The organism is Rhizobium sp. Root1220 (genome assembly GCF_001426265.1).
Classification (GTDB): Bacteria; Pseudomonadota; Alphaproteobacteria; order Rhizobiales; family Rhizobiaceae; genus Rhizobium.
The window spans coordinates 512,336-557,846 of sequence record NZ_LMDG01000012.1 but is presented as its reverse complement, the minus strand read 5'-3'; the positions used below and the strand labels follow the sequence as shown (position 1 = coordinate 557,846).

44 protein-coding genes, 1 pseudogene and 1 riboswitch (1 of these 46 only partly in view) are annotated in these 45,511 nt (G+C 59.9%); of the genes and pseudogenes, 34 read left to right on the top strand and 11 right to left on the bottom strand.

The window, feature by feature from the left end:
* A partial coding sequence (locus tag ASC90_RS12000) for an AAA family ATPase (RefSeq protein WP_244480365.1) occupies positions 1-872 on the bottom strand: 872 nt, incomplete at its 3' end.
* Between the two features lie 1,152 nt (positions 873-2,024).
* Between ASC90_RS12000 and ASC90_RS27985 the strand changes: the two genes are divergently transcribed.
* Together ASC90_RS27985 and ASC90_RS29810 are read left to right on the top strand one after the other, a co-directional pair.
* Positions 2,025-2,597 (top strand): helix-turn-helix transcriptional regulator, encoded by a 573-nt coding sequence (locus ASC90_RS27985; protein WP_244480364.1) that lies wholly within the window; start codon positions 2,025-2,027, stop codon positions 2,595-2,597.
* 211 nt (positions 2,598-2,808) lie between these two features.
* A complete protein-coding gene (locus tag ASC90_RS29810; protein WP_244480368.1) occupies positions 2,809-3,234 on the top strand; it encodes a hypothetical protein in 426 nt (141 codons plus the stop codon).
* 47 nt (positions 3,235-3,281) lie between these two features.
* On the opposite strand, the pseudogene ASC90_RS29805 reads toward ASC90_RS29810, so the two are convergent.
* Positions 3,282-3,521: pseudogene (locus tag ASC90_RS29805) on the bottom strand (acetate/propionate family kinase); the annotation flags it as partial.
* Positions 3,522-3,643: 122 nt separating this feature from the next.
* On the opposite strand from ASC90_RS29805, the gene blh reads away from it, so the two are divergent.
* Genes blh through ASC90_RS11965 form a run of 5 tightly spaced genes read left to right on the top strand, consistent with a single transcriptional unit; the run spans position 3,644 to position 6,876 of the window.
* Positions 3,644-4,942 carry a bifunctional sulfur transferase/dioxygenase Blh gene (gene blh / locus ASC90_RS11985; protein WP_056540142.1) on the top strand — a complete coding sequence of 433 codons (1,299 nt, stop codon included), beginning with the start codon at positions 3,644-3,646 and terminating at the stop codon, positions 4,940-4,942.
* Positions 4,939-5,274: a sulfite-sensing transcriptional repressor BigR gene (gene bigR, locus ASC90_RS11980; RefSeq protein WP_056540139.1), complete on the top strand. Its 336-nt coding sequence runs from the start codon at positions 4,939-4,941 to the stop codon at positions 5,272-5,274. The genes blh and bigR overlap by 4 nt, the downstream gene beginning before the upstream one ends.
* A 2-nt stretch (positions 5,275-5,276) precedes the next feature.
* On the top strand, positions 5,277-5,687 hold the full coding sequence (locus tag ASC90_RS11975) for a YeeE/YedE family protein (protein ID WP_056540136.1): 411 nt from the start codon (positions 5,277-5,279) through the stop codon (positions 5,685-5,687).
* On the top strand, positions 5,684-6,115 hold the full coding sequence (locus tag ASC90_RS11970) for a YeeE/YedE family protein (RefSeq protein ID WP_056540134.1): 432 nt from the start codon (positions 5,684-5,686) through the stop codon (positions 6,113-6,115). The genes ASC90_RS11975 and ASC90_RS11970 overlap by 4 nt, the downstream gene beginning before the upstream one ends.
* Positions 6,112-6,876 carry a sulfite exporter TauE/SafE family protein gene (locus tag ASC90_RS11965; RefSeq protein WP_200950879.1) on the top strand — a complete coding sequence of 255 codons (765 nt, stop codon included), beginning with the start codon at positions 6,112-6,114 and terminating at the stop codon, positions 6,874-6,876. Before ASC90_RS11970 ends, ASC90_RS11965 begins: the two co-directional genes overlap by 4 nt.
* 91 nt (positions 6,877-6,967) lie before the next feature.
* Here the strand turns inward: ASC90_RS11965 and ASC90_RS29310 are convergent, their stop codons facing one another.
* Positions 6,968-7,135 (bottom strand): hypothetical protein, encoded by a 168-nt coding sequence (locus ASC90_RS29310; RefSeq protein WP_200950878.1) that lies wholly within the window; start codon positions 7,133-7,135, stop codon positions 6,968-6,970.
* Between the two features lie 114 nt (positions 7,136-7,249).
* On the opposite strand from ASC90_RS29310, the gene ASC90_RS11960 reads away from it, so the two are divergent.
* Both ASC90_RS11960 and ASC90_RS11955 read left to right on the top strand, forming a co-directional pair.
* Entirely contained in the window at positions 7,250-8,149 is a 900-nt protein-coding gene (locus ASC90_RS11960) for a LysR family transcriptional regulator (protein WP_056540131.1), read from the top strand.
* A gap of 103 nt (positions 8,150-8,252) precedes the next feature.
* Complete coding sequence (locus ASC90_RS11955; RefSeq protein ID WP_056540129.1) at positions 8,253-8,405, top strand: entericidin A/B family lipoprotein; 153 nt, start codon at positions 8,253-8,255, stop codon at positions 8,403-8,405.
* A gap of 138 nt (positions 8,406-8,543) precedes the next feature.
* Here ASC90_RS11955 and ASC90_RS11950 read toward each other — a convergent pair whose 3' ends face one another.
* A complete protein-coding gene (locus ASC90_RS11950; RefSeq protein WP_056540126.1) occupies positions 8,544-9,542 on the bottom strand; it encodes a glycine betaine ABC transporter substrate-binding protein in 999 nt (332 codons plus the stop codon).
* 511 nt (positions 9,543-10,053) lie between these two features.
* Here ASC90_RS11950 and ASC90_RS11945 point away from each other — a divergent pair.
* Complete coding sequence (locus tag ASC90_RS11945) at positions 10,054-11,511, top strand: cobyric acid synthase (RefSeq protein WP_056540123.1); 1,458 nt, start codon at positions 10,054-10,056, stop codon at positions 11,509-11,511.
* Here ASC90_RS11945 and ASC90_RS11940 read toward each other — a convergent pair.
* Complete coding sequence (locus ASC90_RS11940) at positions 11,508-13,298, bottom strand: chloride channel protein (RefSeq protein ID WP_056540120.1); 1,791 nt, start codon at positions 13,296-13,298, stop codon at positions 11,508-11,510. The two genes, ASC90_RS11945 and ASC90_RS11940, sit on opposite strands and share 4 nt — an antisense overlap.
* A 243-nt stretch (positions 13,299-13,541) precedes the next feature.
* A riboswitch (cobalamin riboswitch) is annotated at positions 13,542-13,937 on the top strand.
* 282 nt (positions 13,938-14,219) lie between these two features.
* On the opposite strand from ASC90_RS11940, the gene cobU reads away from it, so the two are divergent.
* Genes cobU through ASC90_RS11915 form a run of 5 tightly spaced genes read left to right on the top strand, consistent with a single transcriptional unit; the run spans position 14,220 to position 20,735 of the window.
* Positions 14,220-14,732 (top strand): bifunctional adenosylcobinamide kinase/adenosylcobinamide-phosphate guanylyltransferase, encoded by a 513-nt coding sequence (cobU, locus tag ASC90_RS11935; RefSeq protein ID WP_056540117.1) that lies wholly within the window; start codon positions 14,220-14,222, stop codon positions 14,730-14,732.
* Positions 14,733-14,736: 4 nt separating this feature from the next.
* The gene (gene cobW / locus ASC90_RS11930) at positions 14,737-15,786 is read left to right on the top strand and encodes a cobalamin biosynthesis protein CobW (protein ID WP_056540113.1); all 1,050 of its coding nucleotides are present in this window, start codon (positions 14,737-14,739) and stop codon (positions 15,784-15,786) included.
* A gap of 26 nt (positions 15,787-15,812) precedes the next feature.
* Positions 15,813-19,673, top strand: a complete 3,861-nt coding sequence (gene cobN, locus ASC90_RS11925) for a cobaltochelatase subunit CobN (protein WP_056540110.1) — start codon at positions 15,813-15,815, stop codon at positions 19,671-19,673.
* 4 nt (positions 19,674-19,677) lie between these two features.
* Positions 19,678-20,310, top strand: coding sequence for a cob(I)yrinic acid a,c-diamide adenosyltransferase (gene cobO / locus ASC90_RS11920; protein ID WP_056540107.1), 633 nt, complete (start codon positions 19,678-19,680; stop codon positions 20,308-20,310).
* Positions 20,310-20,735 (top strand): EamA family transporter, encoded by a 426-nt coding sequence (locus tag ASC90_RS11915; protein WP_056540104.1) that lies wholly within the window; start codon positions 20,310-20,312, stop codon positions 20,733-20,735. The genes cobO and ASC90_RS11915 overlap by 1 nt, the downstream gene beginning before the upstream one ends.
* Here ASC90_RS11915 and ASC90_RS11910 read toward each other — a convergent pair.
* From ASC90_RS11910 to ASC90_RS11900, 3 genes are all read right to left on the bottom strand, one after another.
* Positions 20,732-21,529 (bottom strand): helix-turn-helix transcriptional regulator, encoded by a 798-nt coding sequence (locus tag ASC90_RS11910; RefSeq protein ID WP_056540102.1) that lies wholly within the window; start codon positions 21,527-21,529, stop codon positions 20,732-20,734. The genes ASC90_RS11915 and ASC90_RS11910 overlap by 4 nt on opposite strands.
* A gap of 2 nt (positions 21,530-21,531) precedes the next feature.
* A complete protein-coding gene (locus ASC90_RS11905) occupies positions 21,532-21,894 on the bottom strand; it encodes a nuclear transport factor 2 family protein (RefSeq protein ID WP_056540099.1) in 363 nt (120 codons plus the stop codon).
* A 97-nt stretch (positions 21,895-21,991) separates the two neighbouring features.
* Complete coding sequence (locus tag ASC90_RS11900) at positions 21,992-22,777, bottom strand: TSUP family transporter (protein WP_056540096.1); 786 nt, start codon at positions 22,775-22,777, stop codon at positions 21,992-21,994.
* A 97-nt stretch (positions 22,778-22,874) separates the two neighbouring features.
* Between ASC90_RS11900 and ASC90_RS11895 the strand changes: the two genes are divergently transcribed.
* The 13 genes from ASC90_RS11895 to ASC90_RS11830 all read left to right on the top strand — a co-directional run bounded on the left by ASC90_RS11895 (position 22,875) and on the right by ASC90_RS11830 (position 35,063).
* The gene (locus tag ASC90_RS11895; RefSeq protein WP_056540093.1) at positions 22,875-23,294 is read left to right on the top strand and encodes a cobalamin biosynthesis protein; all 420 of its coding nucleotides are present in this window, start codon (positions 22,875-22,877) and stop codon (positions 23,292-23,294) included.
* A 74-nt stretch (positions 23,295-23,368) separates the two neighbouring features.
* Positions 23,369-24,319 (top strand): nucleoside hydrolase, encoded by a 951-nt coding sequence (locus ASC90_RS11890; protein WP_056540091.1) that lies wholly within the window; start codon positions 23,369-23,371, stop codon positions 24,317-24,319.
* A gap of 177 nt (positions 24,320-24,496) precedes the next feature.
* On the top strand, positions 24,497-25,339 hold the full coding sequence (cobA, locus tag ASC90_RS11880) for a uroporphyrinogen-III C-methyltransferase (RefSeq protein ID WP_056540085.1): 843 nt from the start codon (positions 24,497-24,499) through the stop codon (positions 25,337-25,339).
* The gene (locus tag ASC90_RS11875) at positions 25,336-26,643 is read left to right on the top strand and encodes a cobyrinate a,c-diamide synthase (protein ID WP_056540082.1); all 1,308 of its coding nucleotides are present in this window, start codon (positions 25,336-25,338) and stop codon (positions 26,641-26,643) included. The genes cobA and ASC90_RS11875 overlap by 4 nt, the downstream gene beginning before the upstream one ends.
* On the top strand, positions 26,640-27,641 hold the full coding sequence (gene cobD / locus ASC90_RS11870; RefSeq protein ID WP_056540078.1) for a threonine-phosphate decarboxylase CobD: 1,002 nt from the start codon (positions 26,640-26,642) through the stop codon (positions 27,639-27,641). Before ASC90_RS11875 ends, cobD begins: the two co-directional genes overlap by 4 nt.
* Complete coding sequence (gene cbiB / locus ASC90_RS11865; RefSeq protein WP_056540075.1) at positions 27,638-28,618, top strand: adenosylcobinamide-phosphate synthase CbiB; 981 nt, start codon at positions 27,638-27,640, stop codon at positions 28,616-28,618. Before cobD ends, cbiB begins: the two co-directional genes overlap by 4 nt.
* A 119-nt stretch (positions 28,619-28,737) precedes the next feature.
* Positions 28,738-29,052, top strand: coding sequence for an acyl carrier protein (locus ASC90_RS11860; protein ID WP_156392903.1), 315 nt, complete (start codon positions 28,738-28,740; stop codon positions 29,050-29,052).
* Between the two features lie 114 nt (positions 29,053-29,166).
* On the top strand, positions 29,167-29,646 hold the full coding sequence (locus ASC90_RS11855; protein ID WP_056540072.1) for a 3-hydroxyacyl-ACP dehydratase FabZ family protein: 480 nt from the start codon (positions 29,167-29,169) through the stop codon (positions 29,644-29,646).
* Positions 29,643-30,839 (top strand): beta-ketoacyl-ACP synthase, encoded by a 1,197-nt coding sequence (locus ASC90_RS11850; RefSeq protein WP_056540068.1) that lies wholly within the window; start codon positions 29,643-29,645, stop codon positions 30,837-30,839. The genes ASC90_RS11855 and ASC90_RS11850 overlap by 4 nt, the downstream gene beginning before the upstream one ends.
* Before the next feature lie 11 nt (positions 30,840-30,850).
* Positions 30,851-32,137 carry a beta-ketoacyl-ACP synthase gene (locus ASC90_RS11845; protein WP_056540066.1) on the top strand — a complete coding sequence of 429 codons (1,287 nt, stop codon included), beginning with the start codon at positions 30,851-30,853 and terminating at the stop codon, positions 32,135-32,137.
* A 54-nt stretch (positions 32,138-32,191) separates the two neighbouring features.
* Positions 32,192-33,220 (top strand): zinc-binding dehydrogenase, encoded by a 1,029-nt coding sequence (locus ASC90_RS11840; RefSeq protein ID WP_056540063.1) that lies wholly within the window; start codon positions 32,192-32,194, stop codon positions 33,218-33,220.
* 4 nt (positions 33,221-33,224) lie between these two features.
* A complete protein-coding gene (locus ASC90_RS11835) occupies positions 33,225-34,160 on the top strand; it encodes a lipid A biosynthesis lauroyl acyltransferase (RefSeq protein ID WP_056540060.1) in 936 nt (311 codons plus the stop codon).
* A 186-nt stretch (positions 34,161-34,346) separates the two neighbouring features.
* Positions 34,347-35,063 (top strand): PAS domain-containing protein, encoded by a 717-nt coding sequence (locus ASC90_RS11830; protein WP_056540277.1) that lies wholly within the window; start codon positions 34,347-34,349, stop codon positions 35,061-35,063.
* Here the strand turns inward: ASC90_RS11830 and ASC90_RS11825 are convergent, their stop codons facing one another.
* On the bottom strand, positions 35,064-35,420 hold the full coding sequence (locus ASC90_RS11825; protein WP_056540057.1) for a VOC family protein: 357 nt from the start codon (positions 35,418-35,420) through the stop codon (positions 35,064-35,066).
* 6 nt (positions 35,421-35,426) lie between these two features.
* A complete protein-coding gene (locus tag ASC90_RS11820) occupies positions 35,427-35,825 on the bottom strand; it encodes a hypothetical protein (RefSeq protein ID WP_056540053.1) in 399 nt (132 codons plus the stop codon).
* 167 nt (positions 35,826-35,992) lie between these two features.
* Here ASC90_RS11820 and gndA point away from each other — a divergent pair, with 167 nt between their 5' ends.
* Positions 35,993-37,444, top strand: a complete 1,452-nt coding sequence (gndA, locus tag ASC90_RS11815) for an NADP-dependent phosphogluconate dehydrogenase (protein WP_200950877.1) — start codon at positions 35,993-35,995, stop codon at positions 37,442-37,444.
* Positions 37,445-37,536: 92 nt separating this feature from the next.
* Here gndA and ASC90_RS11810 read toward each other — a convergent pair whose 3' ends face one another.
* Positions 37,537-38,577 carry a LacI family transcriptional regulator gene (locus ASC90_RS11810; RefSeq protein ID WP_056540048.1) on the bottom strand — a complete coding sequence of 347 codons (1,041 nt, stop codon included), beginning with the start codon at positions 38,575-38,577 and terminating at the stop codon, positions 37,537-37,539.
* Positions 38,578-39,032: 455 nt separating this feature from the next.
* On the opposite strand from ASC90_RS11810, the gene ASC90_RS11805 reads away from it, so the two are divergent.
* From ASC90_RS11805 to ASC90_RS11785, 5 genes are all read left to right on the top strand, one after another.
* Positions 39,033-40,268, top strand: a complete 1,236-nt coding sequence (locus tag ASC90_RS11805; protein WP_056540045.1) for an ABC transporter substrate-binding protein — start codon at positions 39,033-39,035, stop codon at positions 40,266-40,268.
* Positions 40,269-40,487: 219 nt separating this feature from the next.
* A complete protein-coding gene (locus ASC90_RS11800) occupies positions 40,488-41,393 on the top strand; it encodes a sugar ABC transporter permease (protein WP_056540042.1) in 906 nt (301 codons plus the stop codon).
* 4 nt (positions 41,394-41,397) lie between these two features.
* The gene (locus ASC90_RS11795; RefSeq protein WP_056540272.1) at positions 41,398-42,324 is read left to right on the top strand and encodes a carbohydrate ABC transporter permease; all 927 of its coding nucleotides are present in this window, start codon (positions 41,398-41,400) and stop codon (positions 42,322-42,324) included.
* A 3-nt stretch (positions 42,325-42,327) separates the two neighbouring features.
* Positions 42,328-43,413 carry an ABC transporter ATP-binding protein gene (locus tag ASC90_RS11790; RefSeq protein ID WP_056540039.1) on the top strand — a complete coding sequence of 362 codons (1,086 nt, stop codon included), beginning with the start codon at positions 42,328-42,330 and terminating at the stop codon, positions 43,411-43,413.
* 125 nt (positions 43,414-43,538) lie between these two features.
* Positions 43,539-45,511, top strand: the 5' portion of a protein-coding gene (locus tag ASC90_RS11785; protein WP_056540036.1) for a glycoside hydrolase family 2 protein. Its footprint extends 493 nt past the window's final position; 1,973 of the gene's 2,466 nt are visible here — the first part of the coding sequence; its start codon is at positions 43,539-43,541; the stop codon falls past the right edge of the window.

Sequence of the window (45,511 nt, the reverse complement as noted above, 5' to 3'; positions counted from 1 at the left end):
GCATGGGTTACAAGCGCGTGACCTGCCTCGTGGATCGCTACGCGATACAGGGTCTTGGCGTCGAGCGGCGGCGGGACTTGTACCTGCGATCTGACGTCCTGAATGTTGACATCTCGGGTTTCTTTTCTGGCGATCCTTCTCGCTTCGCGGGCCATTCGTTCGAGGTCAGCGCCGCTTTTGCCAGGCAGTCTTGCGCCTATTTCTTTTAGCGCCGCATCGCCCGCTAAATGCGGAAGATGAAACTCAAGGATTTCTCCTCGCGCCGTTACGTCAGGCAAAGGAAATCTGACGTGTTTTTCCAATCGACCGCTTCTCAAAAGAGCAGGGTCGATCCTCTCCGGGTAGTTGCACGCACCAAGGACGATGACGCCCTCACGGCCTTCTGTTCCGTCCAAGCATTCCAAGAGAGCGTTTACGACGGTGGTTGAATAAAGCTCATGGCGGCTAGGAAATTTGGCTCGGTCGCCAATGGCGTCGAATTCATCAAGGAATAAAAGGGCCTCGGCCCACGGCAACTTTCCTTGTCGCCAATCCTTAAGGTCTCTTTTTAGAGCATCAGCCCACACGCTTGCTTCGCCGAAGCCCTTGGTGACATCCAGGAGTCTTTCATTGCCGGAACCGACCTTGGCGGCCTTCAATAGCTTTGTCGCGGCCCGGCTCGCTGGCTGATCTCGGCGGAAAATCGCTTCCATTCGCTGGGATGGCTGTTCTGCAATCACCGCTGCTTGTTCCTCGGTAAGTTCGCCGCATCTTCGAAACACACTGAGGGCTCGCAAGTGCCTGACATCGCATACAGCCAGCTTATCGAAGAGTGTGGCAGCAAGCTCGAAGTCCTCGTGGACGACGGAGCCCTCCTGAGTGAAGATGATCAACCTCTCGCCGGACTCAAGGAATTCGGCCGCGTCGACTTCCCACCCACGCCGGTGCTTGGAAGTGGGATGGAGGCATACTTTGATGCCCTTTTGATCCGATGATCAACCTCTCGCCGGACTCAAGGAATTCGGCCGCGTCGACTTCCCACCCACGCCGGTGCTTGGAAGTGGGATGGAGGCATACTTTGATGCCCTTTTGATCCTTMAGGATGATCTTTGCTGCGTCGTGAACGTCGGTCAGTTGCCAGTGAGACGGGACGGAGATTACGGCAACGCAAGACGGTTGGGATAGTCCGCAAATGTTTCTGCGAAAGAGGGCTACAGTCGTGAACGTCGGTCAGTTGCCAGTGAGACGGGACGGAGATTACGGCAACGCAAGACGGTTGGGATAGTCCGCAAATGTTTCTGCGAAAGAGGGCTACGAGAGCGCAATATGCCAGAAAATCAGTTGCAGACTTAAGGGCAATGGCCGCGTTATTGCGGTTCACTTTACGAGACCCGCTGGTTCGCGAGCCTTTCATCTGGTCGGCTACTTCCTGCAGTTTGAAAATATACCGGTGAAGGTTGTCGGCTAAGGCGGCGTCCATTGGGGGCTCCCTACACAGTGCCATCACAGGAGGCCGTCTTCAAACCGGTACCAACGGCTTAGGCTCCGAGCGAGCTTTCGCTCTCGGTTAAGATAAAAGAGTTCGCTGGTGACGCCTGGGCTTCCTTCTTTGATGTGCGGATGACCAGACATCTCGCCAATGAGGCACGGTACAGAGCGCTGCAGGAGCATGCAGTTACGGATGATGACAGGATCAATAGGTCCATCGAAGCCACCAGGTAAGGCAAGGCTTTGAATGTCAGCAAGAAGCGACTGTAGTCGCGGGATTATCACGCTCGGGGGCGCGCCGAGCCATTTATCAAACATCGCGAACTCCTTTGAGCGCAATCCATGAACGCGCTGTTGCTGTGCGGGAGGTGACTTCATTCCCGAGTGGCCATCGGGACGGAGCCACTAACTCTTGCTGCGGATTCTGTACTTGTTGGCCGACTTGAAGCTACCGTTTCGACGCGCGGCCGATTCGGTTTTCCTTATTGGCGCACTCCAAAGAAACACGATTCGTGAGATAAACGCAAAGAAATTGAGTCATAAGCAAATATAACGAGTTGGGTGCGCCTAATGTTGACATTTCGCGTAGCATTGCCGTTTCTCCGGCGATGCGCATTTTTGCCAGCCAGCTTCGAGCGTCACGAGCGCTTCTTGCCAGAGAGCAAGAAGTCATTGCTGGTTGGGTCGGCTTGGACAGACGTGAAGTTGGCGGTTGGGAAGCTGGGAAATACAAGCTGATGTCGAAGGTAGCCATCAATCTCCGTAGAGCTTACGAGCGTGCTGGCATTGACTTCATTGATGCCTGTGATGGATTGGGCGCAGGGGTGCGGCTTCGTACACCAGCAACAGATGATCCGCATAGAAGCGCCCAATATCGAGCAGCACGTGCGTTAGCAGACCTATCTCAGGCTGATGTTGCTAAAGTCGCGCGAGTCAATCGCAATTTCGTCGCTCGCCTAGAGCTTGGAGAAGTTGTAGGCGTCAATCTCACGACGTTAGCGAAATTGGACGAGGCGTTTTCTAAGCTCGACATCATCTTGCTTGCGGAGACTTCGAAATCGGGCCTTGGAGTGCGCTGGAGAACTGAAGCTTCAGGACCACCTAACAAAGAAGATATACGTTCGGGGTAAGCGCGGAGTTTTTCGGTCTCCAGGTTACCACGCAAATCAACGCACTCCGCAAAGTGCCAATCTCGCTCAGCACCAGGGTCCCGCTCGCCACAGCGTGACGCGGCGGCAATTAACTCTGTCCACTGACGTAGCTTGAGTGAAAAAACTGATCGGCCGATGCTCGCTTTAGCTTGTCCTTTCAGAGGGGCCAAAGATAGGACCCCAGATCGCTTTGTCCGCGAACGTGAGTCAAATATTTTGCCTGCAAGCCTGTGTTTTCAGTCACATACTTGAGTCAGTTTTCACTAATCTCGACAGACGCATGGGCAAGCGTGATGCCTTGGTCGGATATGACTGGGTGACTGATGATAGCCAGCGCTTCGTCCGCGATCATCTGCTCTTCGTTGATCAGGATCACGAACGTCGCGATCCATGCAGATGTCGCTCGATTCCCTTGCGAATCAAGGAGGTGTTCTCCGATGCCTTCGATAAAGACAAGCGCATCGACGCCGCCCGCGGAAATGGCCAGTCGGCTGATCTCGCCAGCAATCCTGAAGCAAAGCAGGTCAAGTGCCGCTTTGGCCGAAGGTCGGAAATCCTGCTGAAGGACTTCGGTATTCCCACTGATCCCCGATGCGCGCTAGGAAGGCCGCATTGATTATAAAGAAAATCTTCCGGCTTGTCGGTATCCGGTAACTCCGATCGCAGCAGATGGATCAACACGACTGGATCCAACGCTCCCGGCCGGGTCGCCATCGGAGTGCCGCCGAGAGTTGAAAAGCCCATGCTCGTGTCGATGCTGACGCTGTCCACCATGACACAAAGACTTGAGCCGATCCTAAGATGCGCGCAGATCACACTGCCTCCACCAAGACCCGGTGCAAGTCTCCGAAGGTTAGCAGCGACAGATTTGTGGGCAAGGCCGTGAAATCCGTAACGCCGCATTCCGGAATCATGCAGCCTGCAGGGATTGCCAACCGTGTGGTGAGGCTGCACTGGCAGGGGTTGAGGTTCAATCAATATACATTATATTTAATTATATTATCTTTAATCACGGGGGCGGCTACATGACCATCACGAGGATCAACGACAGACTTTCCGTCATGCCGCAACCTGATCCAGCCGACTTTGGCTCACTGGCGGCGCAAGGCTTCAAGACACTGATCAACGCCCGCCCGGATGGCGAGGAGTCGGCCCAGCCCGGCACGCAAGCCGAGGACGATGCCGCGAAACGTGCGGGGCTCTCCTATGTCTTTGTACCGGTCACCGTCGCGACCCTCACGGAAGCCGACGTCCGCGCGTTTCAGCGTTCACTGCAGCAGTCGGACGGACCGGCGATTGCACACTGCAAATCCGGCGTGCGAGCCTTGCTTCTCCATGTCATCGGCGAGGTTCTCGACGGCCGCATGAAGCTGGAGGATTTGCCAACTCTCGGGGGAAGGCTTGCTATCGACCTGACGGCGGCGACCAAGTGGCTGACGAAGTATTCCGAACGTCGCCCGGTGGTCCAGGGGTTCTTCGACAAGCGCACGTGGAGTGTCCAATATGTGGTCTCCGATCCGGAAACGGGTAAGTGCGCAATCGTGGACCCGGTGCTCGACTTCGATGAGAAGTCCGGGGCGACTGCGACAATCAACGCGGATACGATCCTTGACCACGTCCGGGAGAACAACCTGACAGTCGATTGGATTCTCGACACCCATCCCCATGCCGATCACTTCTCGGCTGCCCATTACCTGAAGAGCAAGACAGGTGCGCAGACGGCGATCGGCGAACACGTGGTCGACGTCCAGAAGCTCTGGAAAGGCATCTACAACTGGCCAGAACTCGCCACCGACGGATCGCAGTGGGACCGGCTCTTCGCCCACGGCGAAACCTTCAAGGTCGGATCGATCGATGCGAAGGTCATGTTCTCGCCAGGGCACACGCTGGCTTCCATCACATATGTTATTGCGGATGCCGCCTTTGTACACGATACGCTGTTCATGCCTGACAGTGGTACAGCGCGGGCGGACTTTCCAGGCGGTGATGCAAAGGCGCTTTGGAATTCGATCCAGGATATCCTTGCCCTGCCGGACGACACCAGGATCTTTACCGGGCACGACTATCAGCCGGACGGCAGAGTTCCCCGATGGGAGTCTACGGTAGCGGAGCAAAAGAGGGCCAATCGCCACGTGGCGAACGGGTCCGAGGATAGCTTCGTGAAGTTACGCATGGAGAGGGACAAGACCCTACCGATGCCGAAGCTGATCCTCCACGCGCTCCAGGTCAACGTCCGCGCCGGACGGCTTCCTGAACCGGAAGCGAACGGAAAGCGCTATCTCAGATTTCCGCTGGATGCACTGGGAGAGGCGGCGTGGTCATGAGTTCGCACATCAAGAAGATGAAGGGCAACTCTAAAGCACCGCAGGACATGCGGACACGAGCCGAGGAGGTTGCAGGCCTGCTGAAGACGCTCGCGCATCCGGGCAGGCTCCGTCTCGTTTGCACGCTTGTGGAAAGTGAATTCTCGGTAGGGGAACTTGAGGAGAAGGTCGACATACACCAGCCACATCTATCGCAGCACCTGACATGGCTGAGGAAGGCAGGGCTTGTCGCTACGCGCCGAGAAGGCAAGCAGATCTTTTACAGCCTGACGGAGGAGAAGGCCGCCCAACTCGTAAACGCGCTTTACACGATCTTCTGCGAGGAGGACTGACAATGACCGCCTATCTTCCGTCGCTTCTAGGCGGGATGCTCATCGGCTTGTCGGCCGTGATGCTCCTCCTGCTCAATGGTCGGATCGCGGGGGTCAGTGGTATCGTCGGTCGCCTGTCGCAAGGGGCGGAGATGCCGACTAACCTCGCATTCGTCGCAGGACTGATGCTCGGCCCTGTCGTCTACCTGTATGCCTTCGGCAAGTGGCCGGACGTGCGAATGTCAGTCGGATGGCCCCTGATCGTTATTGCCGGTCTGCTGGTCGGCTTCGGTTCGAGGATGGGTTCCGGCTGCACGAGCGGCCACGGTGTCCTCGGGCTTGCCCGCCTTTCGCCCAGATCGGCCGTCGCCGTGGCAACCTTTCTGACAGCGGGAGTCGTCGCCGTTGCCGTCCTGCGGGGAGCGGGCCTATGACGCGGGCCCTCCCGCAGGCGGCGGTCGCTCTCGCGTCGGGAACGGTATTTGGTTTTGGTCTGTCCCTCTCCGGAATGCTCAATCCGGTCCGTGTCCAGGGGTTCCTGGACATCTTCAATGTCTGGGATCCGAGCCTTGCTTTCGTTCTCGGGGGAGCCGTTCTGATTGCCTTCGTCGGCGTTCGGATCATGTATGGATTGGGGCGACCCGCCTTCGACGAAACGTTTCGCCTGCCGGCGACGAGAAAGATCGATCCGCCACTCGTTGTCGGCTCGGCGCTCTTTGGTGTGGGGTGGGGCATTGGCGGCTTTTGCCCGGGCCCCGCTGTTGCGTCATTGTCCGTCGGCCTTGCCCAGTCCCTTGTCTTCGTGATTGCCATGCTGGTGGGGATGATAGTCCACGATCGGATCTGGAGAAGGCGAGGATGAGCCATTCGTTGCTCGTGGCAGTCGGATCCGGTGGCATCGTGGGTTTCATGCTGGGCTTGCTCGGCGGTGGCGGCTCCATTCTCGCGACACCGCTGTTGCTGTATGTCGTCGGCGTCTCCCAGCCCCATGTTGCGATAGGCACGGGAGCGCTGGCAGTCTCCGTGAATGCCTTCGCCAATTTCGCTATCCATGCCTCAAAAGGCTATGTCTGGTGGCGGTGTGCGATCATCTTTTCCATTTTCGGGGTCATCGGAGCCTTGGGAGGATCGACGCTTGGCAAGGCGCTGGATGGGGAGCATCTGCTGTTCCTGTTCGGAATGCTCATGCTTGTTGTCGGTGCGGTGATGCTGGTGTCGCCGAAGCCGGTTCCCGAAAAGGCACGGCCGGTTGATCTCACGATGTGCCTGACGACGGCGGCTGTCGCATTGGCAGCCGGGGCGGCCTCGGGATTCTTCGGCATCGGCGGCGGATTTCTCATCGTCCCCGGCCTCATCCTGGCGACGGGGATGCCAATGATCAGCGCGGTAGGATCGTCACTCCTTTCGGTCGGCGCCTTTGGGCTTGCAACGGCCATCAACTACGCGACTTCGGGGCTCGTCGACTGGGTGCTCGCGGCGGAATTTATCGCTGGCGGCGTTCTTGGTGGCGTCCCGGGCATGGTGCTGGCCACGCGTCTCAGCAGCTACAAAGGTCTTCTCAACCGCTTGTTCGCCTGTGTGATCTTCGTCGTTGCTGCCTATGTCCTCTTTCGGAGTGTCTGATCGGCGAGACCGATCGCGCCCGTGCCACGGCTACATCCCACTTCCAACTGCCAACGTCAGCTCGCCCCGATCCAACTCTGGCCTTGGGCGCTCATCGGAGGCGGTCATCGGTCATGCCGATTGATCGTAGGTCCAGGTCATCTGCCAGATGCGGAGGCAGCCGTGACAGATGGCTTCGCGTTCGGTCGCGGGTCAGGCGCCAGATGCGACGCGACCTGAAGGTCCAGAACATGTCAAGGATGCTGTAGAGGCTTGTCATCGCGGCCTCCTTTCGCCGATGTATGCCGCTTTAACCAGATTTTAGGCTGCGGTTGACTTTCAATCAAACCAAATGATATCGTGGTCAGGTTCAGAAAAATTGAAAGATGAGACGATGACTGTACCCCTTCGCCGTCCCATTCCGCTGCTGGATAACGACGTCTTGCGGACGTTCGTGGCTATTGCCGAGACCGGCAATTTTTCCACGGCAGCTGAGGCTGTCTTCCGCACCCCGTCTGCTGTATCCATGCAGATCAAGAAGCTTGAGGAACAACTGGGCGCGACGCTTTTCCTGCGCGACGCGCGATCAGTGACGCTGACCCAGCATGGGGAACTGCTCCTGTCGTATGCCCGCAACATGCTCGCACTGTCGAATGAAGCGGTCTCGCGGTTCATTATGCCGGATCTCAGCGGCGTGGTGCGCCTCGGGGCGCCCGAGGACATCGGCGAGCGACTGTTGCCCGGCATCCTGAAGAGCTTTGCAGGGAGCTTTCCAGGAATCATGGTGGATGTCACGATCGACATGAGCCTGGGTCTGCGAAAGCGTATGGAAGAACAGCGGCTCGATCTTGCGCTGATCAACTGCGCGACGCGTCCGCTGCCCACCGAGGGCGAAGTCGTTCTTCGAGAACGTCTCGTTTGGGCGGGCGCAAAGTGCGGCACGGCACATCGTCGCGATCCTCTGCCGATCTCGATCTGGGAAGACGGCTGTATCTGGCGCTCCGAGGCGCTGTCACAGCTTGAGCGCATGAAGCGTGCTTATCGCGTTGCCTTCCTCAGCGGCCACACGATGGCTCAGAGGGCCGCGGTGATCTCCGATCTTGCCATAGCGCCGCTGCCGCTTTCCTACGTTGGTGAGGACATGGCGATCCTAAGTGCCCAGGAAGGGTTGCCGGAGTTGGGCTCCTTCGATATTCGCCTGCTGACGGCGGCGCAATTGAATGCGCCGATGAAGGCGGTTGCGGAGAACATCCGCTTCACCTTCGCCGAGAAGGCTAAGGCGATGGCCGCCTAACAATTTAGCGGGAGCCTGAAACCTTTTGAAGCTCAATGCGTTAACGGCTCACGGCGGCTTTTTCCGCCGGTTCCGTGATCGATTTAAAAAAAGGATTTCTGCGATGATGATGACGGCCAAGATCGGCGCGACCCTAATGCTCCTGCTGGCGCTTTCTTCATGCGCGAATACAATCCGCGGCGTTGGCCGCGATACTGCAAACGTCGTGAACGCCACGGAGGATGCCGGCCGTTCGGTCAACCGAGCTGCTCGCTAGATTTTAGCCGTCAGTGAGAGCGTTCCGAGCCTCCGGAGCGCTTGAGTTCGGCGCGGGGCGCGACACAACGCATGCCGCTTGATTTTCGCTGCCTCCCGGCAGCGGATCTGGATGAGCGCGGCGAATGAGCTGCGGGAGCTAAAGTCCGGCTTGCACCTTCGCCGCAAGATCCCCCGGCACCCATTTCGTCCACAAGTCGGCATAGTTCCGCAGGAAGTAAATCGCGGCGTCGTGGTTGTTTTCCTGATGTTCGTCCTGCCAGGCCAGCACTTCGTTGACGGTGCTGTTGTCCCACGCCCGCTTCTTCAGATAGTCCATAACCGGCCCCTCCCGACCGGCGAACGCCCGCGTCACGATTGTGAAAGCGCGGGACACCGGATAGGAGTTCACCTGCGGCCGTGCACATCCCGGGACTGAGGTGCAACTGTCCCATTCAGCGCGATTGTGGTCGACGCCGAAGCTCAACCTTCTCATGTCGTACTTCCCAAGAATGGGCGTTGGCGCCCAGTAGTAGCCTAGCCAGCCTTTCTTGTTCTGAAAGGCCGCTGCGATCGAGTCGTCCAGGCCTTTCGCACTACCGGTATCGATCAGTCGGAAGCCGTCCGCTTCGGCGCCCAGCGCCCTGAACAGGTTCTCCGTCGAGATGCGGCAACTCCAACCGATCGGGCAATTGTAGACGGCCCCATGAGCTTCGTCGTCCGGTGCAGGAAACAGTTCGGGATGCTTCAGCGCGTCCTCGACATTGCGGATTTCAGGGTTGGCGTCCGCGATGAATTTCGGGATCCACCAACCTTCGACCGCACCTTCCGATAATATCTCGGCGGCCTGGACAAGTGTGTCCTTCCTAATCGCGCTGTCGAGTTCGGTGCGGGCTGCGTTGACCCAGAATTCCGAGGCGATGTCCGGTTCGCCTTTGTCGTTCATTGAACGGAAGGTCGGTATCGTGTCGCCCGGCACCAACGCTACAGTGCAGCCGTAGCCGAGCTCCAGAATGATCTTGTCGAGATTTGCAGCGACGCCGGCTGAAGGCCATTTCATTTCGGCGATGGAAACATTGCCACATTCCGCTGCCTGCGCTGATGCGGTCGCCGCGAAGAGTCCCGCGATAAGCAAGATTGACGTCCAGAAAACTCTCATCCGGCTTTCCCACTCTCGGGCCTCGACCTCGAACCAGCAGTCGGCCAATGGGCGGCGGCTGTGAGGGGGCGGTTTCAGGCAGTGCGCGGCGTTAGTCCTTTGCCTTCTAGCAAGAGCCTACGCTTTCGGCAGCGAAAAATGAAGCGTAAACACCTGATTCGAAATAGTAAATGCTATTTGTGGCCGGCAACGCCCTTGGGAAGGCGTCTGCGTTCGCGCACGTCAACAAAAAATCGCAATATCCCGAAATCTGTCGTCGCCTTCGGGTTTGCTAACGCTCCGGTAAGAATGTGGCGGTATGAGTGTCGCGTGGCGGGGGACAACCGCCGCTTCTCCGGATCAGGTAGTGCGTCCCGGAGAAAGTGAGCTGCGCCGTGTACGGGCGAAGCGCCAGTGTAATTCGGCAAGCCGCGCTAACTCCCAGAGTTGCCGCGGCTTTCGCATTTTCAGCACTTGCGATTGACGGTGCCGGAGCGGGCGTTGTAGGCCGTTCGCTTTCCGGAGTTTCGCGATGACCAAAGCCATCATGCTGCAAGGAACCGGCTCCGATGTCGGAAAGACCGTCCTGGTCGCGGGGCTTTGCAGGCTTGCGGCCAATCGCGGCATCAGGGTGCGCCCGTTTAAGCCGCAGAACATGTCGAACAATGCCGCGGTTGCCGATGACGGCGGCGAGATCGGCAGGGCCCAATGGCTGCAGTCGCTGGCGGCGCGCGTGCCGTCGTCGGTTCACATGAATCCCGTGCTTCTGAAGCCGCAATCGGAGAACGGCAGCCAGATCGTCGTCCAGGGAAGGGTCTGGGGACAGGCGGGAGGGCGAGATTACCAGCGTCTCAAGCCGCAACTGCTCGATTATGTGATGCAGAGCTTCGCCACCGTTTCGGCGGACGCCGACCTAGTCGTCGTGGAAGGGGCGGGATCTCCGGCCGAAATCAATTTGAGAGCCGGCGATATTGCCAATATGGGATTTGCTACACGGGCCGGCGTGCCTGTCGTGCTTGTCGGCGATATCGACCGCGGCGGTGTAATAGCATCGCTAGTGGGCACAAACACCATCCTGTCCGATGACGACCGGGCGATGATCAAAGGCTATATCATCAACAAGTTCCGCGGCGACGTGTCGTTGTTCGACGAGGGGATCGATGCCGTGCGGCGCTTCACGGGCTGGCCGTGCTTGGGTGTCGTGCCGTGGCTCAAGGCAGCGTCCCGGTTACCGGCGGAGGATTCCGTGGCCTTGGAGCGTCTGGTCCGGAGCGATGAGAGGGCGGCAGTGAAGATAGCCGTCCCGGTTCTGCCGCGCATTGCCAATTTCGATGATCTCGATCCGCTCCGCGCGGAGGCGGACGTGGATCTTGTTTTCGTCCGCGCGGGCGAGCGGCTCCCCGAAGATGCTGCGCTGGTCATTCTGCCTGGATCGAAATCGACCATTGCGGATCTTGCGGATTTGCGGGCGCAGCATTGGGACGTCGATCTGGTTGCTCACGTTGGCCGTGGCGGTCGGGTGATCGGCATCTGTGGCGGCTACCAGATGCTGGGACGCACCGTACGTGATCCGCAAGGCGTCGAGGGCAGCACTCGCGAAACGGTCGGTCTCGGGCTTCTTGAGGTTGAGACCGCGATGGCCCGCGAGAAAACCGTGCGCAACAGTTCGGCCACGTCCGTCGAGCATGGCGATCCGCTGACAGGATATCAAATCCACCTCGGCGTTACCGGCGGCGAGGACTGCGGTCGGCCGTTCGCCATCGTCGACGGCATTCCGGATGGCGCGATTTCAGCGGATGGACGGATTGTCGGAACTTATCTGCACGGGCTCTTTACCAGTGATGCCTACCGTTCACGGCTGTTGCAGAGTTTGGGGCTTCCGGGCGAAAGACGCAACTATCGCGCAGGTGTCGAGCAGGCTCTGGATACGCTCGCCGGTGAGCTGGAAACATATCTCGATCGCCGGTGGCTCGGTGAACTTCTCGGCTAGATCTCGCCCGATACCTCCCGCCGCCGCCGATCGAGTTCTTCGCTGTAACGGCGCAGAGTGTGGGCCTCGCTCAACTGGCCGACGACCTTCCGTTCGATCAGATTGTTGACGACGGCCAGTGCCTCGCTTTCTGTCCTGTCAAAGATGGCGGCGGCCTGTTTGGCGTTCATTTGCGGCTGCAGGAAGTCGTTCCTGTACCGCACGAATTCGCTCAGATCCTTGCCGGTTTCAACGGTATCCGTAAGGTTTGCGTAAATCTCGGGCACGAGAACCAGGCCCACGTATTTGCCGTTCCCGTCGACGAGGACGACACGCTGCGCGGAGCCGATCGGGAAGAGCTCTTTGAATTCCTCGATCGAACTGCTGGCTTTGGCCGTTTTCACATCCGCGCGCATCAGCTTGTCGACGGTCAGGCTGCGTATCCAGCCGACGTCGTGGGCGCTGCGGATGCTTTCGCCGCGCAAGTGAAAACGCCATGTGGCGAAGGAGTAGCCGAAGGTGCTGCGAACCACGAGCGACGAGGTGATCACGGCGGCAAGCACGAGAGCTGTGATGGGAAAATCGCCAGTGATCTCAAGTGCAAGGAAGGTCATTGTCAGCGGCCCGCCGATGACGGCCACGGCAAGCGAACTCATGCCGACCACGGCATAGATTACCGGGGTCAACGTTGCGTGGGCGAAGTAGGGTGCCGAATAGGCAAACACCTTGCCCAACAGTGCGCCCATGAACAGCGATGCGAAGAACAGGCCGCCTCGGAAACCGGACCCGATGGAGATGGCTGACGCAAACGCCTTCAGCAGGAACAGGCCCACGAGCATCGGAATGCCGACGTCGCGGCTGAGGTTCAGATGCAACGCGCCGTGGCCGGCCGAGAGAACCTGCGGCGTCACCAAGGCGAGAAGGCCGACGACGATGCCGCCGAGTGCAGGCCTTAGCGGCAGCGCGATTGAACTTCTGCGCGCCAGTTCCTCGACGAAGGCCACGCCCTGCATGATGAGGATGCCAATGCCCGCGCAGAATGCCCCGAGCAACACGGCTGGTACGTAGTCGGCCGGCATGACGGTGCCGAACTCGCCCACATTGATAACAAAATCACTGCCGGCAAGAAGGCGCGCCACCAGCGTGGCGACGAGAGCGGAGACAACCACCGGTGTCAGGGATATGATGGTGTAGGTGCCTATGATCAGTTCGAATGCATAAAAAGCGCCTGTAAGCGGTGCGTTGAACGCTGCGGCAATCGCGCCCGCCGCCCCGCAGCCGACGAGAACGCGCAGGTCCGAGCGACGCAGTTGCAGCTTGAGCCCCAGCTTCGAGGCGATGCCCGATGCCAACTGGGTGTAGCCAGCCTCGAGCCCGACGGAGGCGCCGAAACCGTTCGAGATCAAATTCTGAACGGCGACCAGGATGCTATCCGTCAGCGATAGTCGCCCACCATGCAGTGCATTGGCCTCGATCGGGTCGACCATCGGCTTCTTGCGGGTCTTGGCCAGAGTGTACATCAGCAGGCCGAGAAGTATTCCGCCTGCTACCGGCGCTGCAAGCAAGAGGAATTTGTTGTCGATCTGCGACGAACTCAGGCGTTCGACATCGCTGATCCCGAAGATGAGGCTATGCATCTCGCGGGAAACAACGCTCATGCCGGTAACGGCGAGACCGGCAGTGACGCCCACGATGGCGCCGGCGATCAGCATGCCCAATTCGGTGCGCCGCAGGAGCGCGCGAATGCGTCCCACATCCAACAGGGTATCAAGCGGGGCAAAGCGGCGGATATCGATTTTCAGAAGCATGACAAGGAAACTAGGCGGGCGGGAGCCCGATCAAGGGGAGAAGGGACGAGTGATCAGCAGTTGGATCGCTTGCGGTGCAATTGCAGCAAAAGACCGCCCTTTGCAACAATTTTCCATGACATAAGTCACTGATAAAAGACGATAAAAACGGTAGAGATGGTCGTCTTGTGGCGGTGCGGTCGGCATTTCCCGCGGGTTCAACGCAGTCATGCCAATTGACTTCACACAGGGGCTTGCCTAACCATGCGACCCATTACGAATGGTTCCGGATCGCCTAAAAGCGTTTCGGATGAAAAGGGAATGTGACGGGGTGGACCCAACTAGGGCACCTTCATCGCAGCCGACCCCGCGACTGTAGAGCGGTCAGGGTCTTCCATCCGGTGTCTTGTGTGCTTTGCTGGCTGCCTGTGTGGTGCAGGCGAGCAAATCTTACACGGTGACGGAAAAGCCACTGGTAATGCAAGCATGATCAACCGGGGTTGGACGCCTCCTCATCTACGAATCGTCCGCCTCTTCATGATTGCAGCCGGGAAGGCGAGGGAGATCTGCTGGCGCGATCAGGACGACCGTCTATCGGTCGGCCCTGATCGTTGCCGGGACCCGTGAGCCAGGAGACCTGCCAATCGTGCCGGGCAACAAGCCCACCCCTGGGCATCGTGCCCATGCCAGCACGGAGGTTGTCGTGGCAGATAAACAGATTTTTGCGCCAGAAGAGTTGGCGTCAGGGATGTTCGTACTCCCAGCTTGCATTCCTGGGCTCGTAGCAGGAATCCGGCCACCGGGCGCCTGCGCGGTGAAAAACTCTACGCGTTTCAAAACGTCTTTCTCGCCTAAGGACTTGGGCGAACCGCATTCCTGTGACAAGCACGGGAATGCGGGTCGTTTGGTCGAGCGATCGTCACGTCTGGAAGCCTTGTGCTGATGCCATCCTCCACGTTGATCCTCGGTGGCGCCCGTTCCGGAAAGTCGCGCTTTGCAGAAAACCTTGTCACCACCAGTGGCCTCGACTGCCATTATATCGCCACCGGCCGTGCCTGGGACGATGAGATGCGTGATCGTATCGACCAGCACAAGGCCGATCGCGGTGATCGCTGGACCACCCATGAAGAGCCGCTCGATCTCGTCGGTTGCCTTGCTGCCAATGACGGCGAGAGTCGAGCCATACTGGTCGATTGCCTGACGCTATGGATCACCAATCTGATGATGGACGAGTGCGACATGGCGGCCGAGTTTGCAGCGCTAGCCGCCTATATGCCGCGCGCGAAAGCGCGGCTTGTCATCGTTTCCAATGAAGTCGGTCTCGGCATCGTGCCCGAGAACCGCATGGCGCGGGATTTTCGCGACCATGCCGGCCGACTGCACCAAATGATCGCGGCTGAAGTCGCGGACGTGTATTTTATCGCGGCAGGCCTGCCGCTGAAAATGAAGGGTTGATATTATGAACCAGCAGAAAATCCCGGCGACCGTGATCACCGGCTTTCTCGGCGCCGGCAAAACGACGATGATCCGCAACCTGTTGACCAATGCCGGCGGCAAGAAGATCGCACTCATTATCAACGAGTTCGGCGATCTTGGCGTCGATGGCGACGTGCTGAAGGGCTGCGGCGCAGAGAACTGCACCGAAGAGGACATCATCGAGCTGACGAATGGCTGCATCTGCTGCACGGTGGCCGACGACTTCATTCCGACGATGACCAAGCTTCTGGAGCGCGACAACCGTCCTGACCATATCGTCATCGAAACCTCCGGCCTGGCGCTGCCGCAGCCGCTGGTCGCTGCCTTCAACTGGCCTGATATCCGCACGCAGGTGACGGTCGATGGCGTCATCACCGTGGTCGATAGTGCTGCTGTCGCTGCAGGCCGGTTTGCCGACGACCATGACGCGGTGGATGCGTTGCGCGCTGACGATGATTCACTCGATCACGAAAGCCCGATCGAGGAACTGTTCGAGGATCAGTTGACCTGCGCCGACCTGATCGTGCTCAACAAGACCGATCTGCTCGACAGCGCCGGACTTGCCCGCGTTCGCGACGAGGTTGCCTCGCGCACCGCACGCAAGCCTACCATGATCGAGGCAAGGAACGGGGCAGTGCCGGCAAGCGTGCTGCTTGGTCTGGGCATCGGCACGGAAGCCGATATCGGCAACCGCAAGTCCCACCACGAGCTTGAGCACGAAGACGGCACGCCGCATGATCACGACGAATTCGACAGTTTTGTCGTCGAACTCGGTGGCATTGCCGATGCTGCCGCTTTTGTTGACAGCCTCAAGGGCATTATCGCCGAGCATGACGTTCTGCGCGTCAAGGGCTTCGTCGATGTTCCCGGCAAGCCGATGCGCCTGCAGCTTCAGGCTGTCGGTAGCCGCATCGACCACTATTTCGATCGCGCCTGGGCGGCCGGCGAGGCACGCGGGACGCGGCTGGTGGTGATCGGCCTGCACGAGATGGACGAGAGCGCGGTGCGCAAGGCGATTGCGGCGCTCGCGTAAAGCGAGACCGCGCATAAGGTAAGACAATGCATCTGCTTCTGGCACAGCAGGGAACGATCAGCGATGGCGCGGAGGCGATCGATCTCGGTCAGTCTCCCGGCGATATCCTGTTCCTTTCCGCCGCCGACACCGAACTAGCGGCGATCGCGGCCGCGCATGGTCAACGCGGCCAGGCGCGCTCGCTGCGCATCGCCAGCCTGATGAGCCTAAAGCATCCGATGTCCGTCGATGCCTATGTCGAGCGCACGGCGCGGCATGCGAAGCTGATCATCGTGCGCGCGCTCGGCGGTGCAAGCTATTTCCAGTACGCACTGGAGGCTCTGCATGCGGTGGCTGCGCGGCAGGGGGCGCTGGTGGCCGTGCTGCCGGGGGATTCGAAGCCGGACGCGGGGTTGACGCCGTTTTCAAATGTGCTGCTTGAAGACCTGAATGCGCTCTGGGCCTATCTGATTGAAGGTGGGGACGCGAATTCGCAAGCGTTTCTGGCCTATGCGGAGGCGATGCTTTCCGGTGGTGAGAAGCCGGAGGCGGCCGTGCCCCTGATGAAGGCCGGAATCTGGTGGCCAGGGCGCGGTGTCATCGGGATCGAGGAGTGGAAAGCAAGCGCGGAAGCGAATGCTCGAGCCTTGCCAGGAATGCAGCAATCGCCAGCGGTTGCCATCTCCTTCTACCGGGCGCTTGTGCAAAGTGGCGAGACCGGGCCTGTCGAAGCGCTGATCGAGGCGCTAGCGGCGGAAGGCATGCGGCCGCTGCCGGTCTTTGCCTACAGCCTCAAGGATCCCGTTTCCAAGGGTATCATCGAGAGCATCTTCGATGCAGCGAGGCCTGACGTCGTGATTAACACCACCGGCTTTGCCGTCTCGGCTCCCGGTGCTGCCCGCCAGCCGACGGTGCTGGAAGCCACCGATGCCGTGGTGCTCCAGGCGATCTTTTCTGCGTCGTCGAAGGAAGGGTGGGAAGCCTCGTCGCAGGGGCTTTCGGCACGCGATCTCGGTATGAACGTGGCGCTGCCGGAGGTCGATGGCCGGGTACTTGCGCGTGCCGTGTCGTTCAAGTCGGCGGTGCGTTACGATGCGCTCGTCGAAGCCAATATGGTCGCCAGCGAGCCGGATGTCGGTCGCATGCAGTACACTGCGCGCTTGGCTGGCAACTGGGCGAAATTGCGTCTTGCGAGGCCACGGGACCGGCGCGTGGCGCTGGTGATGGCGAATTATCCGAACCGCGATGGACGCCTCGGCAACGGTGTCGGGCTGGATACGCCGGCGGGTACCGTCGAGGTGCTCACGGCGATGCAGGGCGCAGGTTATTCAGTCGCCGATATTCCGGATGATGGCGATGCGTTGATCCGGCATCTGATGGAAGGGCCGACCAACTCCGGTCGTGATGGCCAGGTCGTACGAGAAACGCTTTCCTTGAGTCGTTACAGGGCGTTCTTCGAAACACTTCCGAAAAAGATTCAAGACGAGATCGTCGATCGTTGGGGTGATCCCGACGAGGATGCCTATGTCAGGGACGGTGCCTTCGCGCTGCCGTTCACGCGCTTCGGTGCGGTGCTGGTCGGTATCCAGCCGGCGCGTGGCTATAACATCGATCCGAAGGAAAGCTACCATTCGCCGGACCTGGTGCCGCCGCACGGCTATCTCGCCTTCTATGCATTCCTGCGTCACGAATTCGGCGCGCATGCCGTCATTCACATGGGCAAGCACGGCAATCTCGAATGGTTGCCGGGCAAGGCGCTGGCGTTGTCCGAAACCTGCTATCCGGAAGCCATACTTGGGCCGCTGCCGCATATCTATCCTTTCATCGTCAACGATCCGGGTGAGGGCACCCAGGCCAAGCGTCGTACCGCCGCCGTCATCATCGACCACCTGACGCCGCCGCTGACGCGGGCCGAGAGCTATGGGCCGCTGAAGGATCTGGAAGCACTGGTCGATGAGTACTACGAAGCGTCCGGCGGCGATCCCCGCCGTATCAGGCTGCTGAGCAAGCAGATCCTGGAACTGGTGGCGGATATCGGCCTAGACCGCGATGTCGGGATCGCCAAGGACGAAAGCGAGATCGAGGCGCTGAAGAAGCTCGACGCCTATCTCTGCGATCTCAAGGAAATGCAGATCCGCGACGGGCTGCATATCTTCGGCGTGTCGCCGGAGGGGCGGTTATTGACGGATCTGACCGTTGCCTTGGCGCGCGTGCCGCGTGGGCTGGGCGAAGGCGGCGACAGGAGCTTGCAGCGGGCGATTGCGGCGGATGCCGGACTTGCGGGTGGGATAACCTCCTCCGAAAGTACAGAGGGGAGCTTCGCAACCACCAGCCGCCAATTCGACCCGCTGGATTGCGACATGGCCGCCGAATGGACCGGCCCGCGTCCAGATATTCTCACTGCCGCATCACCGGACCTATGGCGCACCCAAGGCGACACTGTCGAGCGTATCGAACTGCTCGCGGCTAAATTCGTGTCTGGCGATATCGATTGCCCCAGCGGATGGCATGCCACCCGCTCCGTTCTCAGCGAAATCGAAACGCGCCTGAAACCGGCGATCTTGGCCTGTGGCGCCGCCGAGATCGGCGGCCTGCTGCGTGGGCTCGATGGCCGCTTTGTCCCCCCCGGCCCCTCCGGTGCGCCGACCCGTGGGCGACCTGACGTGCTGCCGACGGGGCGGAATTTCTACTCGGTGGATAGCCGCGCCGTGCCGACGCCGGCGGCGTATGAACTCGGCAAGAAGTCGGCCGAGCTGCTGGTCCGCCGCTACGTGCAGGATCATGGCGAATGGCCGGTTTCCTTCGGGCTGACGGCATGGGGCACGTCTAACATGCGAACCGGTGGCGACGATATCGCCCAGGCGCTGGCGTTGATCGGCGTCAAGCCGGTCTGGGACATGACCTCGCGGCGGGTGACCGGATACGAGATCATTCCGCCCGCCATGCTGCGGCGTCCGCGGGTGGATGTGACGCTGCGCATTTCAGGCTTCTTCCGCGATGCGTTTCCGGAGCAGATCGCTCTGTTCGACAAGGCGATCCGCGCCGTTGGGGCGCTGGAGGAAGATGCCGGGGACAATCCGATTGCCGAGCGGATGCGTGGCGAGGCGGCGCGGCTTGTTGTCGCCGGACTCGATGAGACGCAGGCTCGGCGCCGGGCGGGTTATCGGATATTCGGTTCGAAGCCGGGCGCTTATGGCGCAGGGCTGCAGGCGCTGATCGACGAGAAGGGCTGGGAGCGGCGGGCGGATCTGGCGGAGGCCTATCTGGTCTGGGGCAGCTATGCCTATGGCGCCGGCGAAGAGGGCCCTGCCGAGCGCGGCGTGTTCGAGGAGCGGTTGCGGTCGATCCAGGCGGTGGTGCAGAACCAGGACAATCGCGAGCACGACCTGCTCGACAGTGACGATTATTACCAGTTCGAGGGTGGCATGGCGGCGGCGGCGGAACAACTGGCCGGCGCGCGGCCGTCGATCTATCACAACGACCATTCGATGCCCGAGAAGCCGGTTATCCGTTCGCTGGAGGAAGAGATCGGGCGGGTGGTTCGTGGTCGCGTCGTCAATCCGAAATGGATCGATGGCGTGATGCGCCACGGCTACAAGGGTGCTTTCGAGATTGCCGCGACGGTCGACTACCTGTTTGCCTTTGCGGCGACCACAGGTGCTGTCGGCAATCACCATTTCGAGGCCGTCTATCAGGCGTTCGTGGCTGATCCGAAGGTGCGGGACTTCATGATCGAGAAAAACCCGACCGCTTTCGAGGAAATGAAGGCGCTGTTGCTGGAGGCGGTGGAGCGGCAGCTTTGGACGCCACGCAGCAATTCGGCGCAGTTCGATCTCGCCAGGGCCACCCATGACACATCAAATGGCCGCGAGGCCGCAGACAGATTGAAATTTGCATCCGGGGAATGAAGACATGACTGAAGAGACGACGGAAACCACCGGCCACGACGATGCCCGCCACGCCGACAAGATGGCGAAGAAGAAGGCTGCGCGCGACAAGATCATGGCGACGAAGACCGGCGAGAAAGGTCTGGTCATCGTTCATACCGGCAAGGGCAAGGGCAAGTCGTCCTCGGCGTTCGGGATGATCTTTCGACATATCGCGCATGGCAAGCCCAGCGCTGTCGTTCAGTTCATCAAGGGTGCGATGTGGACGGGTGAGCGCGACCTGATCGAGAAGCACTTTTCCGAGATTTGCCAGTTCCACACGATGGGCGAGGGCTTCACCTGGGAGACACAGGACCGCGCCCGCGACGTGGCGGCGGCAGGTTCAGCGTGGGAGAAGGCGAAGGAACTCATCCGCGACGAGCGCAATTCGATGGTGCTGCTCGACGAAATCAATATCGCGTTGCGCTACGACTACCTTGATATCAACGAGGTGGTTGAGTTCCTGAAGAGCGAGAAGCCGTATATGACTCACGTCGTGCTGACCGGCCGGAACGCCAAGGACGAACTGATCGAGATCGCCGATCTCGTCACCGAGATGGAGCTGATCAAGCATCCGTTCCGCTCCGGCATCAAGGGGCAGCCCGGCGTGGAGTTCTGATGACACAAGGCTGGTTTTTCTGGGCACTGCTGTCGGCCGCATTCGCGGCGCTGACAGCGATTTTCGCCAAGGTGGGCGTGGCGGGGGTCAATTCCGATCTGGCGACGCTGATCCGCACGGTTGTCATCATCGCCGTCATAACCGGCATCGTCACTGCGACCGGCCAATGGCAGCCCTTCTCCAGCATCTCCGGTCGGACGTGGCTGTTCCTCGCGCTTTCGGGCGCCGCGACCGGCGCATCGTGGCTGGCGTATTTTCGGGCGCTGAAGCTGGGCGACGCCGCTCGCGTCGCGCCGATCGACAAGCTTTCGATCGTTCTCGTTGCCGTCTTCGGCGTCATCTTTCTCGGTGAAAAGCTCAACATGATAAACTGGCTGGGCGTTGTGCTGATCGCCAGCGGTGCGCTGCTGATCGCGCTGTTCTAGACGTTCTCCAGCTTTCGAAGCGTGAGGGCCGTCTGCTCGTCCGCCGGAAAGAAGGATTCGATAGCCAGTTCTGACAGCGTTACATCGACAGGCGTACCGAAAACGGTGGTGGTCGAGATCAGGGACAAGATCCCGGCGCTGGTGCGCAGCTTCAGGGGTACGGCGATCCCAGCATAGTCATGGCCGATGTCGCAGGAGTCGCCGTCCGTTGGCGACAGGGCCTGCAATTCCTTCAATAAGCCGCCAAGGATCGGATCGGCGGTCATGTCGATCTGCTGGCGAACCCTCTCCAGAAGATGGGCGCGCCATTCGCCGAGATTGACGATATCGGGCGCCAGCCCCTGCGGGTGCAGGCTAAGACGCAGAACGTTGACGGGGCCGTCAAGCAGGCTTCGATCCGCGACACCGCGCAACAGCAGTGCAATCGCAGCGTTGGCGGCAACCAGCGTCCAGTGCCTGTCGATGGCGAGAGCCGGAAAGGGTTCGTGTGCCTTCAGCACGATGTCGACGGCCTGTCTTGCAGACTTGAGGGCCGGATCGTCGAGCGAGCGTTCGGAAAAGAGTGGCGCATAGCCCGCCGCAAGCAGCATGGGATTGCGGCCGCGAAGAGGTACGCCGAGCCGTTCTGTCAGAAGAAGCAGCATGTCGCGGCTCGGCGCCGAGCGCCCGCTCTCTATGAAACTCAGGTGTCTCTGCGAGATCTCGGCCTCGAGCGCGAGATCGAGCTGGCTCATGCGGCGAAGTTTGCGCCAGTCGCGGAGATGGTCACCGAGGGAGCGGGCTGTCGTCATCATCGTCAAGCGTCCGGAACGAGGTCGAGGAAACCGTGTACGGCTTTCAGGCGCCCGCCATCAAGCAGGGCGAAGTCCGTGCCCTTGATAATTGCGTCTCCGCTGTCCGGTCCAAGGCCCCACGAAAAACGCAGGTTGTCGTCGTAGCCGTCGGCGACGCCGATAAGATTAAAACGGAAACCCGGAAAGCGGGACTGCACGGCCTCGACCAGCGAGTTGATCTGCTCGTGACCTTCGTCGCGCATCAGCGGATCGACATAAGTCGCCGTCTCGGTCCAGCTTGCTGCGATCAGCGCAAGACGGCGTTCGGCATCCCGTTCGTTCCAGGTGGCGATATAGCGTTCGGCGTTGGTGGTTGCGTCGGTCATTCAAACGTCTCCTCTTGATCGCCCGGTTCGTCCAGGCATCGCGATCATCGGCGAGAGCTTGCCGCCCATCAATTACGCGAGAGGTAATCGGACACCCTCAGATCTCCAGCCACACGCGAATCGGATTGGCAGGGTCGGAGAGAAGCTTGATCGTGAAGGCGACGCAGACGATGACGAGCAGCGGCTTGATCAAGCGCGCTCCAGTGCGCATCGCAAGCCTCGAGCCCAGTTGAGCCCCAAGAAACTGGCAGACGCCCATCATCAGGCCGATCTTCCACAGGATCGCACCGAAAGAAACGAAGACGATGAGCGCGCCGACATTAGAGCCAAAGTTCAGAAGCTTGGTATGCGCCGTGGCCTTCAACATGCCGAAGCCGGCAAGCGACACGAAGGATAGCATGAAGAATGATCCGGTGCCCGGACCGAAGACGCCGTCATAGAACCCGATGGCCGGAACCAGCGTCAGACCGAAGACGAGCGGGGTGAGACGACGGTGCTTGTCGACGTCGCCAAGGTTCGGCTTGAAGGCGAAATAGAGGGCGATTACCACCAGTAGAGCCGGCATGATGGCGCGCAGGACATCGCCCGGGACGATTGTCGCCAGCGCTGCACCGAGTGCGCCGCCGATGATCGCCATCCCTGCCATTGGCAGCTGGCTCCTGAGATCGACATGGCCCTTCCGGGCATAGGCGATTGTTGCCGAAGCGGCTCCGAATACCGACTGGACCTTGTTGGTGCCGAGCGTTTGCAACGGGGGGATACCCGCGATCAGCATGGCTGGCACCGTTATCAAGCCGCCACCGCCCGCGATGGAATCGACAAAACCGGCAAGAAAGGCAGAGGCGGCGAGGAGGGATAGCAAGTGGGGAGCAAGATCGGACAAGGTGGAACTCTGCTATGCGGCGTGACCGCCGCATGTTGCATTTACTAGCCGGTGCTGCAATGGCTTGCGAGACACAGGAGCAGGCTTTCGCATCGCTATGACCAAGGTTGAATTCGACACTGTGCGCTGTTGCGTGATTGGGCTTGGCTGCGAACGCGGGACATCCGTTTCAGAGCTGCACGAGCTTGCGCTGACGGCGTTGGCGATGGCGCGCATCGACCCGCGGCAGCTTGCCGGCCTCGCTTCGATCAATGCCCGCAATAGCGAGCCTGCTATTTGCGCCGTGGCGGCGTATTTCGGCGTTCCAAGCATTTTCTTCGATGCCCAGACGCTTGAACGTGAGACGCCACGCATCAAGACTCCGTCAAAAATTGTATTTGCGCGGATCGGGTGCCACGGTGTCGCCGAATCGGCTGCGCTGGCGGCAAGCGGACCGGCGGCGGAACTTATCCTGCCGAAGATCAAATCTGCGCACGCCACTGCGGCGATCGCGCGCATCCTGTTGCAGAAACAATAACCGGCGCTATGGTGGCCGCCGATTTCGCCGCGCCGTCCGGCTGCCTTGCGGCAATAACAAAACGAGGAACACGCATGTACAAGGTCATTTACGACACGGACCCGGGCGTTGACGATGCGATGGCGCTGCTCTTCCTGCACCGCCATCCGGAGATCGATCTGATCGGCATCACGACTGTGTTCGGAAATGCATCGGTTGACACCACAACCCGCAACGCGCTGTTCCTCAAGCGGGAATGGGATATCGAGGCGCCTGTCGCCAAGGGCGCGAACGTGACGATCGACCCATTACGCAAGGAGGGCGCCTGGCCGACCTTTGTGCACGGGGAAAACGGCCTTGGTGATATCGAGGTGCCCGAGACCGTCGATCTGCCGCTCGACCCGCGACCGGCCCATCGGTTTATCATCGAAACCGTTAAGGCCAATCCGGGCGAGGTGACGCTTGTTGCCGTTGGGCGTATGACCAACCTCGCGCGCGCCCTGAGGGAAGCGCCTGAAATCGCCGGTCTCGTGAAGGATGTCGTCATCATGGGCGGCAACTTCTATGTGCCGGGGAATGTTTCGCCGGTGGCGGAGGCCAACATCCACGGCGATCCCGAGGCTGCCGATATCGTGATGACCGCGCCGTGGAAAGTTGTGGTCGTCGGTCTCGACGTTACGGCGATCACGACCATGAGCCGCGGTTACCTCGCCGATGTTGCGGCGAGGGGCGACAGAGCTGTGAAGCTGCTCAACGATTTGTCTCAGGACTACATCGATTTCTACAAGCACGCCGTCGACGACGGCATGATGGTTCACGACAGTTGCGCCTGCGTCTATGTCGTCGCGCCGCAGCTTTTCACGACGGTCAGGGGTTCGGTCCGCGTTGTCTGCGGCGGCATCGCCGATGGCCAGACAATCGTAAAGCCGGATGGCCGTCGTTTTCCGCCTGGCGATTGGGATGGTCTCCCAAGCCAGGTGGTTTGCACCGGTATCGAATCGGAAAAGGTCATTGACCTGATCCGTGACACGCTGCTGGGCATCTAGCGAATCTGGCTCCACCACGCCGGGCTGCTTTCCGGAACATAATCAGGCTCTTGCCGGCGTGCCTTCGCCGTTTGAATCCGATCGCTGCGGGATCGCTGCTGGTCGATTTCGACATGCTTGGATCTGTTCACAACGAGCAGCGTTGACCTTGCTTTCACTGGGGCATAGATCATCCCCATGATCGAAGCTGCGCTCTCACATCTGCCGACTCTCGAGCCGGGCAGCGTCTGGCTCGTTGGCGCGGGCCCGGGCGAACCCGGCCTGCTCACACTTCTCGCGGTGAAGGGGCTGTTGGAGGCGGATGTAATCGTGCATGACGCGCTGGTGGATGCTGAATGCCTCAAGCTTGCCCGGACCGACGCCCTGTTCGAATATGCGGGGAAGCGCGGTGGAAAGCCTTCGGCGAAGCAGCGCGATATTTCGCTGCGTCTGGTGGAGCTTGCCAGGTCCGGCAAACGTGTCCTGCGCCTCAAGGGCGGCGACCCTTTCGTATTCGGGCGCGGCGGTGAGGAGGCCTTGATGCTGGTGGAGCACAATGTTCCCTTCCGCATCGTGCCTGGCATTACCGCCGGCATCGGCGGTCTTGCCTATGCCGGTATTCCGGTCACCCACCGCGATATCAATCACGCGGTGACCTTTCTTACCGGGCATGATTCCTCGGGCATCGTGCCGGATGCGGTCAATTGGGAAGCGATCGGCAGAGGCTCGCCGGTCATCGTCATGTACATGGCGATGAAGCATATCGCCCAGATCAGCGCCAACCTCATTGCAGCCGGACGGTCTCCCACCGAGCCGGTTGCCTTCGTCTGCAACGCCACCACGATGAGCCAGCAGGTGTTGGAAACAACGCTGGGAGAGGCGCCATCCGCAGTCGAGGCGTCGGGGCTGGAGCCGCCCGCGATCGTGGTCGTCGGTGAGGTCGTGCGGCTGCGGGCGTCTCTCGACTGGCTGGGCGCGCTGGCCGGACGCCGGCTGCAGCCGGATCCATTTCGAGATTCGAACAGCAAGGAGACGGCATGAGCGGTTTGCTGATTGCAGCCCCGTCCTCCGGATCGGGCAAGACGACTGTGACACTTGGCCTGTTGCGGGCGCTGCGCAAACGGGGTGTGGCGATTGCGCCCGGCAAGGCAGGACCGGACTTCATCGATCCCGCCTTCCACGCGGCGGCAAGCGGCGTTGCCTGTCTCAATTTCGACCCCTGGGCGATGCGCCCTGAGCTGATCGCAGCCAATGCGACCTTGCATCGGACGGGAGACCGCATTCTCGTCATCGAGGCGATGATGGGCCTGTTTGACGGGGCCACCGATGGGCGCGGTACCGCAGCCGACCTTGCCGCCATGCTTGGCTTGTCGGTGGTGCTTGTGGTCGACGCCTCGCACATGTCGCAATCGGTCGCGGCGCTGGTGACGGGCTTTGCGGGTTTTCGCGCCGACGTGCGGATCGCCGGGGTGATTCTCAACAAGGTCGGCGGCGAGCGGCACGAGATGATGTTGCGGCAGGCACTCGATGCGATCCGCATGCCGATCGTTGCCGTCGTCCGCCGTGACAAGGAGATTGCGCTTCCGGAGCGGCATCTCGGCCTGGTTCAGGCCGGCGAGCACCAGACGCTGGAGAGCTTCATAGAACATGCGGCCGAGGCTGTGTCGGAGGAATGCAATTTCGAGTTCCTTCTGCGGATCGCTCGCCAGGGGCTCAATCGTCCGTCCACGGCCAACATTGCGCGGCTGCCACCGATCGGGAGCCAGATCGCGGTGGCACGCGATATCGCGTTTGCGTTCTCGTACGAGCATATGCTTCTCGGTTGGCGCAGGCGCGGAGCCAACATCTCCTTTTTTTCGCCCCTGGCCGATGAACGACCGGAAGCGATTGCCGATGCAATCTATCTGCCGGGAGGCTACCCGGAGCTTCACGCGGGTCGGATTGCGGCGGCGAGCAATTTCAGGGCAGGAATGACTGAAGCCGCCAACAATGACGTGCGGATCTATGGCGAATGCGGCGGCTACATGGTTCTCGGCGAGGGGCTGGTGGATGCAGGCGGCGAGCGTCACGCCATGCTTGGCCTGCTGCCCGTTGTCACGAGCTACGAGGATCGCAAGCGTCATCTCGGCTATCGGCGGCTGGCGCCGCTGAACGGTTCCTTTTTCGCCCAACCGATGACGGCGCATGAATTCCACTACTCCGCAGCCGTTTCGGAAGGGAATGCGGACCGGCTCTTCCAGGTGACCGATGCCCTCGGCAACGACCTGGGGAGCGCCGGCCTGCAACGCCAGCAGGTCGCAGGGTCCTACATGCATCTGATCGACATTGCCGAGGCCGCTGAATGAATGCTCCGATCGTTCACGGAGGCGGCGTAACCGCGGCCGCCGCGGTCTACGGAGGAAGGCCGGAGGATTGGCTTGACCTTTCGACAGGGATCAATCCCATCCCGGCACCGCTGCCGGAAATTCCTGCACGCGCCTGGCACCGGCTGCCTGACCGGTATCTCATCGACGCTGCGCGGTCTGCAGCGCAGGCGTACTATCGAAGTGGCGATAGCCTGCCGCTGCCGGTCCCCGGTACGCAATCGGTCATTCAACTGCTGCCTCGGTTGCTCGATGAGGGCTCGCGTGTCGCCGTTCTGACGCCGACCTACGGCGAGTACGAACGTGCGTTCCGGCTAGCCGGATACCGTGTCGACAGGGTCGGAGGTATTGGAGAAATAGGCGCTAGTCACCGGCTGGCCGTCATCGTCAACCCGAACAACCCAGATGGCCGTACTCATGCGCCTGATGAGCTCGCTGCGCTCTGCGAGCGCATGGGTCAGACGGGCGGTCTGGTCGTCGTGGACGAGGCTTTCGGCGATACGCGTCCTTGGATGAGCGCCGCTCCACATGCTTCCCGACTGCCGAACCTCATCGTCTTCCGTTCTTTCGGAAAGTTTTTCGGCCTTGCCGGGTTGCGTCTCGGCTTCGTCGTCGCTGCTCATCCCATTCTGGATCGTTTCGAGAATTGGCTTGGCCCCTGGGCTGTATCGGGTCCGGCGCTTGCGATCGCCGATGCGCTCCTTCGGCAGGACACTGTAGCGATCCAGCTCCAGATCGCCGAACGAAGCAATGGACTGCGAAGCGTTCTCGACGAAAGCGGTCTTCGGGTCGTCGGTGGAACGGATCTTTTCTCACTTGTCGATCACAATGAAGCGGCTGCGCTTCATGAACACTTGTGCCGGCACCATATTCTCGTCCGCAAGTTCGACTACGCGCCGAACTGGCTGCGCTTCGGCCTGCCATCGGATCCAATGAGCCAAAGCAGGCTTGCTGCCGCCCTCAAGAGCTATGAGCCATGACCATCGACCAAAATCTCCTTGTTCTCGTGCTGGCACTGCTGCTGGATAGGATTGTTGGGGATCCGGATGCTCTGTGGAGGCGCTGGCCGCATCCTGTCGAACTCTTCGGAAAGGCAATTTCACGCGCCGACACACTGTTCAATCGAAGTGATCGGACAAATCAGGAGCGTCGGCGAAACGGGGTGTGGACCATCGTCGGCCTTCTTGTCCTGAGCGTCTTGGCGGGACTTCTGCTGCATTGGTTCTTTGCACTGTTCGGCCTCGCGGGAATTCTGCTGGAGGTCATCTGTGTCGCAATTTTCATGGCACAGAAGAGCCTTGCCGATCACGTGGAGGCCGTGGCTGCCGGATTGAAGACGGGCGGACTGGCCGGTGGGCGTGCGGCGGTTTCAAGAATCGTTGGACGCGATCCGGAAACGCTCGACGAGCCTGCGGTTTGCCGCGCGGCGATCGAAAGCCTCGCCGAAAACTTTTCCGATGGCGTGGTCGCGCCGGCGCTCTGGTACGCCGTTTTCGGCCTGCCCGGACTGTTTGCCTACAAGATGTTGAATACCGCGGATTCGATGATCGGTCACAAATCCGAAGCCTATGTGGATTTCGGCTGGGCCTCGGCACGTCTTGATGATTTCGCCAATTGGCCGGCTGCGCGGCTTTCGATTCTCTTGATCGCCATTGGGGCATGGCTTCGTCGCGGCTGGGTTGCCTGTCGCCAGGCGGTGCTCGTTGCTGTGCGCGACGGAGGGCTGCACCGTTCGCCGAATTCGGGACGCCCGGAAGCGGCAATGGCAGGCGCTCTCGACGTCCAGTTGGCGGGACCGCGCGTCTATTCCGGTCTCGTCGTCATGGAGCCGATGATCAACAACGGCGGTCGCGAGACCGCTACGTTGGACGATATCGAAGGCGGCGTTTCCGTCTTTCATGCCAGCTGTTCAGCGCTTGCACTCGTAGCGTTCCTGCTTTTCCTCGTGCTTCTCTAGGTCGTTCGGGCGCCATTGATGCCCCGGCCTCGGGCGCCCATTGCTGTTTAAGCAACACTGAACTTGCAAATTGCGTACCGAGGCGGACGAAAGCATTGGCTTTTGAAATGGATTTGCCTATGAGGGGGGTTAAATCCATTTCAAGAGGTAAGGGCGTGACCGCTACATTCGATAAAGTTGCCGACATCATTGCAGAAACGAGCGAGATTGATCGCGAGACGATCACGCCGGAGAGCCATACGATCGACGACCTCGGTATCGACAGCCTCGATTTCCTCGATATCGTTTTTGCGATCGATAAGGAATTCGGCATCAAGATTCCGCTCGAAAAGTGGACGCAGGAGGTCAACGAGGGCAAGGTTTCCACGGAAGAGTATTTCGTGCTGAAGAACCTCTGTGCGAAGATCGACGAGCTGCGCGCCGCCAAGGCCTGATCGGTACAACCATCTTTTTCTCCGCCCTGCCGCTGTGAAACATGGCGGCCGGGCGGTTTTGTTCCTAAGTAGGCCTTGCCCAAGGGCATGGCGCTTATACCGCCGGAGGATCCGATGCTGCTGGAATATTTCCAGATGATTGATCGCGTCGAAGCGGTCGACCTTCAGAAAGGAACACTCAAGGCGCGTTCGGTCGTGCCGGCGAAGAGCCCGGTGTTCGAAGGTCACTTTCCCGGTATGCCGCTGGTACCCGGTGTGCTTTTGATCGAGACCATGGCGCAAGCCTCTGGCATGCTGGTGCTGGCGGCTACCAATTTTGCCGCCATGCCCTTCCTGATGTCGGTCGACGGCGCCAAGATGCGGACATTCGTGGAACCCGAAGCGGTTCTGGACATCGAAGCGTTTCTGGAGCACGACGGATCGGGATTTGCGGTCACCAAGGCCAAGATTACGAGTGGCGGCAAGAAGGTGTGCGATGCGCAGTTGAAGCTGCGCACCATGCCTTTCAGCGAGGTACCGCTTGGAGATATCGTCAAGACGCGCGCGAGTGAGGTGGGTCTTATGGATGCGATCGCTCAGGGAGTGAATGGATGAGCAAAGCTCAGAATGATGTCGTGATCACCGGCATCGGGATTGTGACGTGCCAGGGCGTGGGCAAGGATCCGCATATTGCGCTGTTGACCGCCAACGGTGCGCCGACGACGATTGTGGAAACCGAAAAGTTCAAGCCCTATCCGATCCACCCGCTTCCGGAGGTCGACTGGTCGCAGCAGATTGCCAAGCGCGGCGATCAACGCCAGATGGAGAACTGGCAGCGTATTGGTGTTTTTACTGCCGGTCTCGCACTTGATGATGCGGGTTTCAAGGACGACGCCGACGCTTGCGGCACGATGGACATGATCGTGGCGGCCGGCGGCGGTGAGCGCGACATCAATGTCGATACGCTGATTGTCGATGAAGGACTGAAGCGCAATGATCGCGAAGTCCTGTTGAACGAGAAGCTGACCACGGAGCTTCGCCCAACTCTCTTTCTGGCGCAGTTGTCTAACTTGCTCGCCGGCAATATTTCGATCGTGCACAAGGTCACCGGCTCGTCCCGCACCTTCATGGGCGAAGAGGCTGCGGGCATATCAGCCGTCGAGACCGCGTTCTACCGAATCAAATCCGGCGAATCCTCGCATGCGTTGGTCGGTGGTGCCTTCTCAGCCGCGCGGCTCGACATGGTATTGCTGTTCGAGGCGATCACCTCGCACTCGCGCGGCGAATGGCAGCCGCTGTGGTCGAGGGAACAGGGTGGGATCATTTCCGGATCGGTCGGCGCCTTCCTGGTGCTAGAATCGCGCGCGCATGCTGAATCGCGCGGCGCACATATTTATGCCAGCATTTCATCGATCGAGGGTGATCGCGGCAACCGCAGCGCCGGCAACCTTGAGCAACGCCTAGAGAGGCTTCTCAAGCCGGCAGAGGGGCTGGCGTCAGAAAGCACGGCGATTTTCTCCGGCTCGACCGGCATGCCGGAACTTGCGAGCCGCGAGAAAGCCGTTCTGGAGCGACAGTTTCCAGGCGCCGCCATCCGTGGTTTCGGCGGCATGACGGGACATGGCCTCGAGGCACAGTTCACACTGGGTCTGGCACTTGCTGCGCTGGCGATAGAGAACAATGCCAAGGTCCCACCCTTCGATGCGGCACATGAAAAGCTCATGAGCACCGGCACAAGGGCAGCGATCGTTACAACGGTCGGTCATCAGCGCGGCGAAGGCGTCGCGGTTCTGTCCGCAGAGGTGTGAGGAGTTAGCAAATGACGGATTCGGCCTACAAGGACCACCTCGGTCGCCCTATCGTCGCTGTGACTGGTGTCGGTATCATCACCTCTCTCGGCCAGGGATTGAAGGACAACTGGGCTGCGCTGACGGCGGGAAGGTCGGGCATCCACGACATCCGCCGCTTTCCGACCGATGGGCTTTCGACGCGCATCGCCGGCACAGTCGACTTTATCGACATCCCGGTAGCGAACTCCGTTGAACGCTCCTACGCCTTCGCGCGGGAAACGACCATCGAAGCGCTCGCCGACGCTGATATCTCGGGCGATTTCAATGGACCGCTCTTTCTTGCAGCGCCGCCTATCGAACCGGAATGGAGCGCGCGCTTCGAACTTGCAGATCGCTCGCCACCTGCCGATCATCCGGGTGATGCCTATGATCGTTTCCTGGCTGCGATGCGTCAACGACCGGACGCGGCTTTTCATGAGGCATCGCTGTTCGGCTCGATCTCCGAGCGTCTTGCCGATCGCTTCGGCACGCGCGGGCTTCCGGTGACCTTATCAACAGCCTGTGCGTCGGGAGCAACCGCGATCCAGCTCGGAATCGAGGCGATCCGCCAGGGCCGCGCGACCCGGGCGCTTGCCGTGGCAACGGACGGATCTGTCAGCGCGGAAGCGCTAATCCGTTTTTCGCTGCTTTCGGCGCTTTCGACGCAGAACGATCCGCCGACAAAGGCGTCCAAGCCGTTCAGCAAGGACCGCGATGGCTTCGTCATCGCCGAGGGTGCTGCGACCCTGGTGCTCGAATCGCTGGAAGCAGCCATTGCCCGTGGCGCCAAGATACTCGGTATCATGAAGGGTGCGGGTGACAAGGCTGATTCGTTCCACCGGACGCGCTCCTCGCCGGATGGCGGTCCCGCGATCGCCACGATCCGTGCGGCGCTTGCGGACGCCGGCATGGACGAGAACGGTATCGGCTATATCAATGCTCACGGCACCTCGACGCCAGAGAACGACAAGATGGAATACGCTTCCATGCTTGCCGTGTTCGGTGAGCGCCTGGCATCGATCCCGCTGTCGTCGAACAAGTCCATGATCGGCCATACGCTGACGGCCGCTGGCGCTGTCGAGGCGGTGTTCTCATTGCAGACGATGTTGACCGGGACGCTGCCGCCGACGATCAACTACAGCAACCCCGATCCGGCGATCATTCTTGACGTCGTGCCGAACAGCAAGCGCGAGGGCCAGGTGAATGCCGTGCTTTCGAACTCGTTCGGATTTGGCGGACAGAACGCCAGCCTTGTCATGGCGCTCGAACCGGCCTAATCGGTTCCCGACATAACAACAGACAAGAAACGCCCCCGGGCGAAGGACTTTGCCATGCGCGCTTTGCAACTGATCGACGACCGCAAGCTTGAGATCACCGACCTGCCGGAGCCCGATGCACCCGCGGCGGGCGAGGTTACGTTGCGCGTCAAGGCAGTTGCGCTCAACCATATCGACGTATGGGGTTGGCGTGGTATGGCATTCGCCAAGCGGAAGATGCCACTTGTCATCGGTGCTGAGGCGTCAGGCGTGGTCGAAGCCATCGGTCCCGGCGTTTCCAATGTATTGCCGGGACAGCTCGTTTCGATCTACGGCGCGCGCACCTGTGGCCTTTGCCGTCCGTGCCGCGAAGGGCGCGACAATCTTTGCGAGCATGTTTCCGGCGTTCACGGTTTCCACCTCGACGGCTTCGCGCAGGAGAAGGTAAATCTTCCCGCCCGCCTGCTGGTTCCGGCGCCTCCCGGCGTCGATGCGATCGCCGCCGCCGTCGCGCCGGTGACCTTCGGCACCGTCGAGCACATGCTGTTCGACAACGCCAAGCTTGAGCCCGGTGAGACCATCCTTATCCACGCCGGTGGCTCCGGTATCGGTTCGGCGGCGATCCAGCTTGCCAAAAAGATCGGCTGCACCGTCATCACCACGGTTGGTTCTGACGACAAGATCGAAAAGGCCAAGGCGCTCGGCGCCGATCATGTCATCAACTATCGCACCGACCGTTTCGAAGGCGTCGTACGGAAGCTGACCAAGAAGAAAGGCGTCGATGTCGTCTTCGAGCATGTCGGGAAGGATACCTGGGCCGCGTCGATGTTCTGCCTGAAGCGTGGTGGCCGGCTCGTCACCTGCGGCTCCACGTCCGGTGTCTCCACCGAGATGAACCTGATGATGCTGTTCCAGCAGCAGTTGAAGTTGCTTGGCTCGTTCGGCTGCCGCATGGAAAACATGGCTGATGCCATGCAGAAGATCGCACGCGGTCTTGTCCATCCGGTCATCGATACGGAAGTCGGTTTCGACCAGATTGACAAGGCGCTGGAGCGCATGGAGTCACGGCAGGTATTCGGCAAGATCATCCTGAAGATGGATTGAGCCATTGAAGCTCTTCATTACGCGGATCGTTCTTGCGCTCGATCATTTTCGCCAGTGGCTCATAGCGCAGGTCGTGTTCGGTTTTCTGAACTTCCTGAAGCTGTTTCCGGCCGATGGCGCGATTGATTTCATCGACTGGCTGACCCGCAAGATCGGCCCACGCATGTCGCGGCATCGGCTGATGCTGACGAACTTGCGCAACGCCTTTCCGGAAAAGAGCGACGAGGAGATCGGTGCGATCGCGCTGGCCAGCTGGGGCAACATGGGCAGGCTTGCGGCCGAGTATGTCTTCCTCGATCGGCTGTTCGACTACGATCCGGCGCGCGAGGAGTCGGGCAGGGTGGAGGTCTCGGGCATTCCGATCTTCACCGATCTCCGCGACAATCCGCGACCGTTCATCGTCTTTACCGGGCATACCGGGAATTTCGAGCTCCTGCCGGTGGCGGGCGCCGCTTTCGGCCTGCTTGTGACGGTGCTGTTTCGCCCGCCGAACAATCCATATGTCGCCAAGAAGGTGTTCGATTTCCGGAGCGCGCGCATGGGCAACCTGGTCCCATCGCATGCTGGATCGTCTTTTGCGCTCGCCCGCCAACTGGAGGCCGGGAAGGGCGTTGGTGTCCTGGTCGACCAGAAGTTCCGCAAAGGCTTGAGCACCCGTTTCTTTGGTCGCGACGTCAAGACCAATCCGCTGCTTGGCAAACTCGTGCGGCAATTCAATTGCGAGGTCTATCCGGCGCGCTGTATCCGTCTTCCCGGCAATCGGTATCGTCTGGAAATCGAGCCACGGCTCGAAATGCCGCGAGATGCCAACGGCAATCTCGACATGACCGCGACGGCACAGCTTCTCAACGACAAGGTCGAAAGCTGGGTGCGCGAGCATCCGGAGCAGTGGCTCTGGTATCATGATCGATGGAAGATAAAGCACGACGTCCTGAAGTGAGGATAGGGCAGAACCCCGACATCTCGCCATTGAAAAAGATGTGTCCGCCTTCATTGAATATGAAGATGCGTCATGTTACCAATTTCTATCAAGGCGAGTGGCCAAGCGGCTGAGGTTCAACCTTCCGTAACGCAAGTCGCGCTGATCGAGGAGCATTCCGTACGGAATGGCCATTTGGAGGCGGTCTTGCTAGTGCTTTTTCAGGCGTTCTCGTTGCGCTGTGAACAGATCGACGAAGCTATCAGGCTTGGAGATGATGCACGGGTCAGTGCTCTCGATTGTTCAATCGAGCCATTGATCGAGACAATCCTTGCCCACAAGGCGGTAAGCCTGCTTGAAATTCACATGCAACTTCAGTTCGTCGGCTGCCTGATCGATCAATACGCCGATGACAGCGATTCCGTGCGCGAGCATGTCGCCTTGCTTTCCTATCTGATCGAGCAGTATTTCGGTGGCTCCAAGCCGCGTTGGCGTATGCCAAGAGTGCGAGAGGCGGCATCCGAGCCTTTCACCTATGCGCCGAACACCGACAATGGCAACTTTCTCAATGCGGCAATCCTGGAATCGATACCTGATCGTGTTGCGGTGCTGACGAAGGACTATCGATACCTTTATTCGAACGCCGCAAACTCTGCCTATCTCGGGAGAAAGCCGATGGATATGATCGGCCACCACCTGATGGAATTCATCGGTGAAAAGCGCTTCACCGAAGTGGCGAAGGCCAAACTCGACGCATGCTTTTCCGGGCAGCAGGCCGACTATGAATATGGTCGGTGCGATGGCGGCCTAGCTCGCCAGGTCCGCTGCCGGATGTCGCCGTTGCGCGATTCCCTGGGCTACATTATCGGTGCATTGATCATCCTGCAGGATACCGCTGCTAGCGCAGCGACACTGGCTGCCTGATCAGGCCTTTGTCCATACCGCCAGCTCGTAGCCGTCCGGATCGGTGAAATGAAAACGCCGGCCACCGGGAAAGCCGGTGATCGGACGGAATATGGTGCCGCCTGCTACCTCCACGGCGGATAGCGCAGCCTCAAGGTCGTGTGCATAGAGGACGATGAGCGGACCGCCGGGCTTCGGCGCGGCAAGTGTGGTGAAGCCACCCTTCAGCCGACCATCGTCGAATTCGCAGTAGTTCGGTCCGTAGTCGGTAAATCGCCATCCGAATGCACGGCCATAGAAGGCTTTGGCGGCATTGATATCCTCAACGTTGAATTCCACGTAGTCGATGCGCAGGTCGTTGTCCGTGGTGTCCATCATCGTTTCCTAGCGTTCCATGAGTGTCTTCAATGCCTCAAGGTCTCGCGCCACATGGGCGGCGTCGGCTTCGAATTGCTCGTCGGTCATGCCGGGAGGGCGCAGCAGCACGAACATGATCTCGCAGCCGTTTCCATTCGGCACGATCCTCAATGCGTTGTAGACGCGAAGCCCGCTTTCGATGGTTACGGTATGATCGATGACACCGAATTCATTATGGGGGACGAAGCTGACCTTCACTGTGCCAAGTATACCCTCGGCGATCCAGTCGTCGCCACTGCGTTCAAGCCCGGAGGCAAGACCGGACGCCCAGAGCGGCATGTTTTCCGGCGCGCCGGCAAAAGCATAGACATCGCGCCAATTTCGGTCGATGGAGCGATGAATGATCCTTGTCGGCATCGTCGTCATGGCACGTTGCCCCAGCTGGTTTTTTCTCTCCCGCTGCCCGTGATTCGTTTTGCGGGCGAGCGCGTGGAAGAATATGGCTCATTTCGCGGCATGTGCAACGTGACGCCAATTCGAGGCTGAATCGAACTTGCCGTTTGTCCGAGACAGTGCCAAAACACCGGTCCAAAATGACTCATCGGAGGTTTATCGTGGAAAAGGCAGAAATCGGGCTGATCGGCCTTGCAGTCATGGGATCCAACCTGGCGCTAAACATAGCGGAAAAGGGCAATAAGATTGCCGTGTTCAACCGCACTCCTGAGAAAACGGATGAATTCTACGAAAGCGCCGGTGACCTGAAGAAACAGATCATTCCGTGCAAGACGATCGAAGATTTTGTGGAGGCGATCCGTCCGCCGCGTCCGATTATCATCATGATCAAGGCCGGCGAGCCGGTCGACCAGCAGATGGAATTGTTGCGGCCGCACCTGTCCAAGGGCGACATCATGATCGATGCCGGCAACGCCAACTTCCGCGATACGATCGCCCGCTTTGACCGACTGAAGAATACCGACCTGACGTTCATCGGAATGGGCGTATCCGGCGGCGAGGAGGGAGCACGCCATGGCCCGTCGATCATGGTCGGTGGCACCGAGGACTCCTGGAAGCGTGTGGAAAAGGTGTTGACCTCGATTGCTGCCAAGTACAAGGGTGACCCTTGCGTGGCATGGCTCGGCAATGACGGCGCCGGACATTTCGTCAAGACGATCCACAACGGCATTGAATATGCCGACATGCAGATGATCGCCGAAATCTACGGTATCCTGCGCGACGGTCTCGGCAAGAGCGCCAAGGAAATCAGCGGTATCTTCGGCGAGTGGAACAAGGGTCGCTTGAACTCTTACCTCATTGAAATCTCCGAGAAGGTGCTGGCTGCGACCGATCCTGTTTCCGGCGGCGCCATGGTTGACATGATCCTCGACAAGGCCGGCCAGAAGGGCACGGGCAAGTGGTCCGCGATCGAAGCGCAGAACATGGGCATCCCCGCGACGGCAATCGAAGCAGCCGTTGCAGCGCGCAGCATTTCCTCGATGAAGACCGAGCGCGAAGCGGCAGAGAAGATCTTTGGCAAGCCGGAATACAAGTTTCCGATCGCCTATGGCCCAGGCCTCAACAAGGATCTTGAACTTGCGCTGTTCGCCGCCAAGATCGGCGCTTACGCTCAGGGCTTTGCGGTGATGGCCGAAGCCTCGCGTGAGTTCAAATGGTCGCTGCCGATGCCGACGATCGCCAAGATCTGGCGTGCTGGATGCATCATCCGCTCGCAGTTCCTGGATGAGATCACGTCCGCCTTCACCAAGGCGCCGGATGCCGCCAACCTCATCGTGACGCCTGCCTTCTCGGACATGGTCAAGGAATCACTACCGGCGCTGCGTCGTGTGGTAGGCGCTGCGCTCGAAGCCGGTCTGCCGGTTCCGGCACTAACTTCCGCGTTGACCTATTTCGATGCCTACCGCCAGGGCCGCGGAACTGCCAACCTGATCCAGGCGCAGCGCGACTTCTTCGGCGCCCACGGATTTGACCGTCTCGACGGCAAGGACTTCCACCACGGCCCATGGGGCAGCGGCGCATCGACCTTCTGAGCATGCCTGTATGACAAGAAAAAGCCGGGCAACTCGTCCGGCTTTTTTGTTTGCGGTAAATCGTTTCAGCTATTCAGCCGGAACGAGCGGCCTTATTTTCCCTGCTTTGCCCAGACCGGCTGGCTTATGCTCTGAAGCATTTCCGGCTCGACTCCGTCGATTCTTGCGATGACGGCCTTGGCCATTTCGCGCCCTGCGTGACGCACGTCTTCGTAGGCTGTGATGATCTCCGGCCGGATCCAGTTGAGGATAGGCGCCGATTCCTTGGAGACCATGTCGACATCGTGGCCGAGCCGCTTGCCGGCGGCCTCGATACCGGCATTCACCGCGATCGCAGCACTTCCGGCGGAACACACGATCCCATCGGGGGCATTCGGCGAGCGCATCATCGCCTCGACCGCGTTGCGGATTTCCTCTAGCGGCGCATCGATGGTCACGCGCAACGGCACTTCTTCGGCACCATAATCGTGCAGGCCGGTCTGAAAGCCAATTCTCGTATGCGTGTAGTAGGTAAGCTTGCTCGGCGGCTGGAGCAGGGCAATGCGCCTGCGCCCCCTCGTGACCAGTTTTTCCACCGCCTGGTGGGCGAAGGCCTCGTTGTCGAAGTCGTGGAACGGGTGAACCAGCCCGCTGTCCGTGCGTCCGTGCGTGGCAAATGGCATGTTGCGTTCCGTTAGGAGCCGAACGCGTGCGTCGTCCGGCTCGATGCGCGAGACGATGACGCCATCCGCCGAGCCGGTTTCGAGGATGTATCTCACCGGCAGCATCGGATCTTTGCTGTGGGAATGCGGCGTCACGACGATATGGTAGGGTGTGCCGGTCAGCACTTCGGAGATGCCGAAGACCATCTGGCTGCTGAAGCCCATGATCTCTTCGTCGATGCTGAGAACGAGTGCGATCACATTGGTCTTGCCCGTTCTCAGGCGCACGCCGGCCCTGTTCGGCTGGTAGCCGAGCTGGCGGGCGACCATTCGCACGCGCTCCTTGGTCTCGGCGCCTATGTCAGGCGCATCTTTGAGTGCGCGCGAGACTGTTGTCACGCCCAGACCGGTCATGAAGGCAATCGTCTTCAGTGTCGGTCGCTCTCGAGATGCCGCGACCGCTGCGCCTCCCAAATTCGCTTTATTTTCCATCCCTTTATGCCGTCCTACGCGATTTGGTTTCGCTTATAGATGCTTTTTCGAAGCGCTGTAAGCATGAAGACAGCCAAAGTCGCTCCTCCCGTGAGAGCGGAAATCTGTAACGATACAGTAGAAATGTCGAGGCCTTTTTATGCGGCAAATGCGTTCAACACTCGCAATGATTGAAGTGGCGGTTTATGCCCGGAAATTTTGCACCTGCGAACGCCGTGGGTCCCGTCAATCATCTACTGTGATGTCTAAAAGAAAATATATCAGTATGTTAATGCAGTTTCTTGATTGCGCAGATTGGTGCCTCCCACAATCGCATTCTGGCGTGAAACCTGACCGTTCAACAGGCAATGGTAGTAAGCGGCGTGCGAAAAGAAAATTTTCGGCGCTGGCTGTTGCGCCACAATATCGATTGAACTAAGTTTTTCCGGCAACGTTTCAGTGAGGGAGGAGAACTCATGAATTTCCGTTTGATGGCGGCTGCGCTTGCCGCTTCCGTCGTACTGCCGCTCGGTGCGGCCAATGCGACCGATCTAGAAGTTACCCATTGGTGGACGTCCGGCGGCGAGGCTGCTGCGGTGGCCGAGCTTGCCAAGGCGTTCGACGCCACCGGTAACAAGTGGGTTGACGGTGCGATCGCCGGTTCCGGCGGCACTGCCCGTCCAATCATGGTCAGCCGCATCACCGGTGGCGACCCGATGGGTGCCACCCAGTTCAACCATGGCCGCCAGGCCGAGGAACTGGTGCAGTCCGGCCTTATGCGGGACCTCACGGACGTCGCGACGGCAGAACACTGGAAGGACATCGTCCGTCCGTCGAACCTGCTCGATTCCTGCACCATCGACGGCAAGATCTATTGCGCCCCGGTTAATATCCACTCGTGGCAGTGGCTGTGGCTCTCGAACGCTGCCTTCAAGAAGGCCGGTGTCGAAGTTCCGAAGAACTGGGACGAGTTCGTCGCTGCCGGACCGGCGCTCGAAAAGGCCGGCATCGTGCCGCTCGCCGTTGGCGGCCAGGCATGGCAGTCCTCTGGTGCATTCGACGTTCTTCTGCTGGCGCTTGGCGGCAAGGATACGTTCTACAAGGTTTACAAGGACAAGGACGCTGACGTTGCGGCCGGCCCCGAGATCGCCAAGATCTTCAAGGCTGCCGACGATGCCCGCAAGATGTCCAAGGGTACGAACGTTCAGGACTGGAACCAGGCGACCAACCTGGTCATTACCGGCAAGGCCGGCGGCCAGATCATGGGCGACTGGGCGCAGGGCGAATTCCAGATTGCAGGCCAGAAGGCCGGCACGGACTACACCTGCCTTCCGGGCCTTGGCGTGACCGACATCATCGCAACGGGCGGCGACGCATTCTATTTCCCGCTGCTGAAGGATGAGGAAAAATCCAAGGCGCAGGCCGTGTTAGCCAAGACGCTTCTCGATCCCAAGACGCAGGTCGCCTTCAACCTGAAGAAGGGTTCGCTGCCGGTGCGCGGCGACGTCGACCTCGCTGCCGCCAACGACTGCATGAAGAAGGGTCTCGATATCCTCGCCAAGGGCAATGTCGTCGAGTGGACCGACCAGCTGCTTTCGGCAGATAGCCAGAAGCAGAAGGAGGACCTCTTCTCGGAGTTCTTCTCCAATGCATCAATGACGCCTGAAGACGCGCAGAAGCGCTTCGCTGAAATCATCGCTTCGGCTGATTGATCGTCAACGCCTTGCTGTTGCGATCCGGCTCCAATGCGGAGCCGGATCTGCTCCTGAGATGCTGCTGCGATCGGGTTGACAACAGCGTTCTTCAGCAACTGCTTTGGTCGCGAGAAGCGTGACCTTGGCTGATCTGGAGAAGGAACGACGAGAGAAGCGTCCATTTTCCAGGCCGCTGCTCGAGATCACAGAAGCAATTGCGTTTCAGGAGGAAACACAATGACGGGTCAAGCGAAAGCCGGCCGGCCAAATCAGTTGCTGCGCAATCTGAATTCCAAGATCGCATCGATCCCGATGATATTGACCGCCGTCGTCATTTTTCTCGGCGGCACACTCTGGACGGTGTTCTATTCCTTCACCAACTCGAAGCTCCTGCCAAGGATGAGTTTCGTTGGTTTCGACCAATACAATCGTCTGTGGGCGGCACCGCGGTGGATTGTCTCCATCGAGAACCTTGCCGTCTATGGCGTTCTCTCCCTGATCTTCAGCCTTGTGATCGGCTTCACGCTGGCGGCGCTGATGGATCAGAAGATTCGTTTCGAGAATGCGTTCCGCACGATTTTCCTCTATCCCTTCGCGCTCTCCTTCATCGTCACCGGCCTTGTCTGGCAGTGGGTGCTCAATCCGGAGTTCGGGGTGCAGTCGGTGGTGCGTTCGCTCGGCTGGACGAGTTTCACCTTCGATCCGCTCTATACTCCGAGCATTGTCATTTACGGTGTTCTGATCGCAGCGCTTTGGCAGGGAACCGGGCTCGTTATGTGCCTGATGCTCGCCGGTCTGCGCGGTATCGATGAGGATATCTGGAAAGCCTCACGCGTCGACGGCATCCCGATGTGGAAGACTTATCTTTTCATCGTCATTCCGATGATGCGGCCGGTGTTCATCACCACGCTGGTCATCATCGCCAGCGGCATCGTCAAGGTCTACGACCTTGTCGTGGCGCAGACGAGCGGCGGGCCGGGCATCGCCTCCGAAGTACCTGCAAAATACGTCTACGACTACATGTTCCAGGCGCAGAACCTCGGCCAGGGATTCGCAGCTTCAACCATGATGCTCCTGACTGTCGCCATTATCATCGTCCCGTGGGCGTATCTGGAATTTGGGGGAGGGCGTAAACGTGCCTGATGCCATCGCTCTCAAGAAGACGGATGCCGCTATCGTGACCGACAAGACATTCTCCGGGCCAAGCGGTCCGAAGCCAAAGCGGATCATTTCTCCGCGCAATATCATTCTCTACGGCATACTGTTTGTCGCTGCAGCCTACTACCTGCTGCCCCTCTACGTGATGATCGTCACCTCTCTGAAGGGCATGCCCGAGATCCGCGTGGGCAACATCTTCTCGCCGCCGCTCGAAATCACCTTTGAGCCATGGGTAAAGGCTTGGGCGACCGCCTGCACTGGGCTGAATTGCGATGGTCTTTCCCGCGGTTTCTGGAATTCCGTGCGGATTACCGTTCCTTCCGTCGTTGTCTCCATCGCCATCGCTTCGGTGAACGGCTACGCGCTGGCCAACTGGCGCTTCAAGGGATCGGAACTGTTCTTCTCGATCCTGGTCATCGGTGCCTTCATTCCGTATCAGGTTATGATCTACCCGATCGTCATCGTGCTGCGTGAACTCGGCATCTACGGGACGCTGACCGGTCTCATCATCGTCCACAGCATCTTCGGCATGCCGATCCTGACCCTGCTCTTCCGCAACTACTTCGCGTCGTTGCCGCAGGAACTGTTCAAGGCGGCGCGCGTCGACGGGGCAGGGTTCTGGCAGATCTTCCTGAAGATCATGGTGCCCATGTCGCTGCCGATCTTCGTCGTCGCCATGATCCTGCAGGTCACCGGTATCTGGAACGACTTCCTGTTCGGCGTGGTCTTCACCCGACCGGAATATTACCCGATGACCGTGCAGCTCAACAACATCGTCAATTCTGTCCAGGGCGTGAAGGAATACAACGTCAACATGGCCGCAACGATCCTCACGGGTCTGGTGCCGCTGGTTGTGTATTTCGTGTCGGGGCGACTTTTCGTCCGTGGCATCGCCGCCGGCGCAGTGAAAGGCTGATCCATGAATTCGAGCGTTTCCATCAAAGAACTGTCGCTGAACTTCGGCGCGGTCAGCGTTCTCAAGGATCTCAATCTCGAGATCAACGACGGCGAGTTCCTCGTGCTGCTCGGCTCATCCGGGTGCGGCAAGTCGACCTTGCTCAACTGCATCGCCGGTCTTCTCGATGTCAGCGAGGGGCAGATTCACATCAAGGGCAAGAACGTCACCTGGGAGGAGCCGAAGGACCGCGGCATCGGCATGGTGTTCCAGTCCTATGCGCTCTATCCGCAGATGACCGTCGAGAAGAACCTGTCCTTTGGTCTGAAGGTTGCGAAGATCCCGCAGGCCGAGATAGACAAGCGGGTGGCGCGTGCCTCCGAGATCCTGCAGATCGAGCCGCTTCTGAAGCGAAAGCCTGCCGAGCTGTCCGGCGGCCAGCGCCAGCGCGTGGCAATCGGCCGTGCCCTAGTGCGCGATGTCGATGTGTTCCTGTTCGACGAGCCGCTGTCCAACCTCGACGCCAAGCTGCGTTCGGAACTGCGTGTCGAAATCAAGCGTCTGCATCAGGCGCTGAAGAACACGATGATCTACGTCACCCACGATCAGATCGAGGCGCTGACGCTGGCTGACCGCATTGCCATCATGAAGAACGGCGTCATCCAGCAGCTGGCCGATCCGACGACGATCTACAACAAGCCACGCAGCCTGTTCGTGGCCGGCTTCATCGGCTCGCCGTCGATGAACTTCCTGAAAGGCGAGATCGGCAAGCGTGGCAATGCCACGGTGTTCACCGCCAACGGCGTAGATTTCAACGTCGATGCCTATGAGGCCGTCGCGCCGCTGAAGGCTGGCCAGAAGGTCACGCTCGGAGTGCGGCCGGAGCATATCAAGGTCAATGATGGCCTCGGTACCGAGGTGCATGACGCGACCGTCGACATCGAAGAACCGATGGGCGCCGACAACCTGCTGTGGCTGAAGCATGCCGGGCACACCATGTCGGTGCGCATCAACGGCTCGCGCCGCTTCAGCCCCGCATCGGCCGTCAAGCTCGGCTTCGACATGTCGCTGGCGTCGATCTTCGACGCCGAGACGGAACTGCGCCTCTAGAGACTGCACGGCGGGCGGAGCCGCAACTGGTTCCGCCCCTTTCCCAACCGGCCAATCTGGCCAGCCACATTCGGCCGCAGCCCGATCACGGGTTCTCCCAGGAGCGGCTTGATCAGGACAATGCTATGACATCCATGCCTACCAACGGGTTCAACCTCGACCTCTCAGGATCGTGGCAGCTTACCTCCACCGACGGCGATATAGCCACGGTCATTACGCTCCCGGGCGATGTGCATTCGGCTCTTCACGTCGCTGGCTTGATCCCGGATCCGTATTTCGGTCGGAACGAGGAGGCGGTGCAGTGGGTGGCGCATCGCGACTGGGCGATCGAACGCAGCTTCACGCTGTCCGAGCCGGATGGCGACTGGTATCTCGATATCGACTATCTCGACACCGTGGCCGCCATCTTCGTCAACGGCTCTCCGGTGCTGGTATCGGATAACAGCTTTCGCCGTTACCGTCCCGATGTCAGTGCCCAGCTGAAAGCCGGCGACAACACCATCCGTGTCGTGCTGCATTCGAGTATCGCAGCGGGCGCCGACCGGCAGGCCAGGCAACCTTTCTACATTCCCTATTCGACGGGCAATTCGCCCATCCCCAACGGCAACATGCTGCGCAAGCCGCAGTGCCATTTCGGTTGGGACTGGAACATCGCCATTGCGCCGCTGGGCCTCTATGGAACGATTGCGCTGCGCAAACTCGAGACGGCTCGCATCGAGCACGTTACGACGCGGCAGGTTCACAACCTCAACGGTTCCGTGGATCTTCAGGTCACAGCGACGTTGTTTGCCAGGAACCCGGGCATCGTGCCGGTGCATTTCTCGCTTGATGGCGAGCGCGTTCGTCTCGACGTCGGCGTTGGAGCTGGCGAAACGGTCGTCAATCATGTGTTCGAAATCGAAAAGCCGCGGCTCTGGTGGCCGGCGGGTAGCGGTGAGCAGACGCTTTATGCGCTGACGGTCGATCTGCCAGCGGATGCCGTGACAAAGCAGATCGGTCTTCGTACCGTCGAGCTCATCACAACGCCGGATGACGCCGGCGCCCGCTTCGTGCTGAAGGTCAATGGCCACGAGATCTTCTGCCGCGGTGCCAACTGGATTCCTGCCGATGCGCTGTTCTCGCTGTCGTCACCCGAAAAGACCGAGGATCTGCTGCAATCGGCCAAGTCCGCCAACATGAACATGATCCGCGTCTGGGGCGGCGGGTTCTACGAGCACGATCATTTCTACGATCTCTGCGACCGGCTCGGCCTCATGGTCTGGCAAGACTTCATGTTCGCCTGCAATCTCTATCCCTCGACCGAGGACTTCCTCGACAATGTCGCGCTCGAGGTCGATTACCAGGTCCGCCGTCTGAACTCGCACCCGTCGATCGCGCTCTGGTGCGGCGACAACGAACTGGTCGGCGCGCTGACCTGGTTCGAGGAATCGCGGAAGGATCGCGACCGCTATCTCGTCTCCTATGACCGTCTCAACCGGACGATCGAGCAGGCGATGAAGAAGGCTGCGCCGGAGGCGATCTGGTGGCCGTCGAGCCCGGCGTCCGGTTATCTCGACTTCGGCGATGCCTGGCACGCCGATGGTTCCGGCGACATGCATTACTGGTCTGTCTGGCACGAGAACAAGTCGTTCGACAACTACCGCTCGGTGCGTCCCCGCTTTTGCTCGGAATTCGGCTTCCAATCCTACACGTCGCTGCCGGTCATCAAGACCTATGCCGAGGCAAAGGACATGAACGTCGCGTCGCCGGTCATGGAGTTGCACCAGAAGAACGCCGGCGGCAACGAGCGCATCGCCGGCACGATGTTCCGCTATTTCCGCTTCCCGAAGGATTTCCCGAACTTTGTCTATCTCAGCCAGATCCAGCAGGGTCTCGCGATCAAGACGGCGGTGGAATACTGGCGGTCGCTGAAGCCGCATTGCATGGGCACGATCTACTGGCAGTTGAACGACACCTGGCCGGTCGCCTCGTGGTCGAGCCTCGACTACGGCGGTCGCTGGAAGGCGATGCACTATCTGGTCAAGCGCTTCTTCCAGCCGGTCGCGGTCGCCGCCATCCCATCCGACGACGGCAAGCAGATCCGCTTCTCGCTGGTCAA

Excerpts from the sequence above, each read along its gene's own strand:
- blh (WP_056540142.1), top strand. The coding sequence starts at position 3,644 with ATGACCATCACGAGGATCAACGACAGACTTTCCGTCATGCCGCAACCT.
- bigR (WP_056540139.1), top strand. The coding sequence starts at position 4,939 with ATGAGTTCGCACATCAAGAAGATGAAGGGCAACTCTAAAGCACCGCAG.
- ASC90_RS11975 (WP_056540136.1), top strand. The coding sequence starts at position 5,277 with ATGACCGCCTATCTTCCGTCGCTTCTAGGCGGGATGCTCATCGGCTTG.
- ASC90_RS11970 (WP_056540134.1), top strand. The coding sequence starts at position 5,684 with ATGACGCGGGCCCTCCCGCAGGCGGCGGTCGCTCTCGCGTCGGGAACG.
- ASC90_RS11965 (WP_200950879.1), top strand. The coding sequence starts at position 6,112 with ATGAGCCATTCGTTGCTCGTGGCAGTCGGATCCGGTGGCATCGTGGGT.
- ASC90_RS29310 (WP_200950878.1), bottom strand. The coding sequence starts at position 7,135 with ATGACAAGCCTCTACAGCATCCTTGACATGTTCTGGACCTTCAGGTCG.
- ASC90_RS11960 (WP_056540131.1), top strand. The coding sequence starts at position 7,250 with ATGACTGTACCCCTTCGCCGTCCCATTCCGCTGCTGGATAACGACGTC.
- ASC90_RS11955 (WP_056540129.1), top strand. The coding sequence starts at position 8,253 with ATGATGATGACGGCCAAGATCGGCGCGACCCTAATGCTCCTGCTGGCG.
- ASC90_RS11950 (WP_056540126.1), bottom strand. The coding sequence starts at position 9,542 with ATGAGAGTTTTCTGGACGTCAATCTTGCTTATCGCGGGACTCTTCGCG.
- ASC90_RS11945 (WP_056540123.1), top strand. The coding sequence starts at position 10,054 with ATGACCAAAGCCATCATGCTGCAAGGAACCGGCTCCGATGTCGGAAAG.
- ASC90_RS11940 (WP_056540120.1), bottom strand. The coding sequence starts at position 13,298 with ATGCTTCTGAAAATCGATATCCGCCGCTTTGCCCCGCTTGATACCCTG.
- cobU (WP_056540117.1), top strand. The coding sequence starts at position 14,220 with ATGCCATCCTCCACGTTGATCCTCGGTGGCGCCCGTTCCGGAAAGTCG.
- cobW (WP_056540113.1), top strand. The coding sequence starts at position 14,737 with ATGAACCAGCAGAAAATCCCGGCGACCGTGATCACCGGCTTTCTCGGC.
- cobN (WP_056540110.1), top strand. The coding sequence starts at position 15,813 with ATGCATCTGCTTCTGGCACAGCAGGGAACGATCAGCGATGGCGCGGAG.
- cobO (WP_056540107.1), top strand. The coding sequence starts at position 19,678 with ATGACTGAAGAGACGACGGAAACCACCGGCCACGACGATGCCCGCCAC.
- ASC90_RS11915 (WP_056540104.1), top strand. The coding sequence starts at position 20,310 with ATGACACAAGGCTGGTTTTTCTGGGCACTGCTGTCGGCCGCATTCGCG.
- ASC90_RS11910 (WP_056540102.1), bottom strand. The coding sequence starts at position 21,529 with ATGATGACGACAGCCCGCTCCCTCGGTGACCATCTCCGCGACTGGCGC.
- ASC90_RS11905 (WP_056540099.1), bottom strand. The coding sequence starts at position 21,894 with ATGACCGACGCAACCACCAACGCCGAACGCTATATCGCCACCTGGAAC.
- ASC90_RS11895 (WP_056540093.1), top strand. The coding sequence starts at position 22,875 with ATGACCAAGGTTGAATTCGACACTGTGCGCTGTTGCGTGATTGGGCTT.
- ASC90_RS11890 (WP_056540091.1), top strand. The coding sequence starts at position 23,369 with ATGTACAAGGTCATTTACGACACGGACCCGGGCGTTGACGATGCGATG.
- cobA (WP_056540085.1), top strand. The coding sequence starts at position 24,497 with ATGATCGAAGCTGCGCTCTCACATCTGCCGACTCTCGAGCCGGGCAGC.
- ASC90_RS11875 (WP_056540082.1), top strand. The coding sequence starts at position 25,336 with ATGAGCGGTTTGCTGATTGCAGCCCCGTCCTCCGGATCGGGCAAGACG.
- cobD (WP_056540078.1), top strand. The coding sequence starts at position 26,640 with ATGAATGCTCCGATCGTTCACGGAGGCGGCGTAACCGCGGCCGCCGCG.
- cbiB (WP_056540075.1), top strand. The coding sequence starts at position 27,638 with ATGACCATCGACCAAAATCTCCTTGTTCTCGTGCTGGCACTGCTGCTG.
- ASC90_RS11860 (WP_156392903.1), top strand. The coding sequence starts at position 28,738 with ATGAGGGGGGTTAAATCCATTTCAAGAGGTAAGGGCGTGACCGCTACA.
- ASC90_RS11855 (WP_056540072.1), top strand. The coding sequence starts at position 29,167 with ATGCTGCTGGAATATTTCCAGATGATTGATCGCGTCGAAGCGGTCGAC.
- ASC90_RS11850 (WP_056540068.1), top strand. The coding sequence starts at position 29,643 with ATGAGCAAAGCTCAGAATGATGTCGTGATCACCGGCATCGGGATTGTG.
- ASC90_RS11845 (WP_056540066.1), top strand. The coding sequence starts at position 30,851 with ATGACGGATTCGGCCTACAAGGACCACCTCGGTCGCCCTATCGTCGCT.
- ASC90_RS11840 (WP_056540063.1), top strand. The coding sequence starts at position 32,192 with ATGCGCGCTTTGCAACTGATCGACGACCGCAAGCTTGAGATCACCGAC.
- ASC90_RS11825 (WP_056540057.1), bottom strand. The coding sequence starts at position 35,420 with ATGATGGACACCACGGACAACGACCTGCGCATCGACTACGTGGAATTC.
- ASC90_RS11820 (WP_056540053.1), bottom strand. The coding sequence starts at position 35,825 with ATGACGACGATGCCGACAAGGATCATTCATCGCTCCATCGACCGAAAT.
- gndA (WP_200950877.1), top strand. The coding sequence starts at position 35,993 with ATGACTCATCGGAGGTTTATCGTGGAAAAGGCAGAAATCGGGCTGATC.
- ASC90_RS11810 (WP_056540048.1), bottom strand. The coding sequence starts at position 38,577 with ATGGAAAATAAAGCGAATTTGGGAGGCGCAGCGGTCGCGGCATCTCGA.
- ASC90_RS11805 (WP_056540045.1), top strand. The coding sequence starts at position 39,033 with ATGAATTTCCGTTTGATGGCGGCTGCGCTTGCCGCTTCCGTCGTACTG.
- ASC90_RS11800 (WP_056540042.1), top strand. The coding sequence starts at position 40,488 with ATGACGGGTCAAGCGAAAGCCGGCCGGCCAAATCAGTTGCTGCGCAAT.
- ASC90_RS11790 (WP_056540039.1), top strand. The coding sequence starts at position 42,328 with ATGAATTCGAGCGTTTCCATCAAAGAACTGTCGCTGAACTTCGGCGCG.